Annotated in this window: 50 protein-coding genes and 1 tRNA gene (2 of these 51 only partly in view); 11 read left to right on the top strand and 40 right to left on the bottom strand. The window is 70.2% G+C overall.

The window, feature by feature from the left end; translation table 11 throughout:
* The 11 genes from aroB to ABD355_RS38610 form a co-directional block, all read right to left on the bottom strand.
* Positions 1-1,618: the 5' portion of a 3-dehydroquinate synthase gene (aroB, locus tag ABD355_RS38665; RefSeq protein WP_344405783.1), read on the bottom strand. The gene continues 29 nt to the left of window position 1, outside the view; 1,618 of the gene's 1,647 nt are visible here — the first part of the coding sequence; the start codon lies at positions 1,616-1,618; its stop codon lies off the left edge, out of view.
* Entirely contained in the window at positions 1,615-2,799 is a 1,185-nt protein-coding gene (aroC, locus tag ABD355_RS38660) for a chorismate synthase (RefSeq protein WP_344405782.1), read from the bottom strand. The genes aroB and aroC overlap by 4 nt, the downstream gene beginning before the upstream one ends.
* A 155-nt stretch (positions 2,800-2,954) precedes the next feature.
* Positions 2,955-3,770, bottom strand: a complete 816-nt coding sequence (locus ABD355_RS38655; protein WP_344405781.1) for a shikimate dehydrogenase — start codon at positions 3,768-3,770, stop codon at positions 2,955-2,957.
* On the bottom strand, positions 3,770-5,428 hold the full coding sequence (gene mltG, locus ABD355_RS38650; protein WP_344405779.1) for an endolytic transglycosylase MltG: 1,659 nt from the start codon (positions 5,426-5,428) through the stop codon (positions 3,770-3,772). Before mltG ends, ABD355_RS38655 begins: the two co-directional genes overlap by 1 nt.
* A 120-nt stretch (positions 5,429-5,548) precedes the next feature.
* Positions 5,549-6,013, bottom strand: a complete 465-nt coding sequence (gene ruvX, locus ABD355_RS38645; RefSeq protein WP_275774424.1) for a Holliday junction resolvase RuvX — start codon at positions 6,011-6,013, stop codon at positions 5,549-5,551.
* Positions 6,014-6,015: 2 nt separating this feature from the next.
* A complete protein-coding gene (gene alaS / locus ABD355_RS38640; protein WP_344405777.1) occupies positions 6,016-8,688 on the bottom strand; it encodes an alanine--tRNA ligase in 2,673 nt (890 codons plus the stop codon).
* The gene (locus ABD355_RS38635; RefSeq protein WP_344405776.1) at positions 8,688-9,050 is read right to left on the bottom strand and encodes a hypothetical protein; all 363 of its coding nucleotides are present in this window, start codon (positions 9,048-9,050) and stop codon (positions 8,688-8,690) included. The genes alaS and ABD355_RS38635 overlap by 1 nt, the downstream gene beginning before the upstream one ends.
* A gap of 9 nt (positions 9,051-9,059) precedes the next feature.
* The gene (locus ABD355_RS38630) at positions 9,060-9,503 is read right to left on the bottom strand and encodes a DUF948 domain-containing protein (protein ID WP_344405775.1); all 444 of its coding nucleotides are present in this window, start codon (positions 9,501-9,503) and stop codon (positions 9,060-9,062) included.
* A 606-nt stretch (positions 9,504-10,109) separates the two neighbouring features.
* On the bottom strand, positions 10,110-10,724 hold the full coding sequence (gene rpsD / locus ABD355_RS38620; protein ID WP_015661793.1) for a 30S ribosomal protein S4: 615 nt from the start codon (positions 10,722-10,724) through the stop codon (positions 10,110-10,112).
* A 303-nt stretch (positions 10,725-11,027) separates the two neighbouring features.
* A complete protein-coding gene (locus ABD355_RS38615) occupies positions 11,028-12,383 on the bottom strand; it encodes a replication-associated recombination protein A (RefSeq protein ID WP_344405773.1) in 1,356 nt (451 codons plus the stop codon).
* Positions 12,384-12,426: 43 nt separating this feature from the next.
* A complete protein-coding gene (locus ABD355_RS38610) occupies positions 12,427-13,089 on the bottom strand; it encodes a vitamin K epoxide reductase family protein (RefSeq protein ID WP_344405772.1) in 663 nt (220 codons plus the stop codon).
* 146 nt (positions 13,090-13,235) lie between these two features.
* On the opposite strand from ABD355_RS38610, the gene ABD355_RS38605 reads away from it, so the two are divergent.
* The 4 genes from ABD355_RS38605 to ABD355_RS38590 are packed head-to-tail and all read left to right on the top strand — an operon-like array spanning position 13,236 to position 16,772.
* A complete protein-coding gene (locus tag ABD355_RS38605) occupies positions 13,236-14,102 on the top strand; it encodes an ABC transporter ATP-binding protein (protein WP_344405771.1) in 867 nt (288 codons plus the stop codon).
* Entirely contained in the window at positions 14,099-14,944 is an 846-nt protein-coding gene (locus ABD355_RS38600) for an ABC transporter permease (protein ID WP_344405769.1), read from the top strand. The genes ABD355_RS38605 and ABD355_RS38600 overlap by 4 nt, the downstream gene beginning before the upstream one ends.
* Positions 14,941-16,152, top strand: a complete 1,212-nt coding sequence (locus tag ABD355_RS38595; protein WP_344405902.1) for a sensor histidine kinase — start codon at positions 14,941-14,943, stop codon at positions 16,150-16,152. Before ABD355_RS38600 ends, ABD355_RS38595 begins: the two co-directional genes overlap by 4 nt.
* Positions 16,149-16,772: a response regulator gene (locus tag ABD355_RS38590; RefSeq protein ID WP_344405767.1), complete on the top strand. Its 624-nt coding sequence runs from the start codon at positions 16,149-16,151 to the stop codon at positions 16,770-16,772. Before ABD355_RS38595 ends, ABD355_RS38590 begins: the two co-directional genes overlap by 4 nt.
* Before the next feature lie 105 nt (positions 16,773-16,877).
* On the opposite strand, the gene hisS is transcribed toward ABD355_RS38590, so the two are convergent.
* Entirely contained in the window at positions 16,878-18,140 is a 1,263-nt protein-coding gene (gene hisS, locus ABD355_RS38585; RefSeq protein ID WP_344405765.1) for a histidine--tRNA ligase, read from the bottom strand.
* An 11-nt stretch (positions 18,141-18,151) separates the two neighbouring features.
* Complete coding sequence (locus ABD355_RS38580; protein WP_344405762.1) at positions 18,152-18,865, bottom strand: MBL fold metallo-hydrolase; 714 nt, start codon at positions 18,863-18,865, stop codon at positions 18,152-18,154.
* 167 nt (positions 18,866-19,032) lie between these two features.
* Between ABD355_RS38580 and ABD355_RS38575 the strand changes: the two genes are divergently transcribed.
* The gene (locus tag ABD355_RS38575) at positions 19,033-19,878 is read left to right on the top strand and encodes a peptidylprolyl isomerase (RefSeq protein ID WP_344405759.1); all 846 of its coding nucleotides are present in this window, start codon (positions 19,033-19,035) and stop codon (positions 19,876-19,878) included.
* Positions 19,879-20,013: 135 nt separating this feature from the next.
* Complete coding sequence (locus ABD355_RS38570; protein WP_344405758.1) at positions 20,014-21,243, top strand: DUF349 domain-containing protein; 1,230 nt, start codon at positions 20,014-20,016, stop codon at positions 21,241-21,243.
* Positions 21,244-21,324: 81 nt separating this feature from the next.
* Here ABD355_RS38570 and relA read toward each other — a convergent pair whose 3' ends face one another.
* From relA to pgsA, 16 genes are all read right to left on the bottom strand, one after another.
* Entirely contained in the window at positions 21,325-23,859 is a 2,535-nt protein-coding gene (gene relA / locus ABD355_RS38565) for a GTP pyrophosphokinase (RefSeq protein WP_344405757.1), read from the bottom strand.
* Positions 23,860-24,776: 917 nt separating this feature from the next.
* Positions 24,777-25,316, bottom strand: a complete 540-nt coding sequence (locus tag ABD355_RS38560) for an adenine phosphoribosyltransferase (protein ID WP_344405756.1) — start codon at positions 25,314-25,316, stop codon at positions 24,777-24,779.
* A complete protein-coding gene (gene secF, locus ABD355_RS38555) occupies positions 25,313-26,431 on the bottom strand; it encodes a protein translocase subunit SecF (protein WP_344405754.1) in 1,119 nt (372 codons plus the stop codon). The genes ABD355_RS38560 and secF overlap by 4 nt, the downstream gene beginning before the upstream one ends.
* A gap of 1 nt (position 26,432) precedes the next feature.
* Positions 26,433-28,205, bottom strand: a complete 1,773-nt coding sequence (gene secD, locus ABD355_RS38550; RefSeq protein ID WP_344405753.1) for a protein translocase subunit SecD — start codon at positions 28,203-28,205, stop codon at positions 26,433-26,435.
* A gap of 130 nt (positions 28,206-28,335) precedes the next feature.
* Complete coding sequence (gene yajC, locus ABD355_RS38545) at positions 28,336-28,827, bottom strand: preprotein translocase subunit YajC (RefSeq protein WP_398961433.1); 492 nt, start codon at positions 28,825-28,827, stop codon at positions 28,336-28,338.
* A 187-nt stretch (positions 28,828-29,014) separates the two neighbouring features.
* A complete protein-coding gene (ruvB, locus tag ABD355_RS38540; protein ID WP_344405750.1) occupies positions 29,015-30,085 on the bottom strand; it encodes a Holliday junction branch migration DNA helicase RuvB in 1,071 nt (356 codons plus the stop codon).
* A gap of 34 nt (positions 30,086-30,119) precedes the next feature.
* Positions 30,120-30,725, bottom strand: coding sequence for a Holliday junction branch migration protein RuvA (gene ruvA / locus ABD355_RS38535; protein ID WP_115909326.1), 606 nt, complete (start codon positions 30,723-30,725; stop codon positions 30,120-30,122).
* Entirely contained in the window at positions 30,722-31,261 is a 540-nt protein-coding gene (ruvC, locus tag ABD355_RS38530) for a crossover junction endodeoxyribonuclease RuvC (RefSeq protein ID WP_099927474.1), read from the bottom strand. The genes ruvA and ruvC overlap by 4 nt, the downstream gene beginning before the upstream one ends.
* A gap of 123 nt (positions 31,262-31,384) precedes the next feature.
* Positions 31,385-32,137 (bottom strand): YebC/PmpR family DNA-binding transcriptional regulator, encoded by a 753-nt coding sequence (locus tag ABD355_RS38525; protein WP_344405749.1) that lies wholly within the window; start codon positions 32,135-32,137, stop codon positions 31,385-31,387.
* 65 nt (positions 32,138-32,202) lie between these two features.
* Complete coding sequence (gene pdxT, locus ABD355_RS38520; protein WP_344405748.1) at positions 32,203-32,802, bottom strand: pyridoxal 5'-phosphate synthase glutaminase subunit PdxT; 600 nt, start codon at positions 32,800-32,802, stop codon at positions 32,203-32,205.
* Between the two features lie 13 nt (positions 32,803-32,815).
* Positions 32,816-33,727 (bottom strand): pyridoxal 5'-phosphate synthase lyase subunit PdxS, encoded by a 912-nt coding sequence (pdxS, locus tag ABD355_RS38515; RefSeq protein ID WP_030949436.1) that lies wholly within the window; start codon positions 33,725-33,727, stop codon positions 32,816-32,818.
* A gap of 129 nt (positions 33,728-33,856) precedes the next feature.
* Positions 33,857-34,285 carry a DUF6210 family protein gene (locus ABD355_RS38510; protein ID WP_344405747.1) on the bottom strand — a complete coding sequence of 143 codons (429 nt, stop codon included), beginning with the start codon at positions 34,283-34,285 and terminating at the stop codon, positions 33,857-33,859.
* 13 nt (positions 34,286-34,298) lie between these two features.
* Positions 34,299-34,841: a LemA family protein gene (locus ABD355_RS38505; RefSeq protein WP_344405746.1), complete on the bottom strand. Its 543-nt coding sequence runs from the start codon at positions 34,839-34,841 to the stop codon at positions 34,299-34,301.
* A gap of 146 nt (positions 34,842-34,987) precedes the next feature.
* Positions 34,988-36,157, bottom strand: coding sequence for a glycosyltransferase family 4 protein (locus ABD355_RS38500; RefSeq protein ID WP_344405744.1), 1,170 nt, complete (start codon positions 36,155-36,157; stop codon positions 34,988-34,990).
* On the bottom strand, positions 36,154-37,083 hold the full coding sequence (locus tag ABD355_RS38495) for a phosphatidylinositol mannoside acyltransferase (protein ID WP_344405743.1): 930 nt from the start codon (positions 37,081-37,083) through the stop codon (positions 36,154-36,156). Before ABD355_RS38495 ends, ABD355_RS38500 begins: the two co-directional genes overlap by 4 nt.
* Entirely contained in the window at positions 37,080-37,760 is a 681-nt protein-coding gene (gene pgsA / locus ABD355_RS38490) for a phosphatidylinositol phosphate synthase (protein WP_425585835.1), read from the bottom strand. Before pgsA ends, ABD355_RS38495 begins: the two co-directional genes overlap by 4 nt.
* Positions 37,761-38,042: 282 nt before the next feature.
* Between pgsA and ABD355_RS38485 the strand changes: the two genes are divergently transcribed.
* Both ABD355_RS38485 and ABD355_RS38480 read left to right on the top strand, forming a co-directional pair.
* Positions 38,043-40,241: an elongation factor G-like protein EF-G2 gene (locus ABD355_RS38485; protein ID WP_344405742.1), complete on the top strand. Its 2,199-nt coding sequence runs from the start codon at positions 38,043-38,045 to the stop codon at positions 40,239-40,241.
* A gap of 214 nt (positions 40,242-40,455) precedes the next feature.
* Entirely contained in the window at positions 40,456-42,117 is a 1,662-nt protein-coding gene (locus ABD355_RS38480) for a hypothetical protein (protein ID WP_344405741.1), read from the top strand.
* A 21-nt stretch (positions 42,118-42,138) separates the two neighbouring features.
* Here ABD355_RS38480 and ABD355_RS38475 read toward each other — a convergent pair whose 3' ends face one another.
* Positions 42,139-42,687, bottom strand: a complete 549-nt coding sequence (locus ABD355_RS38475) for an HIT family protein (RefSeq protein WP_344405739.1) — start codon at positions 42,685-42,687, stop codon at positions 42,139-42,141.
* A 79-nt stretch (positions 42,688-42,766) separates the two neighbouring features.
* On the opposite strand from ABD355_RS38475, the gene ABD355_RS38470 reads away from it, so the two are divergent.
* Positions 42,767-43,423, top strand: coding sequence for a potassium channel family protein (locus tag ABD355_RS38470; protein ID WP_344405738.1), 657 nt, complete (start codon positions 42,767-42,769; stop codon positions 43,421-43,423).
* Between the two features lie 52 nt (positions 43,424-43,475).
* Here ABD355_RS38470 and thrS read toward each other — a convergent pair whose 3' ends face one another.
* The 3 genes from thrS to ABD355_RS38455 all read right to left on the bottom strand — a co-directional run bounded on the left by thrS (position 43,476) and on the right by ABD355_RS38455 (position 47,371).
* On the bottom strand, positions 43,476-45,452 hold the full coding sequence (gene thrS, locus ABD355_RS38465) for a threonine--tRNA ligase (RefSeq protein ID WP_344405736.1): 1,977 nt from the start codon (positions 45,450-45,452) through the stop codon (positions 43,476-43,478).
* A gap of 120 nt (positions 45,453-45,572) precedes the next feature.
* On the bottom strand, positions 45,573-46,808 hold the full coding sequence (locus ABD355_RS38460) for a hypothetical protein (protein WP_344405735.1): 1,236 nt from the start codon (positions 46,806-46,808) through the stop codon (positions 45,573-45,575).
* Positions 46,805-47,371: a DUF4365 domain-containing protein gene (locus ABD355_RS38455; RefSeq protein WP_344405734.1), complete on the bottom strand. Its 567-nt coding sequence runs from the start codon at positions 47,369-47,371 to the stop codon at positions 46,805-46,807. The genes ABD355_RS38460 and ABD355_RS38455 overlap by 4 nt, the downstream gene beginning before the upstream one ends.
* A 168-nt stretch (positions 47,372-47,539) precedes the next feature.
* Here ABD355_RS38455 and ABD355_RS38450 point away from each other — a divergent pair, with 168 nt between their 5' ends.
* Entirely contained in the window at positions 47,540-48,265 is a 726-nt protein-coding gene (locus ABD355_RS38450; protein ID WP_344405732.1) for a 3'-5' exonuclease, read from the top strand.
* A gap of 172 nt (positions 48,266-48,437) precedes the next feature.
* On the opposite strand, the gene ABD355_RS38445 is transcribed toward ABD355_RS38450, so the two are convergent.
* A tRNA-Val gene (locus ABD355_RS38445) sits at positions 48,438-48,509 on the bottom strand.
* 39 nt (positions 48,510-48,548) lie between these two features.
* Entirely contained in the window at positions 48,549-48,995 is a 447-nt protein-coding gene (locus ABD355_RS38440; RefSeq protein ID WP_344405731.1) for an SRPBCC family protein, read from the bottom strand.
* A 125-nt stretch (positions 48,996-49,120) separates the two neighbouring features.
* Here ABD355_RS38440 and ABD355_RS38435 point away from each other — a divergent pair, with 125 nt between their 5' ends.
* The gene (locus tag ABD355_RS38435) at positions 49,121-51,484 is read left to right on the top strand and encodes an SCO7613 C-terminal domain-containing membrane protein (RefSeq protein WP_425585834.1); all 2,364 of its coding nucleotides are present in this window, start codon (positions 49,121-49,123) and stop codon (positions 51,482-51,484) included.
* A gap of 121 nt (positions 51,485-51,605) precedes the next feature.
* Here ABD355_RS38435 and ABD355_RS38430 read toward each other — a convergent pair whose 3' ends face one another.
* The 5 genes from ABD355_RS38430 to ABD355_RS38410 form a co-directional block, all read right to left on the bottom strand.
* The gene (locus ABD355_RS38430) at positions 51,606-54,341 is read right to left on the bottom strand and encodes an exo-rhamnogalacturonan lyase family protein (protein WP_344405728.1); all 2,736 of its coding nucleotides are present in this window, start codon (positions 54,339-54,341) and stop codon (positions 51,606-51,608) included.
* A gap of 113 nt (positions 54,342-54,454) precedes the next feature.
* Positions 54,455-55,045 carry a hypothetical protein gene (locus ABD355_RS38425; protein ID WP_344405727.1) on the bottom strand — a complete coding sequence of 197 codons (591 nt, stop codon included), beginning with the start codon at positions 55,043-55,045 and terminating at the stop codon, positions 54,455-54,457.
* Between the two features lie 10 nt (positions 55,046-55,055).
* Complete coding sequence (locus ABD355_RS38420; RefSeq protein WP_344405726.1) at positions 55,056-55,940, bottom strand: carbohydrate ABC transporter permease; 885 nt, start codon at positions 55,938-55,940, stop codon at positions 55,056-55,058.
* Positions 55,937-56,893 (bottom strand): carbohydrate ABC transporter permease, encoded by a 957-nt coding sequence (locus tag ABD355_RS38415; protein ID WP_344405725.1) that lies wholly within the window; start codon positions 56,891-56,893, stop codon positions 55,937-55,939. The genes ABD355_RS38420 and ABD355_RS38415 overlap by 4 nt, the downstream gene beginning before the upstream one ends.
* Positions 56,894-57,041: 148 nt before the next feature.
* On the bottom strand, positions 57,042-57,671 hold the end of the coding sequence (locus ABD355_RS38410; protein WP_344405724.1) for an ABC transporter substrate-binding protein. The gene runs 660 nt beyond the window's last position; only the last 630 of its 1,290 coding nucleotides appear in the window; its start codon lies off the right edge, out of view — the gene reads right to left on this strand; it ends in the stop codon at positions 57,042-57,044.

Raw genomic sequence — 57,671 nt, 5'->3', positions numbered from 1 at the left:
GCAGGACGGCCGGGTCCGGGCTCTCCAGGACGGTCGGCTTGGCCAGGCCGTCCAGGACGATGAAGCGCAGCAGGTCGCCGCGGGACTTCTTGTCGACCTTCATCGTCTCCAGCAGCTTGGGCCACTGGTCGTAGCGGTAGTGGAGGGGGAGACCGACCGATGCGAGGACCGTGCGGTGGCGGTCGGCTGTGGCGTCGTCCAACCGCCCTGCCAGACGGCCGAGTTCGGCGGCGAAGTGCATGCCGACCGAGACCGCGGCGCCGTGCCGCCACTTGTAGCGCTCGTTCTTCTCGATGGCGTGGCCCAGGGTGTGCCCGTAGTTGAGGATCTCCCTGAGACCCGCCTCCTTCAGGTCGGAGGAGACGACCTCGGCCTTGACCCTGATGGAGCGCTCGATGAGCTCGGCGGTGTGCGGGCCGGCGGGGGTCCGCGCGGCCTGCGGATCGGCCTCGATCAGCTCCAGGATGGCGGGGTCGGCGATGAAGCCGGCCTTGATGATCTCGGCGAGCCCGGAGACGTAGTCGTTGACCGGCAGGGAGTCCAGAGCCGCCAGGTCGCACAGCACACCGGCGGGCGGGTGGAAGGCGCCGACGAGGTTCTTGCCCTCGGCGGTGTTGATGCCGGTCTTGCCGCCGACCGCGGCGTCCACCATGGCCAGCACGGTGGTGGGGATCGCGATCCAGCGCACCCCGCGCAGCCAGGTGGCGGCCACGAAACCGGCGAGGTCCGTGGTGGCACCACCGCCGACGCCGACGATGACGTCGGTGCGGGTGAACCCGGACTGGCCGAGCGCCTTCCAGCAGTAGGCGGCGACCTCGGCGGTCTTGGCCTCCTCCGCGTTCGGCACCTGGATGGCGACGGCCTCGAAGCCCTGCCCGGCCAGGTCGGCACGGAGCGCGTCACCGGTCTCGGCGAGCGCCTCGGGGTGGACGACGGCGACCCGCTTGGCCTTGTCGCCGATCAACCCGCCCAGCTCGCCCAGCAGTTGACGCCCCACCAGGACCTCGTACGGGTCGGTGCCCGCGCTCCCGCCGACCTGAATCCTCGTAACTTGGCTTGCCACAACGTCCTCCGGCCGGGGGTCCGGGGGCTGCCCCCCGGAGTATGCAGTCTTCAACTCCAGTGCGTCCAGGACGACTTGGGTGACCTCTTCGGGCGTACGGCCGTCGGTGGCCACGACCGCCGTGGCCACCTCCTCGTACAGCGACCGCCGGGCCTCCATCAGCTCGCGCCACTGCTTGCGCGGGTTGACCGCGAGCAGCGGACGGGCCGCGTTCAGCCCGGTGCGCTTGACGGCCTCCTCGACGTCCATCGAGAGGTAGACGACCCGCTGTCCGGCCAGCAGCGCACGCGTGTCCGCGTCCAGGATGGAGCCGCCGCCCAGGGCGAGGACGCCATCGTGTTCGGCCAACGCCTTGTGCACGGCGGCCTTCTCGATCGCCCGGAAGACCGGCTCGCCCTCGTCGACGAAGATCTCCGCGATCGAACGGCCCTCGGCCGCCACGATGTCGTCGTCCGTGTCCCGGTAGCCGACCCCGAGCCGCTCGGCCAGCAACCTGCCGACGGTGGACTTGCCCACCCCCATCGGACCGACCAGCACCACCTCAGGAGCGGTCATCGGATGGCCAGGTGGTCGAGGTAGGACTGCACATTGCGGCGGGTCTCGGTGACCGAGTCGCCGCCGAACTTCTCCGCCACCGCATCCGCCAGCACCAGCGCCACCATCGCCTCCGCGACGATGCCGGCGGCAGGCACCGCGGACACGTCGGAGCGCTGGTGGTGTGCCTGGGTCGCCTCACCGGTGCTCACGTCGACGGTCTGCAGCGCGCGCGGCACGGTCGCGATCGGCTTCATCGCGGCACGCACCCGCAGCAGCTCACCGGTGGTCAGACCGCCCTCGGTGCCACCCGAGCGGCCCGAGACCCGGCGGATGCCCTCGGGCGTGTTGACGATCTCGTCGTGCGCCTTCGAGCCCGGCACCCGTGCCAGCTCGAACCCGTCACCGATCTCGACGCCCTTGATCGCCTGGATGCCCATGAGGGCTCCGGCCAGCCGGGCGTCCAGCTTGCGGTCCCAGTGCACGTGCGAGCCAAGGCCGACGGGGACGCCGTAGGCCAGGATCTCGACCACACCACCCAGGGTGTCGCCGTCCTTGTGGGCCTGGTCGACCTCGGCCACCATCGCCTTCGACGCATCCGCGTCCAGGCAGCGCAGCGGATCCGCGTCCAGCTTCTCCACATCCGCCGGCGTCGGGTACACGCCCTGCGGGGCCTTCACCGAACACAGCTCGACGACATGGCTGACGATCTCGATGCCGGCCGTCTCCTTCAGATACGACCGGGCCACCGCCCCCAGCGCCACCCGGGCCGCCGTCTCCCGCGCCGAGGCGCGTTCCAGGATCGGGCGGGCCTCATCGAAGCCGTACTTCTGCATCCCGGCGAGGTCGGCGTGGCCGGGACGCGGCCGGGTCAGCGGGGCATTGCGGGCCAGCCCCGCCAGGATCTCCGGGTCGACCGGGTCGGCCGCCATGACCTGCTCCCACTTGGGCCACTCGGTGTTGCCCACCATGACCGCGACCGGGGAACCGAGGGTCAGACCGTGCCGCACGCCGCCGAGGAAGGTGACCTCGTCACGCTCGAACTTCATGCGCGCACCGCGTCCATAACCGAGCCGGCGCCTGGCCAGGTGGTCCGCCACCATCTCCGTGGTGATCGGCACACCGGCGGGAAGGCCCTCCAGCGTCGCCACGAGTGCGGGACCGTGGGACTCCCCCGCGGTCAGCCAGCGCAACCTGCTCAACGGTGCTCCTCAGTTGCTCGCGCCCCGGTACTGCCCTGCGTACGCGCGTCCTCGCGTACGGCGACGGCCCGACCAGGTGCGCGGCCCTGGCCCGCCACCCCCGATCCTCCCACGTCCGGGCAACGGGTCCGAGCCGAGTCCGACAAACGGACAGATCAGCCCAGCTGTGCGGCTTCGCGCATGGCGGCGAGCGGGGAGCGCGGGTCCCCGGTGAACTGGCGGAACTGGAAGACCGCCTGGTGCACCAGCAGGTCGAGGCCGCCGAGCACCTGCCCGCCGCGCTGCTGCCAGGCGGCGGCGAGAGGGGTGGGCCAGGGTTCGTAGAGCACGTCGAAGAGGGTGCCGATCTGTGCGGGCAGCTGCCCGGCCAGCGCGTCGGTGCCGCCGGCGGGCGTCGTGGAGATCACCAGCGGCGCCTCGAAGGCCCGTACCGCATCGGTCCAGTCGGCCGGGCGGACCTGTACGCCGAGCCGTTCGCCCCACTGCCGCATCTCGTCCGCGCGCCGCTCGCTGCGCACGTACACCGTGACCTCGCCGGTGCAGATCCGGGCGAGTGCGGCCAGCGCCGAGGAAGCGGTGGCGCCCGCGCCCAGGATCGCCGCCGACTCGGTCTTCTCCACGCCGCGCTCGTGCAGCGCCGCCACCAGGCCGGGGATGTCGGTGTTGTCGCCGACCTTCCGCCCGTCGGGCCGGAACACCACGGTGTTGACCGCCTCCACCGAGGCCGCCGTGTCGGTGATCTCGTCGAGCAGCGGGATCACCGCCCGCTTCAGCGGCATCGTCAGCGACAGCCCCGCCCACTCCGGGCCGAGCTGCGCGAGGAACCCGGGCAGCGCGGCCTCGTCGATCTCGAACCTGTCGTACGACCAGCCGTCCAGGCCGAGCGCCCGGTACCCCGCGTTGTGCAGCTGCGGGGACAGGGAGTGGGCGATGGGCGAGCCGAGCACGGCCGCCCTTCGGGTCGCAGTCATCAGTTCTTTTTCCTCGACGCATTGAATTCGTCGACCAGCTTGTTGTGCTCGGCGAGCGTCTTGGTGAACTTGCTGGTCTTGCCGTCCAACGAGATGAAGTAGTACCAGCCGTCGTGCGTCGGGTCGAGCGCCCCCTTGAGGGCCAGCTCGCCGGGGTTGTCGATCGGGCCGGGCGGCAGCCCCTTGACGTAGTACGTGTTGTACGGGTTGTTGTACTTCCGCAGCTCGGCGATGCTCAGGTCGATCTTGGTCTGGTTCTTGATGTAGTTGTACGTGGAGTCGAACTCCAGTGAACCGTAGGTCTCGGGGTTCCCGGGCTTGAGGCGGTTGTAGACGACCTCGGCCATCTTGCGGAAGTCGTCGTGGCTGGTGCCCTCGGCCTGCGCCAGGCTCGCCACGGTGAGCAGCTGCCAGGGGCTGTCCAGGCCGAGGCTCTTCGCCTTCTTCGTGAGGCCGAGTTCCTCGTACTTGTCGTTGGCCCGCGTGACCATGTCCTTCAGCACGTCCTCGGGCTTCTGGCCCTTGCTGACCGCGTAGCTGGAGGGGTAGAGGAATCCTTCCAGCGGATCCTTCACGTTCGGGTGGTTCAGCGCCCAGGAAGGCAGGCCGAGGTCCTTGTAGTCCTGCTGTGCGGCCTTGGCCGTGGTGCCCGCCGCCACCCCGAGACGCGTGTCGATCAGCTTGTAGATCTGCGAGTTGCGCAGGCCCTCGGCGAGGACCAGGTTGCTGCGGCTCTTCGGGCTGAGCATCAGTTCGACCGCGCTCGCGGCCGACATGTGCTTCTCCAGCGTGTAGACGCCGTCCTGGATCTTCTTGCCGTCGGGGTTCGACTGCTGCGCGGAGACGAACGCGTCGACGCTCTCGACGACTCCTGCTTCCTTGAGCTTCTGCCCGATGACATAGCCACCGGCACCCTTGGGGATGGTGACCACGACCTTCTGGCCGTTTCCGGCGCCCGCGTAGTCGGCCGCCGGGCCGAAACGATCCTTGTAGAAGTGGTAGCCGAAGTAGCCGACCCCGGCGGTGCCTCCGGCGAAGATCACGACCAGGACGAGGCAGGCGAGGCCGCTGCGGCGCTTCTTGGGCTTCTTGCCGCCGCGGGCCTTACGGCCGGCGCGCGGGTCGTCGTCCTCGTCCTCGTCGTCCTCGCCGCCGGCGAAGAAGGCGTGTTCTCCCTGGTCGGGGCCAGGGTCCCAGTCGGTCTGCGGTTCGGGCTCGACCTGCCTGCGGCTGGGCGGCTCGGGCGGCGGGTACGCGTCGGGCGTGCCGTAGTAGTCGGGCTGCTCGCCCCCGTACGCGGCGGACTGCTGGGCATACGGGTCCGAGGGATCCGTGTACTGGACGTGCGTGTGCGTGCCGGTGCCCCAGCTGCCCTGGTCGTACGACTGCTGCTGGCCCTGGCCTGCGTAGTACTGCTGGTCGTAGCCCTGGTACTGCTGCTGCGGGTACTGCTGCGCCTGACCGTATGCGGACTGTTCGCCGTGGCCCCAGTCACCGTAGTGCTGCTGCTGCGGCTGCTCCGGATAGTGCTGTGGCTGGCCGCCGTAGGGGGACTGCGGGCCCGCCTGGGCCTGCTGTCCGCCCCATCCGTCGTTCCCGTATGACGGGTCCTCCGGATGCCACGGTTCGGAGCCTTGGCCCCGGCCATACTCAGTCATCGATCCCCTAGAGCCGCGAGGCGGCGGTTACGCGGCTCTCGGCCGGTTCCGTCCCGCCTCTTGCTGTGCAGCCGCTGTTCGAACAGCGGCGCAGACGCGCGGAACGTTACCGTATCGCGATCAGATGACCACTTCGACGCCCTCGCCGGGTGCTTTACCTGACACCCGTTCGGATTCGAGGGCCTGTTGGAGGATGATCACAGCGGCCGCCTGGTCGATGACCGAGCGGCCCTTCTTCGACTTCACGCCTGATGCGCGCAGTCCCTGACTGGCCGTCACCGTGGTCATCCGCTCGTCCACGAGCCGGACGGGGACGGGGGCGATGCCCTTCGCGAGCTCCTGTGCGAAGCCGCGAACCTTTACCGCCGCGGGGCCCTCGCCCCCCTTGAGGGAGCGAGGGAGGCCTACGACGACCTCGATCGGCTCGTACTCCTCGACCAGCTGCTTGAGCCGTCGGTGAGCTGCCGGGATGTCCCGGCCGGGGACCGTCTCCACCGGAGTGGCGAGGATCCCGTCGGGGTCGCACGAGGCGACCCCGATACGGGCGTCCCCGACATCGATCGCGAGCCTGCGGCCTCTGCGCAACGTCACTTCGCGGTGTCCGTGACCAGCCGCTCGACGGCGTCCACGGCCTCGCCGATCGCGGCCGGGTTCTGGCCGCCGCCCTGGGCGACGTCCGGCTTGCCGCCACCGCCGCCGCCGAGGGTCTTGGCAGCCGTGCGGACCAGGTCACCGGCCTTGAGGCCGCGCTCGCGGGCGGCCTCGTTGGTGGCGATGACCGTCAGCGGCTTGCCATTGTTGACCGTGAACAGGGCGACCACGGCGGCCCGGCCGCCCTGGATGCGGCCGCGTACGTCGAGGACCAGCTTGCGCAGGTCGTCGGGGGTCGTGCCGTCCGGGACCTGGCCGGTGACGACGGCGACGCCCCGGATGTCCTTGGCGGACTCGACGAGACCGGCGGCGGCCTGCAGCACCTTCTCGGCGCGGAACTTCTCGATCTCCTTCTCGGCGTCCTTCAGCTTTCCGAGCATGGCGGAGACCTTCTCCGGGAGCTCCTCCGGGCGGCCCTTGATCAGCTCCTGGAGCTGGGCGACGACGGTGTGCTCACGGGCGAGGAAGTTGTAGGCGTCGACGCCGACGAGGGCTTCGATACGGCGGACACCCGAACCGATCGACGACTCGCCGAGCAGCTTGACGAGGCCGAGCTGCGAGGTGTTGTGGACGTGCGTGCCGCCGCACAGCTCCTTGGAGAAGTCGCCGATGGTCACCACGCGGACCCGCTCGCCGTACTTCTCGCCGAACTCGGCGATGGCGCCCTGCTTCTTGGCCTCGTCGATGCCCATGATGTCGGCGCGGACGTCGAGGTCACGGGCGAGGACCTCGTTGATCTTCTGCTCGACGTCGGTCATCACGGCCGTGGGAACGGCCGACGGGGAGCCGAAGTCGAAGCGGAAGCGGCCGGGCTGGTTCTCGGAACCGGCCTGGGCGGCCGTCGGGCCGAGCGCGTCACGCAGCGCCTGGTGGGTGAGGTGGGTGGCCGAGTGGGCGCGGGCGATGGCGGTGCGACGACGGGCGTCGATGGAGGCGTGGGCCTTGGCGCCGACCGTCACCTCGCCGACCTGGACGACGCCCTTGTGGACGTAGACGCCCGGGACCGGCTTCTGGCAGTCGCGGATCTCGATGACGGCACCGGTGTCGACCTTGATACGGCCGGTGTCGCCGATCTGGCCGCCGCCCTCGGCGTAGAACGGGGTGCGGTCGAGGACGATCTCGACCTCGTCGCCCTCGGTGGCGGCCGGGGACGAGGTGCCGTCGACGAGGATGCCGACGATCGTGGACTCGCCCTCGGTGTCCGAGTAGCCGATGAACTCGGTCTCGCCGGTCTTGTCGGCGATCTCACGGTAGGCGCCGGCACCGGCGTGACCGGTCTTCTTGGCCTGGGCGTCGGCCTTGGCGCGCTCCCGCTGCTCCTTCATCAGGCGGCGGAAGCCCTCCTCGTCCACGGAGAGGCCCTGCTCGGCGGCCATCTCCAGGGTGAGGTCGATCGGGAAGCCCCAGGTGTCGTGGAGCAGGAACGCCTTGTCGCCGGCGAGGACCGTGCCACCCGAGGCCTTGGTCTCGGTGACGGCGGTGTCGAGGATGTTGGTGCCGGCCTTCAGCGTCTTGAGGAAGGCGTTCTCCTCGGCGAGGGCCACCTTCTCGATGCGCTCTCGGTCGGTGACCAGCTCGGGGTACTGCTGGCCCATCATGCCGATCACGGTGTCGATCAGGTCGAGCACGACCGGGCCGGTGGCGCCGAGCAGACGCATGTTGCGGATGGCGCGGCGCATGATGCGGCGCAGGACGTAGCCGCGGCCCTCGTTGCCGGGGGTCACGCCGTCGCCGATGAGCATCACGGACGTACGCATGTGGTCGGTGACCACGCGCAGCGAGACGTCCGAGTCGTGCGCGTCGCCGTAGGCCACGCCGGTCAGCTCGGTGGCCTTGTTGATGACGGCCATGGAGGTGTCGATCTCGTACATGTTCTGCACGCCCTGCAGAATCATCGCGAGTCGCTCGAGGCCGAGGCCCGTGTCGATGTTCTTGCTGGGGAGCTCGCCGAGGATCTCGAAGTTGTCCTTGCCGATGCCCTCGCCGCGCTCGTACTGCATGAAGACCAGGTTCCAGATCTCCACGTACCGCTCGTCGTTGACGGCGGGGCCGCCCTCGACGCCGAACTCGGGGCCGCGGTCGTAGTTGATCTCGGAACAGGGCCCGCAGGGGCCGGGAACGCCCATGGACCAGTAGTTGTCCTTCATGCCCAGGCGCTGGATGCGCTCCTTGGGCACGCCCACGACCTCGTGCCAGATGCGCTCGGCCTCGTCGTCGTCCTTGTAGACGGTGATCCACAGACGATCGGCCTCAAGGCCGTAACCACCCTTGTCCTGGGGGCTGGTGAGCAGCTCCCAGGCGTACTTGATGGCGCCTTCCTTGAAGTAGTCGCCGAACGAGAAGTTGCCGCACATCTGGAAGAACGTGCCGTGCCGGGTGGTCTTGCCGACCTCTTCGATGTCGGGCGTGCGCACGCACTTCTGCACGCTGGTGGCGCGCGGGAAGGGCGGCTTGACCTCACCGAGGAAGTAGGGCTTGAAGGGCACCATGCCGGCGGGGACCAGGAGCAGAGTCGGGTCGTCCGCGATGAGCGACGCCGAAGGGACGACGGTGTGACCGCGCTCCTCGAAGAAGCTCAGCCAGCGGCGGCGAATCTCGGCCGACTCCATCAGTGGTCCTCATTCCGGTTGTACGAGTTGTTCGAGTACGACTGGTACGTCGAGCCCTCGACGTACTTCGGGCTGTTGCGGTTCTCGATGGCGGGGAACCGCCGGGGCGCGGGGAGTTCGGGGGCCGCGTTGATGCCGAGGGCCTCCCCCAGCTCCTCCTCCCGCAGGGCCATGTTGTCCCGGACGTCAAGCGCGAAGCCGACCGCGCGGTCCTTGAGCCGGTGACCGGCCTCGAGCGCCTTGTTGGCCGCGGAGGCGGCAAGGTTCTCCGGGGTCAGCTGCTTCAGCTTGCGATTGACCTTGGTGGTGGCCCACACACCGGCGGCGACGCCCGTGGTGAACCAGAACGTACGGCGGAACATCGCTAGGTCTCAGTCCTTCTTCCGCTTGCCCCGCCGCGCAGCCGGGACGGTCCGGCCCACGATCACGGTACGCCTCGACTCCTTGGCGGGCACGTCGTCACGGCGGGCGCCCAGGGCCCGGCGGACGCCGTAGCCGAACGCCGCGACCTTGACCAGGGGGCCGCCGAAGGTGGAGGCGACGGTGGTCGACAGAGCCGACGCGTTCGACGTGACCTCCTGGACGTCCGTGGCGATCGCGTCGACCCGGTCGATCTGGGTCTGTGCGGAGCGCACCGCCGCGGAGGCGTCGGCCAGCAGCGGGACGGCCTGGTCGGTCACGTCCGCCACGAGCTTGGTGGTCGCCTTGAGCGTCTGGGCCACCCTCGCCAGCGCGACGGCGAGGAAGGAGACCAGGATCGCCCAGAAGACGGCCACCAGGATCCCGGCCACCTCTCCACCGGACACCACGTGCACCCGCTCCCTGGAACATGCCTGAACATCGAAAAGTCGTAGGCCGAGCCTATCGCGCCGGGGACGGGGCTCCGCACCGGATTACCGTCCCTGCTCCGCCGAGTTGCGCGAAGCGATTGTACGGACTGAATAGGGGTCAGTACGCTCCGTGTCCTACGCGGGATCATCGGCTCGGCGGCACCTTCGTGCACGGCGATCTTCCCCTGGAGCCCCATGCGTTCGTGGGACGTTCGGCCGAACTTGCCGGGCTGGCGGGGGTGCTCGGCGCGGCTCGTCTGGTGACCGTGACGGGCGTGGGCGGGGACGGCAAGTCACGGCTCGCGGCGGTGCGGTGTGCGCCGCGTAACGGGGTGTGGCGGGTGGATTTGCCGAGCGTCAACTCCTGCCCTTGCTGGGCGGGTTGGGCATCTGGTGGAGGCGTGTGCCCTTCTGGTGGGCGAGTTGCTCGGGCAGTTGCCCGGGCGTCACGGCAGTGCACCCCCGCGGCGATGCGGCGGAGGCGGCGGTGTCGCGGGCCTTGGAGCAGCCGACATGCACGAACCCGCCGCCTCCCGCGCCCACGAGGGCGGGGAGACGGCGGGCTGAGGTGGTGCTACCGCCTGCTGGTGATCAGCGGGCGTAGTACTCGACGACGAGCTGCTCGTCGCAGATCACCGGGATCTCCTTGCGGTTCGGCTCACGGTCCAGGCGGAACGCCAGGGCCTTGAGGTTCACCTGGAGGTAGCGCGGGGTCTCGCCCTCGGGGGCGAAGCCGCCCTCACGGGCGATGGAGAAGAGGGTCTTCTCGCGGCTGCGCTCGCGGACCATCACGACGTCGTCGGGACGGACACGGAAGGAGGGCTTGTCGACCTTCTGGCCGTTGACCTCGATGTGGCCGTGCACGACCATCTGACGGGCCTGGTAGATGGTGCGGGCGATGCCCGAACGCAGGACCAGGGCGTCGAGACGGCGCTCGAGCTCGATGATCAGGGCCTCACCGGTCTTGCCCTGGACCTTGGAGGCACGCTCGTAGGCGCGGACGAGCTGGCGCTCGGACACGTCGTACTGCGCGCGCAGACGCTGCTTCTCGAGCAGACGGACCTTGTAGTCCGAGTTCTGCTTGCGGCCGCGGCCGTGCTCACCCGGCGGGTAGGGGCGGGCCTCGAAGTACTTGACGGCCTTCGGGGTCAGCGCGATGCCGAGGGCACGCGACTTCTTGACCTTGGGGCGGGACTGGTTCGCCACAATCTCTCATTTCTCAGTGTTCGGCTTGTCAGAGTTGAGGGAGGTCGCATCCGCAGCCGGGGAAACCCGCCGGGTCCGTTGCCGGGCCTGGTGGGCAGCCGCTCCCCTGGTCTGGGCACATACGTGCAGCACGCGAGTGGCCCACCGACCGGTCCCGCCGTGCGACGAGTGGTGGTGGGCTGCCCGCGACACCATTCGAACGGTGCGCGACGCTCCTGGAATCCGGTCCGGGGACCGGGCTCCGGCTGACCGTCCCGTTCTGACTGCACGGGACACAGCACTTCGAGGGATTCTACAGGTCGCTCAGGACCGCTTGCGACCGAGGTGCTGTCTGGTCCATTCGACCGCGTCCGCGTACCGGGCCTCGGCTCCGTGTCTGGTCGGGGTGTAGTACTCGCGGTCCTTGAGGGCGTCCGGGGCGTACTGCTGCTCGGCGATGCCCTCCGGCAGGTCGTGCGGATACACGTACCCCTGCGCGTGCCCGAGCTTGGCGGCGCCCTTGTAGTGCCCGTCGCGCAGGTGCGGGGGCACCGGGCCGGCCAGTCCCTTGCGTACGTCCTCCATGGCGGCGCCGATGGCCGTCGTCGCGGCGTTCGACTTCGGGGCCAGCGCGAGGGCGATGGTGGCGTGGCTGAGGGTGAGGGCGGCCTCGGGGAAGCCGATCATGGCGACGGCCTGGGCGGCGGCCACGGCGATCGGCAGCGCGTTCGGGTCGGCCAGGCCGATGTCCTCGCTGGCGGAGATCATCAGGCGGCGGGCGATGAAGCGGGGGTCCTCACCGGCCTCGATCATGCGGGCCAGATAGTGCAGGGCGGCGTCCACATCGGAACCGCGGATGGACTTGATGAGGGCGCTGGCCACGTCGTAGTGCTGGTCGCCGTCCCGGTCGTACTTCACCGCCGCCCGGTCGACCGTCTCCTCCAGGGTCGTCAGGGAGATCTCCCTCTCGCCCTTGTCGAGGGCGGCTCCGGCGGCCGCCTCCAGCGCGGTCAGGGCGCGGCGGGCGTCCCCGCCCGCGATGCGCAGGAGGTGGTCCTCGGTGTCCTCGGGGAGGGTGACGGCGTTTTTCAGGCCGCGCTCGTCGCTCAGCGCCCGCTTGAGCAGCCCCCGGACGTCGTCGTCGGTGAGGGGTTCGAGGCTCAGCAGGAGGGAGCGGGACAGGAGCGGGGAGATCACCGAGAAGTACGGGTTCTCCGTGGTCGCCGCGATCAGCGTCACCCAGCGGTTCTCGACCGCCGGCAGAAGGGAGTCCTGCTGGGCCTTGCTGAAGCGGTGGATCTCGTCGAGGAAGAGGACGGTCTCCTTGCCGAAGCCGCCCGTCGCCCGGCGGGCGCCGTCGATGACCGCGCGGACCTCCTTGACGCCCGCGGTGATCGCCGACAGCTCGACGAAGCGCTTGTTGGTGGCCTTGGAGACGACGTACGCCAGGGTCGTCTTGCCCGTGCCCGGCGGGCCCCAGAGGATCACCGAGGACGGGCCTGCCGGCCCGCCCGCGCCCTCGCCGACCAGGCGGCGCAGGGGTGAACCGGGCTTCAGCAGGTGCTGCTGGCCCACCACCTCGTCAAGGGTGCGCGGGCGCATCCGCACCGCCAGGGGACTGCCGGTCGGGTCCTTCTCCTGGCGTTCTTCTGCGGCTGCGGTGAACAGGTCGGGCTCCACGCTCAAACCCTAAATCACCGCACTGACAACGCGGCGGGCGCTGTCAGCTGGTCCAGAAGTCCCACCAGCGGGTCAGCACCAGCATGCCGATGATGCCCACGTGCAGTACGGGCAGGACCCAGGTGAACTCGCCGAAGAAGCTCTTCAGCCAGCGCGGGGCGGGCAGGAAGCTGTTGCGGATGTTGAACGAGGTCACGTACCAGAACATGGTGATCGTCGCGACCCAGGCCAGGGAGCACCACAGGCACAGTGCGTTGATGCGGTACAGCGACTGGAACTGCAGCCAGGTGCAGAAACCGACACCGAAGAGCGTGCCGAAGTTGAAGGTGAGCCAGTACCAGCGCGGGAAGCGGGCGCGGGCCAGCAGGCTCATGCCGACGCAGATGACGATGCCGTAGCAGACCAGGCCCAGCATCGGGTTGGGGAAGCCGAAGGCGGCGGCCTGCTTGGACTCCATCACGCTGCCGCAGGAGACGACCGGGTTGAGGCTGCAGCCCGGGGTGAACGTCTTGCCCTCGACCTTGGCCTCGAGCAGCTTGAACTTGTCGATCGTGATGACCCACGCGGCGAGCAGACCGGCCGCGCCCGTGATGATCAGCAGCAGGGCGAAGGCCCGGCTGCCGCCCACTGTGCGTGATCCCTGGGGGCTGTGGTCCCCGGCGGGTTCGGGCTCTGTGGAGACGTCTTTGACTGTGGTCTTGCTCATCACGCCGATTCCGTCTGCTTGAGAGTTGGACCTTCTTCGGGCAGGGGCCATTGTGCCGCACCAATGCCACTGTCCACCGTTCGGTGGACATAAGGAAGTACGCACGGTCGTCCCGGAGTGTTCGGTTCCGGCCGAGGCTGAACGGCATGACAGCACACGGAGACGAACTCGCGGTGGACGTACGGGGGCTGCGCAAGCAGTACGGGGATGTGACCGCCGTGGACGGCATCGATCTGGGCATTCGGCGTGGCGAGGTGTTCGGCCTGCTGGGACCCAATGGCGCGGGCAAGAGCACCACGGTGGAGATCCTCCAGGGCAACCGCACCCGGGACGCGGGCGAGGTGTCGGTGCTCGGCTCGGACCCGGCGACCGGCACGCGCGCGTGGCGGTCACGTGTCGGAATCGTCTGGCAGGACGAATCGGCGCCCGCCGAGTTGACGGTGCGCGAGACCGTACGGCACTTCGCCCGCTACTACCCGAGACCACGCGACCCGGAGGAGGTCATCGGCCTGGTGGGTCTGGAGGCGAAGGCCACCAGCCGGATCAAGGCGCTCTCCGGAGGCCAGCGGCGGCGCCTCGACGTCGCCCTGGGGGTGATCGGCGACCCCGAACTGCTGCTTCTGGACGAGCCGACGACCGGTTTCGACCCGGCGGCCCGGCGGCAGTTCTGGGACCTGATCCGGCTGCTGTCCGACGAGGGCACGACGATCCTGCTGACCACGCACTACCTGGAGGAGGCGGAGGCGCTCGCCGACCGGCTCGCCGTCGTCGCCAAGGGGCAGGTCGTCGCCGAGGGCGAGCCCGCCGCCCTGCGGGAGCGGTACGGCACGGAGGCCACCGTCGAGTGGACCGAGCCGGACGGCGTCACGCGAACCGAGCGCACCGCCACCCCGACCAGGACGGTCGCCGAGCTCATGCGCCGCTTCGACGGCGAGATCCCGGGCCTCAAGGTGGCCCGCCCCACCCTGGAGGACGTCTACCTCCGGCTGACCGGGCAGGAGGACGCGCGATGACGACGACCACCGTACGGACCAGGACCGAGGCGCCCGCCCAGCGGCTGCCCAGAGCCTGGGGGCTGGGCCTGCGCCGCGGCGCGCTGGAGATCAAGCAGTTCTTCCGGCAGCGCGACCAGGTGGTGTTCACGTTCGCCTTCCCGGTCGTGTTCCTTTTCCTGTTCGCGTCGATCTTCCACGACGCCGTCCACGGCTCCGGCGTCACCGCCTCCCAGCTGTACGTTCCCGCGATGATGGCCTCCGGCATCATGTCGACCAGCTTCCAGTCGCTGGGCATCTCGATCGCGGTCGAACGGGACGAGAAGGTGCTGCGCCGGCTGCGCGGGACACCGATGCCTCCGTCGTCGTACTTCCTGGGCAAGATCTGGCTGGTTCTGTTCACCGGTGTCGTGGAGACGGCGATCCTCCTCCTCGTCGGCACCACCCTGTACGGGGTGGACCTGCCGTCGGACGCGTCCCGGTGGTTCGACTTCGCCTGGATCTTCGTCCTGGGGCTGACCGGGTGCGCACTGCTCGGCATCGCGATCAGCTCGGTGCCCAAGTCGGCGAAGAGCGCGAGCTCGGTGGTCGTACTCCCCTTCCTGGTCCTGCAGTTCATCTCCGGGGTGTACATCTCCATCAACACCATCCCGGACTGGATGCTGAACGTCGGTGCCCTGTTCCCGCTGAAGTGGCTGTGCCAGGGTCTTCGGGGCGTGTTCCTGCCGGATTCCGCTCGGGTCCTGGAGCAGGCCGGGAGCTGGGAGTTCGGGAAGGTCGCGCTGGTGCTGGCCGCCTGGTGCGTCGGAGGATTGGTGCTGTGTCTGCTGACCTTCCGCTGGAAGACCCGGCGCGACGGATGAGCCGTCCGGGTGTGGCCCGTGAGGAGCACGCCTGGGACCGGACGATCCGGCTCTGGGACGGCTACTTCGCGGTCGCCTGGGCGGCCACCCTCGCCTTCGTGCTCGCCGCGGCCTACCCGGGGCTCCTGGTCCGTGCGGTCGCGGCGGCGCTGCTCGTCCCGTTGGTGCCCTGGTATGCGGTCGTGGGACGCCCGCTGCTCCAGGAGGACCCGCCGGACCAGGGGCAGGCACTGCGCTACCTCGCCGGGGCCATCGCGCTGTTCCTGCCGTCGGCCGTGCTGGTGGGTGAGACGCGGCTGATGGCGTTCGCGCTGATCCCGCAGTGCTTCATGACGCTGCACACGCGATGGTCCCTGGTGGCCGTCACCGTGATCAACCTGGTGCCGGTCGCGGGCTGGGCACTGCTGTGGAGGCCCAGCGGGGAGGACCTGTTCGGCAACTTCCTCTTCTCCGTGGTCACCCTCGTCTTCTCCGTGGTGATCGGCAGCTGGACCATCCGCATCATCGAACAGAGCATGGAACGGGCCGAGTTGATCGCCGAACTAGACGCCAGCCGCCACGAGATCTCCCGCCTCTCGGCCGCCCACGGCGCCCTGGCCGAGCGGGAGCGCATGGCCCGCGAGATCCACGACACCCTCGCACAGGGCTTCACCAGCCTGCTGATGCTGATCCAGGCGGTGGAGGCCGAACTCGACCACGACGTCCCGCAGGCCCGCCGCCATCTGGCGCTGATGGACGAGACGGCCCGGCAGAACCTGGCCGAGGCCCGCGCCCTGGTCGCCGGTGCCGCGCCCGCCGACCTCGACGGCAGCTCCCTCCCGGACGCCCTGCGCCGCCTGGCCGCCCGTCACGAGGCGACGCTGGAGGTGCAGGGCCCTGTGCGTCCGCTGCCGGCCGCTCCCGAGGTGGTGGCCCTGCGGTCCTGTCAGGAGGCCCTGGCCAACGCCCGTAAGCATGCGGGGAGTTCGGCGGCGGTGGGCATCGCGCTCGCCTACTCCGACGACTCGCTCACCGTGTCCGTACGGGACGACGGGTGCGGCTTCGACCCCGGCGCCCCCTGCGACGGCTACGGTCTGGCGGGGCTGCGCGCCCGGGCCGGCGAGGTCGGCGGGACGGCGCAGATCCGCAGCACACCGGGCGACGGCACGACGGTGACGGTCAGCCTGCCCGTGTCACTGCCCGTCGCACCGGGGAGGAGCCCCTCGTGATCAGGATCGTCCTGGCCGACGACCACCCCGTCGTACGGGAGGGCCTACGGGCGATGCTCAGCGCCGAGCCGGACCTTGAGGTCGTCGCCGACGCGGCGAGCGGCCCGCAGGCGGAGGCGCTCGCGGCCGAACTGCGGCCCGACATCGTGCTGATGGATCTGCGGATGCCGGGCGGCGGGGGCGTGGACTCGATCGTGCGGATGGGTGAGGCGGGGCTGCCGTGCCGGGTGATCGTCCTGACGACGTACGAGACGGACCGGGACATCCTGCGCGCGGTGGAGGCCGGAGCGGCGGGCTACCTGCTCAAGGACCTGCCGCGGGCGGAACTGGCGGAGGCGGTGCGGGCGGCTGCGCGCGGCGAGACGGTGCTGGCGCCGTCGGTGGCGGCCCGGCTGGTCGACCAGCTGCGCACCCGGCCGGAGCGGCCGCGGCTGTCGGAGCGGGAGGCGGCGGTGCTGCGGCTGGTGGCGGAGGGGTGTACGAACGCGGAGATCGGGCGGCGGCTGTTCATCGGCGAGTCGACGGTGAAGACCCATCTTCTGCGGGCCTTCGGGAAACTGGGGGTGGACGACCGGACGGCGGCGGTGACGAGCGCGATGCGGTTCGGTTTGCTCGACTGAGCCGTCCGTACTGGGGGCTGCCGCCCCCAGACCCCCGCTTCGGCCTGAACGGCCTCGTCCTCAAACGCCGGACGGGCTGGAAAATCAGCCCCTCCGGCGTTGGGATCAGCCCAGCCGGGCCTCCAGCTCTGCCACGATCTCGTTCACCCCGACCGCCGTCTGCTCACCGGACTCCATGTCCTTCAACTGGACGACACCCTCGGCGAGGTCACGCTCCCCGGCCACGATCGTGTAGCGCGCACCACTGCGGTTGGCGTTCTTCATCGCACCCTTGAGCCCCTTGGCCCCGTACGAGAAGTCCGCGGCGACGCCCAGCTTCCGCAACTCGGTGACCTTGGCGAACAGCACGCGACGCGCCTCCTCGCCGAGCGGTACCGCGAACACGCTGGTCGTGGAAGGGAGTTCGAGCTCGACGCCCTCCGCCTCCAGGGCGAGGACCGTGCGGTCGACGCCCAACGCCCAGCCGACGGACGGAAGGGCCGGACCGCCGATCATCTCCGACAGTCCGTCGTAGCGGCCGCCGCCGCCCACCGCGGACTGGGAGCCCAGACCGTCGTGGACGAACTCGAAGGTCGTACGGGTGTAGTAGTCCAGGCCGCGCACCAGCTTGGGGTCGTCCTCGAAGCCGACGCCCGCCGCCGTGATCAGCTCACGGACCTCCTCGTGGTACGCCTTGCAGGCGTCGCAGAGGTAGTCGCGCAGCAGCGGGGCGTCGCCCAGCTGCTTCTGGACCGACTCACGCTTGTCGTCCAGGACCCGCAGCGGGTTGATCTCGGCGCGGCGCAGGGTGTCCTCGTCGAGGTCCAGACCGCGCAGGAAGTCCTGCAGCGCGGCCCGGTAGACGGGACGGCACTCCTTGTCGCCCAGGCTGTTGAGCAGGATCCGGAAGTTGCTCAGCCCCAGCGAACGGTACGCCTGGTCCGCCAGGATGATCAGCTCGGCGTCCAGCGCCGGATCCTCCGCACCGATCGCCTCCGCACCGACCTGCGAGAAGTGCCTGTAACGGCCCTTCTGCGGGCGCTCATAGCGGTAGTAGGAGCCCGAGTACCAGAGCTTGACGGGCAGGTTGCCCAGCTTGTGCAGGTTGGCCTCCAGCGCCGCGCGCAGCACGGACGCCGTGCCCTCGGGACGCAGGGCGAGCCGGTCGCCGCCCTTGGTCTCGAAGGCGTACATCTCCTTGGTCACGATGTCGGTGGACTCGCCGACACCGCGCGCGAAGAGCTCCACGCTCTCGAACCCGGGGGTCTCGATATAGCCGTAACCGGAGTTGCGCAGCGGCGCGGCGATCGCCTCGCGGACCGCCAGGAACTTGGCGCTGTCCGGCGGGATCAGGTCGTACGTGCCCTTGGGGGCCTTGAAGGTGCTCACGGAAAGTCTCGTCACATTCCTCGTCGGGGAGCGTCGACATCCGCTCCCTGGCCGGCGGCGGCCACCTGCCGCAGATACGGGTTGGTGGCGCGCTCCTGGCCGATGGTCGTCTGGGGGCCGTGGCCGGACAGCACCACGGTCGAGTCCTCGAGCGGCAGGCACACGCGGGCCAGCGAGTCGAGCATCTCGGCCATGTCACCGCCGGGCAGGTCGGTGCGTCCGATGGAGCCGGCGAAGAGCAGATCCCCGGAGAAGAACACGGAGGGGATCTCCGTGGTCTCGGGCATCCGGAAGGTCACCGACCCCTTGGTATGGCCGGGCGCGTGCGCGACGGAGAATTCCAGACCCGCGAGCGCCAGCTTCGCGCCGTCGGTCAGCTCCTTGACGTCGTCGGGCTCCCCCACCGTCAGCTCGCCCATGAGCGGCATGCCGATGGAGCGGCCGAGCGCCTTCTCGGGGTCCGCCATCATGTAGCGGTCCTCGGGGTGGATCCAGGCCGGTACGTCGTGCGCGCCGCACACCGGGACGACCGAGGCCACATGGTCGATGTGGCCATGGGTGAGGACGACCGCGACGGGCTTGAGCCGATGCTTCTTCAGCGCTTCCTCGACTCCTTGGGCGGCCTGATGGCCCGGGTCGATGATCACGCACTCCTCACCGGCGGCGGGGGCGACGAGATAACAGTTCGTCCCCCAGGCCCCGGCGGGGAACCCGGCAATGAGCACGATCGTCCTTCGTTGTGTCGATACGGGCGGCTGCTGCTGACCTCAGAGCCTACCGGCGCTGCCGATTCCTCAGCGAACCCATATACGGTACGGGGCACACGCAGGCGGTCGGCTCACGAGACACACGCGTACCGGTCCACGTACGAGACGCATGAGGAGAGAACCCGGTGGTCACCCAGGAACAGCGCAAGCGTCAGCTCGCCCGCGAGAAGTTCTTGCGCCAGCAGCAGCGCCGTACGGCCGCGCGGCGCAAGGCGAAGATGCGCAACTCCGTGATCGCGTCGGTGCTCGGTGTGGTCGTCATCGGCAGTGTGGCCCTGTACACGACCGGAGTCCTCAAGGGCGACGACAAGGCCAACGCCAGCGCGCAGACGTCCCCGAGCGCCGCCCCGACCAGCAAGGCACCCGACCCGTGCGCGAAGCCGGCCAAGGGCTCGGTGAAGAAGCTGAGCTGGAAGAAGGAGCCGGCGATGACCATCGACAAGTCGGCGAAGTACACGATGGATCTCGCCACCACGTGCGGTGACATAGACATCGCGCTGAAGGCGTCGGCGGCGCCGCACACCGTCAACTCGTTCAACTTCCTCGTCGGCCAGGGCTACTTGGACCACACCAAGTGCCACAGGCTGACCGACCAGGGCATCTACGTGCTGCAGTGCGGCGACCCGCAAGGGACCGGAATGGGCGGTCCCGGCTACACGATCCCGGACGAGAACCTCAAGGACAAGAGCCTCAAGGGGCAGGTGTACCCGGCGGGCACGGTCGCCATGGCCAACCAGTACAACGCGCAGACGAAGCAGGGCCGCAACACCGGCGGCAGCCAGTTCTTCCTCGTCTACCAGGACAGTCCGCTGCCGCCCGACTACACCCCGTTCGGCACGATCTCCGCGTCGGGCATGAAGGTTCTCAAGAAAATCGCCGCCGCGGGCGCCCAGCCCGCCGACCCCACGACGCAGAACACGGCGCCCAATGCGACCGTGGTGATCAACAAGGCGACGATCACCAAATCCTGACCGTCAAGTGCGAAATTTCGGTCGCGCGGGATGCGGACAGGCAACCCGCCGGTCGCCTATGTTGGCCGTGACGAAACTGTGGACGATGCCCGGGGGCACTGAGGCCCCTCGCAGGCATCATGTGGAGGAGGCGCTGTGAGCAGCGACCCGTGGGGCCGCGTCGACGAGACGGGGACCGTGTACGTGCGTACGGCCGACGGCGAGCAGGTCGTCGGTTCCTGGCAGGCCGGCTCCCCCGAGGAGGCGCTGGCCTATTTTGAGCGCAAGTACGAGGGCCTGGTTGTCGAGATCGGCCTCCTCGAGAAGCGAGTGAAGACCACCGACCTGTCCGCGAAGGACGCGCAGGCCGCCATCGACCACATCCGTGAGCAGGTCGACGCGCACCACGCGGTCGGCGACCTGGACGCGCTGCGGACGCGGCTGGACAAGCTCGTGGCGACGGTCGAGGCGCGCCGTGAGGAGCGCAAGCAGCAGCGTGCGAAGCAGTCCGACGAGGCGCGCAGCGCCAAGGAGGCCCTGGTCACCGAGGCGGAACAGCTGGCGCAGTCCGACCAGTGGCGGGCGGCCGGTGAGCGGCTGCGTTCGCTGGTGGACACCTGGAAGGGGCTGCCGCGGCTCGACCGCAAGTCGGACGACGAGCTGTGGCACCGCTTCTCGCACGCCCGGTCGGCGTTCTCCAAGCGCCGCAAGGCGCACTTCGCTTCGCTGGACGCGCAGCGCGAGGAGGCCCGCAAGGCCAAGGAGCGGCTGGTCGCCGAGGCCGAGGCGCTGTCCGGCTCGACGGACTGGGGCCCCACGGCCGCGCGCTACCGCGAGCTGATGACGGAGTGGAAGGCCGCGGGCCGCGCCCAGCGCGAGCACGAGGACGACCTGTGGAACCGCTTCCGCGGCGCCCAGGACGTGTTCTTCGCCGCCCGCAGCTCGGTCTTCGCCGAGCGGGACGCCGAGCAGTCGGAGAACCTGAAGCTGAAGGAGGAGCTGGCCGAGGAGGCCGAGAAGATCCTCCCGGTCACGGACCTCAAGGCGGCGCGCGCCGCGTTCCGTTCGGTCAACGAACGCTGGGAGGCCATCGGCCATGTACCGCGGGACGCGCGCCCGAAGGTAGAGGGCCGGATGCATGCCGTGGAGCGGGCCATCCAGGAGGCCGAGGAGGCCGAGTGGCGGCGGACGAACCCGGAGGCACGCGCGCGTGCCGAGGGTCTGACCGGTCAGCTCCAGGCCGCCGTCGACAAGCTGAAGGGCCAGATCGAGCAGGCCCGCGCCCAGGGCAACAACGCCAGGGCCGACAAGCTCGAGCGCGAGCTGGAGGGCCGCCAGGCGCTCCTGGACCAGGCACTGAAGGGCCTGCAGGAGTTCGGCGGCTGACCCGTCCGTTGCGACCGTCTGTTGCGTGAAGAGGGGGCCCGTACCGGGAGGTACGGGCCCCTTCTCGTCGTACGACTGGTTCTACGACCTGCTGCGCGCCGACGTCACGCGGTACACGTCGTAGACGCCCTCCACGCCACGCACCGCCTTCAGGACGTGGCCGAGGTGCTTCGGGTCGCCCATCTCGAAGGTGAAGCGGGAGGTGGCCACGCGGTCGCGGGAGGTCTGGACGGCCGCGGAGAGGATGTTGACGTGCTGGTCGGACAGGACGCGGGTGACGTCCGAGAGGAGCCGGGAGCGGTCCAGTGCCTCGACCTGGATGGCGACCAGGAAGACCGAGGACTGGGTGGGCGCCCACTCGACCTCGAGGATGCGCTCGGGCTCACGGGACAGTGACTCCACGTTGACGCAGTCGCTGCGGTGAACCGATACTCCGCTACCGCGTGTGACGAAGCCGATGATGGGGTCGCCGGGAACGGGCGTGCAACAGCGGGCCAGTTTGACCCACACGTCCTCGACGCCCTTGACGATGACGCCCGGGTCGGCGCTGGAGCGCCGCTTGCGGCTGCGGCTGCGGGACGGCGGGACCGCCTCGTCGATCTCCTCGGTGGCCGCCTCCTCGCCGCCGAGCGCGGAGACGAGTTTCTGCACGACGTTCTGCGCGGAGACATGGCCCTCGCCGATCGCCGCGTACAGCGCGGAGATGTCCGGGTAGCGCATCTCGTGCGCGAGCGTGACCAGCGAGTCGCCAGTGAGGATGCGCTGGATCGGCAGGTTCTGCTTGCGCATGGCGCGGACGATGGCGTCCTTGCCCTGCTCGATCGCCTCGTCGCGGCGCTCCTTGGAGAACCACGCCCGGATCTTGTTGCGGGCGCGCGGCGACTTGACGAAGCCGAGCCAGTCGCGGGAGGGGCCCGCGCCTGCCGCCTTGGAGGTGAAGACCTCCACCAGGTCACCGTTGTCGAGGGTCGATTCCAGCGGTACGAGACGGCCGTTGACCCGTGCTCCTATGGTGCGGTGGCCGACCTCGGTGTGGACCGCGTACGCGAAGTCCACCGGCGTGGCCCCGGCCGGGAGCGCTATGACGTCGCCCTTCGGGGTGAAGACGAACACCTCGTTGCGCGACAGGTCGAAGCGCAGGGACTCCAGGAACTCGCCGGGGTCCTCGGTCTCCTTCTGCCAGTCGAGCAACTGACGCAGCCACGCCATGTCGTTGAGGTGGTCGTCCTTGCCGCCGCCCTTGGGTGCGTCCGAACGCACCTTGGAGGCGCCGGCGACGGCCTCCTGCTTGTACTTCCAGTGCGCGGCGATGCCGTACTCGGCACGGCGGTGCATGTCGAAGGTGCGGATCTGCAGTTCGACGGGCTTGCCGTTGGGGCCGATGACCGTCGTGTGCAGCGACTGGTACATGTTGAACTTGGGCATCGCGATGTAGTCCTTGAACCGGCCCGGGACCGGGTTCCATCGCGCGTGCACGGTGCCGAGGGCGGCGTAGCAGTCGCGGACGGTGTCGACGAGGACACGGATGCCCACCAGGTCGTAGATCTCCGCGAAGTCGCGACCGCGGACGATCATCTTCTGGTAGACGCTGTAGTAGTGCTTCGGGCGGCCGGTGACGGTGGCCTTGATCCGTGCGGCGCGCAGGTCCTGCTGCACCTCGTCGGTCACTATGGCGAGGTACTCGTCCCGCTTGGGGGCGCGCTCGGCGACGAGCCGCACGATCTCGTCGTACATCTTGGGGTAGAGGATCGCGAAGGCGAGGTCCTCCAGTTCCCACTTGATGGTGTTCATGCCCAGGCGGTGGGCGAGCGGCGCGTAGATCTCGAGGGTCTCGCGCGCCTTCTTCTCCTGCTTCTCACGCTTGAGGTAGCGCATGGTGCGCATGTTGTGCAGGCGGTCGGCGAGCTTGATGACCAGGACGCGCGGGTCCTTGGCCATGGCGACGACCATCTTGCGTACGGTCTCGGCCTGCGCGGCCTCGCCGAACTTGACCTTGTCCAGCTTGGTGACGCCGTCGACGAGCAGCGCGACCGAGTCGCCGAAGTCGCGGCGGAGCTGGTCGAGGCCGTACTCGGTGTCCTCGACGGTGTCGTGCAGCAGGCCGGCCATCAGCGTGGCCGGATCCATCCCCAGCTCGGCCAGGATGGTGGTCACGGCGAGCGGATGCGTGATGTACGGGTCGCCGCTCTTGCGCTTCTGGCCGCGGTGCCAGCGCTCGGCGACCTGGTAGGCCTTCTCTATCTGCCGCAGCGTCGACGTCTCGATCTTCGGGTCGTTGCTGCGCACTATCCGCAGCAGCGGCTCCAGGACCGGGTTGTACGGGTTGGAGCGCTGGACGCCGAGGCGGGCGAGGCGGGCGCGGACGCGGTTGGAGGAGCCGGAGCGGGCGGGCTGGCCGGTGTTCGGGCGCACCGCGGGGGAGGGCGTGGGCCGCTCGGGTGGCGGGGGCTTGGGGCGCGACTGCTCGGCCGACTTGTCGACGGGCGCGGACTGGGCGTGCTCGACCGGCCCGCGGGTGTCGTTCTTCGCGTGCGGCGCGTTCGGCGCGGGCTTGGCCGCGGCTGCCGAGGCGGACTCGGGCTTGGCGGCGGTCAGGTGCTGGGCCTCGTCTGGCAAGAGGACTCCTCGTGCGCGATCCGGGTCCCCCGGTCAGGCTCCGGAGACCCCATGGTAGCGATCCTGGGCCGCAGGATCGCCTTCAGGCCGATGTGAGGGCCGTCTACCCAAGAAACACAAGGGACGCCTGCCGGATTCCGCGAGACGGCCTCAGGGTGACCCGGGGGTGCTCTGCGGGTTGCCGGGGGTGGGCCACTGCCATGCGCGGCAAGGGAGCCCGGGGATGCGAGCCGCCCACGGGGGCGCGGGCGTGGAGGGCAGCCCAGGCAGTCACGCGCGAGCGCCACCCGGAAGCACAGCCCGGCACGGAGGACGAAGCCGAGCACTCGCGGAGGCCGGGTCTCGGGCGAGGGCGCGTGGCGCGACCCAGCGGGGGGCGGTTGCCGCCGGGCGGCGGGCAGCGCGACCCCGGCGTGGGCGCAGCAAGGTGCCCCGGTGCGGAGCCGGGACGGTGACGTGCGAACGGCCCGAGCGCCACCGTCCCCCGGAAGCACAGCCCGGCACCGGAGGACGAAGCCGAGCACTCGCGGAGGCCGGGTCTCGGGCGACGGCGCGTGGCGCGACCCAGCGGGGGGCGGTTGCCACCGGGCGGCGCGCAGCGCGACCCCGGCGTAGGCGAAGCAAGGTGCCCCGGTGCGGAGCCGGGACGGTGACGTGCGAACGGCCCACGCGGGAGCGCCACCGTCCCCCGGAAGCACAGCCCGGCACCGGAGGACGAAGCCGAGCACTCGCGAAGGCCGGGTCTCGGGCGACGGCGCGTGGCGCGACCCAGCGGGGGCCGGTTGCCGCCGGGCGGCGGGCAGCGCGACCCCGGCTTGGGCGGAGCAGGGTGCCCCGGTGCGGAGCCGGGGCGGTGACGTGCGAACGGCCGGCCCGGTGGTCGGGGCGGCCGTTCGTCGTGGGTGTGCGGTGTGGGGTCAGACGGTGAGCAGGGCCTCCAGCGGCGCCCCCGTGAGGCTCGGCTCCAGGCGGGCGCGGCCGCCGAGGAAGCCGAGCTCCATCAGGACCGCGAGGCCGGCGACCTCGGCGCCCGCGCGGCGCATCAGCTGGATCGAGGCCTCGGCGGTGCCGCCGGTGGCGAGGACGTCGTCGATGATGAGGATGCGGTCCTCGGCCGACAGGTCCTCCGCGTGCACCTCGATCTCCGCCGAGCCGTACTCCAGGTCGTACGTCTGGCCGAGGGTGGCTCCGGGGAGCTTGCCCGCCTTGCGTACGGGGACGAAGCCGAGGCCGGCGCGGACGGCGACCGGGGCGCCGAGGATGAAGCCGCGGGCCTCCAGGCCGACGACCTTGGTGGCACCGGTGTTCGCGGCGATCTCAGCGAGCGCGTCGGTGAGCGCCGTGAAGGCCGCCGGGTCCGCCAGGAGCGGGGTGATGTCCTTGAACATCACGCCCGGCTCCGGGTAGTCCGCCACGTCACGGATGCGGCTGAGCAGCAGCTCCTTGATGTCGGTCATCGGCGCTTCCCGGAGGGCCGGCCCCGGCCGCGGTTGCGCGACGCCGGCTGGTTGCGCGGCCCGACGACCGCATGCGCGGCATCCTCCGGCTCGTCGTCGTAGCGCTCGTCCGCGGTCTCGGCCTCCAGCGGTCCGCCCTCCGCAGCGGCCTGGGCGCGCTTGGCGAGGACGCGCTTCTTGAGCGCCTTCATCTGCGGCTCGCGCTCCTTCAGGTCGGCGACGAGCGGCGTGGCGATGAAGATCGAGGAGTACGCACCGGCCGCGAGGCCGACGAACAGCGACAGCGAGATGTCGTTGAGCATGCCGGCACCGAGGAAGCCGCCACCGATGAACAGCAGGCCCGCAACCGGCAGCAGCGCGACCACCGTGGTGTTGATGGACCGCATCAGGGTGCTGTTGATCGAGCGGTTGGCGATGTCGCTGAACGTCCAGCGGGTCTGCTTGGTGATGTCCTTCGTCTGCTCCTTGAGGCTGTCGAAGACGACGACCGTGTCGTAGAGCGAGTAACCGAGGATCGTGAGCAGACCGATCACCGTGCCCGGCGTGACCTCGAAGCCGACGAGGGCGTAGATGCCGGTCGTGATGGTGATGTCGTGGATCAGGGCGACCAGGGCGGCGACCGCCATCCGCCACTCGAACGCGATCGCCAGGTAGATCACCACGAGGACCATGAAGATCGCCAGGCCCTGCCAGGCCTTGTTGGCGATCTGGTCACCCCAGCTGGGGCCGACCAGGTCGGCGTTGATGTTCTCCGTGTTGACGTTGAGGTCCTTGGCGAGCTTGTCCTTGATCGCGTCGGACTTGTCGGTGTCGATGCCCGCGATCTGGATGCGCAGGCTGCCGTCGCCGAGCTTCTGGACGACCGCGTCGTGACCGGACGCGCTCTGTGCGTACCCCTCGGCCTTGGCGACCGAGGCGGTCATGTGCTTCGGGGTGGTGAAGACGGCACCGCCCTGGAACTCGATGCCCATGTTCAGGCCGCGCACCGCGAGGCCCAGGACGGCCGTGATGGTGATCAGGATCGAGATGCCGTACCAGATCTTGCGGTTGCCGACGAAGTCGTAACCGACCTCACCGCGGTGCAGACGGGCGCCGAGGCTGCCGAGTTTCGACATCTCACGCCTCCTTCGGGTCGACGGGGGCGGAGGGACGACGAGTGCGGCGCAGCGGCGGCTTGGCGCCCAGTGCCTTCGGGTCGAGGCCCGACCACTTGTGGCCGCCGTAGAAGAACCGCCTGCGGGCCAGGAGCGTCATCAGCGGCTTGGTGAACAGGAAGACGACGACCACGTCGAGCACGGTGGTCAGACCAAGCGTGAACGCGAAGCCCTGGACCTTGCCGACCGTGACGATGAACAGCACCGCGGCGGCGAGGAACGACACGAAGTCGGAGACCAGGATGGTGCGCCGGGCGCGCGGCCAGGCCCGCTCGACGGCGGGTCGCAGCGAGCGGCCCTCGCGGATCTCGTCCCGGATGCGTTCGAAGAACACGATGAACGAGTCCGCCGTGATACCGATCGCGACAATCGCACCGCAGACCGCCGGCAGGTTCAGCGCGAAGCCGATGGCCTCCCCGAGCAGCGACATCAGCGCATAGGTGAGGATCGCGGAGACCAACAGCGAGGGGATGGCGATGACCGACAGGCCGCGGTAGAAGATCAGCAGGTAGATCACGACCAGCGCGAGGCCGATGGCACCGGCGATCAGACCGGCGTGCAGCTGCTCGCCGCCGAGCGCGGCGGTCACCGTGGTGACGCTGTCCTCCTTGAAGGTCAGCGGCAGCGCGCCGTACGACAGCATGTTGGCGAGGCTCTGGGCCTCCTGCTGGCTGAAGTTGCCGGTGATCTCCGCATTGCCGCCGGTGAGCGCCTGGCTGACGGACGGGTCCGAGACCACGTTGCCGTCGAGGACGATCGCGAACTGGTTCTGCGGCTGCTGGTTCTTGGCCAGCTTGCCGGTGATGTCACCGAACTTCTTGGAGCCCTTGCCCGTGAACTCCATGGTGACGGTCCAGCCGGCGGCCGTCTGCGTGTTGAAGACGGCCTGGGCCTTCTTGACGTCGGTTCCGTCGACCTCGGCGGGGCCGAGGATGTACTTCTGCCACTGGCCCGCGGAGTTCTGTCCGCAGGCGATCGTCGGGTCGCTGGGCTTGGCGCCCTGGCCCGCGGTGGCGCGCTGCTTCTTGTCCGTGCAGTTGAGTGCGGTGTACTGCGCCTGCAGCTTGGCGGCCGCCGCGTTGCCCGACGAGTTGCTGCTCGGGGACGGGGAGGCGGAGGTCTTCGCGCTCGGAGAGGCGGTGGCGCTGGGCGTCGCGCCGGCCTTCAGGGCGCCGGTGACGGCGCGGCCCTGCGAGGTGGCGGTCGGCGAAGGAGTCGAGGAGGAGGACGGGGTCGACTTGCCCGTGGCCTTCTGGGTGGCCTTGTTCGTGGCCTTGCCCGAGGGGCTGGCGGAAGCGCTCGGCGACGGGCTGGTCGCGGGGCCGCCGGAGACCTCGGTGGTGAGCACCGGGCGGAAGTACAGCTTGGCGGTGGTGCCGACCTGCTGCCGCGCTTCCTTGGAGTTCGTGCCCTTGGGGATGTTGACGATGATGTTCTTGTTGCCCTGGGTCTGAACCTCGGCCTCCGTGACACCAAGACCATTGACGCGGTTGTTCATGATCTCAACCGCGGTGTCCATGTTGGTCTTGTTGATCGCGGACTCCTGGCCCGGCTCTGCGACCGCCCGGAGCGTGATGCTCGTACCACCGGCCAGGTCGATACCGAGACGCGGAGTGGTGTTTCCGGAGGCGAACATTCCTCCGGTGAGCGCCACGATGGCGATCAGGATGAGGGCCAGCGAGCGCCCCGGCTTGCTCTGGGCGCTCGCGCTCCGGCCCTTTTTAGGTGCTGCCACCTTCTCGTACTCCCTCTCGGGCCGCTCCGCGCCGGGTCAGCGCGGGGTCGGCCATGACTGGTGTCGGGATCCCCGTGTGCGAGATGCGCACGTCCCGGGGCGCGAGGTCGGCCGCGCGCCCGGGATGTGACTACTTCGCCTCGGAGTCGCCGTCGGTCTTCTTCGGCTCTTCGTCCGACTTGGCCTCGGCGGCCGGGGTGTCGTCGGCCGGCTCCTCGGGTGCGTCCTTCTTGTCGAGGTCGACGGACTTGTCGTCGGAGGCGGCGGCAGCTTCGTCGGCGGAGTCGTCGGTCTCGGTGAGGGAGGAGGCGTCGTCCGGGACCAGGTCGGAGTCGGACTTCAGGTCGTGCTCGATGCCGTGCACGATGCGGTTGTACTCGTCGTCGCTGAGCACGGAACCGATGGCGTTCTTCGCGAAGAGGAGCTCGACGCCCGGGCCGGCGTCGAGGAGGACCGTGTCCTCGTTGACCTCCTTGACCGTCGCGTACATGCCCCCGATCGTGCGGACGCCGCTGCCGGGCTGCATCTCGTTGCGCATCTGGGCGGCCTGCTGCTGCTTGCGCTTGGCCGAGCGGGTCATGAGGAACATGGCCCCGATGAGCACGATGAACGGGAGGAGCATGGTGATATTCACGGGACGGAATTTCCTTCGCACGACCGCGATGGAGAGCGGCCTCATGGATGGGGGTATGTATACCGCCGACAAAGGCGGCATCGGCGGAGTCTAAGCGAGTCCGCGCGCATGGAACAACGCTCAGCATGGCACCTGGGTTCCTGGCCCGGCCAATGCCCGCGCCGTCACAAAGGCATCACGTCCCGAACAGGTCCTGTTGTCCGTTTCCCGCAGTGGCCGCGCGGGTCGGGGTGAGGCCGAGATGCGCCCATGCGGCGGGCGTGGCGACCCGGCCGCGGGGGGTACGCGCGAGCAGTCCTTCCCGCACGAGGAAGGGCTCGGCGACCTCTTCGACGGTCTCGCGCTCCTCCCCCACCGCGACGGCGAGGGTGGACAGGCCGACGGGCCCGCCGCCGAAGAGCTTGAGCAGGGCCTCCAGCACACCGCGGTCGAGGCGGTCGAGGCCGCGGGCATCGACCTCGTACACCGCGAGGGCGGCCGCCGCGATGTCCCGCGTGATGATCCCGTCGGCCTTGACCTGGGCGTAGTCGCGCACCCGGCGCAGCAGCCGGTTGGCGATACGGGGCGTGCCGCGGGAGCGGCCGGCGATCTCGGCGGCGCCGTCGGCCTGGATCTCGACGTCGAGCAGGTTCGCCGAGCGGTGGATGACGCGCTCCAGTTCGGCGGGCTCGTAGAACTCCATGTGCGCGGTGAAGCCGAAGCGGTCGCGCAGCGGGGGCGGCAGCAGGCCCGCGCGCGTGGTGGCGCCGACCAGTGTGAACGGGGGCAGTTCGAGCGGGATGGCGGTGGCGCCGGGGCCCTTGCCGACGATGACGTCGACCCGGAAGTCCTCCATCGCCATGTAGAGCATCTCCTCGGCGGGCCGCGACATGCGGTGGATCTCGTCGAGGAAGAGGACCTCGCCCTCCTGGAGGGAGGAGAGGATCGCGGCGAGGTCGCCGGCGTGCTGGATGGCGGGGCCGGAGGTGATGCGGATGGGGGCCCCCATCTCCGCCGCGATGATCATCGACAGGGTGGTCTTGCCGAGGCCCGGGGCGCCCGAGAGCAGCACGTGGTCGGCGGTGGCGCCACGCGCGCGTGCGGCCCGCAGGACCAGGTCGAGCTGCTCGCGCACTTTCTCCTGGCCGATGAACTCGTCCAGGTCCTTGGGGCGCAGGGCCGCCTCGACGGCCTGGTCCTCACGGTCGGCGACAGAGCCCACCAGCCGCTCGGGGCCGGGGGCGTCGGTCGGGTCGTCCCAGTTCACTGAGATCTCTCCTCACTGGGGTGGCGCAGGTGGGTCAGCGGGCACGGTTGAGGGTCTGCAGGGCCGCCTTCAGCAGCTGACCGACCTGGGGCGTGCCGCCGGCCGCCTCGGCCTGCGGTGCCACGGCGGACACGGCCTCGTCGGCCTCGCGGGTGGCGTACCCGAGGCCGATCAGCGCGGCGTGCAGCTGGTCGCGCCAGCCGGAGGTGACCGCCGTACCGACGGCCGGGGCGCCGATCGGCTCGCCGAGCCGGTCCTTGAGCTCCAGCAGCAGTTTCTGGGCGCCCTTCTTGCCGATGCCGGGGACGGCGATGAGGGCCTTCTCGTCGCTCGTGGACACCGCCCGGCGCAGGGCGTCCGGGGTGTGCACGGCCAGCATCGCCTGCGCAAGCCGCGGGCCGACGCCGCTGGCCGTCTGCAGTAGTTCGAACACCTGGCGCTCGTCGTCGTCCACGAAGCCGTAGAGCGTCAGCGAGTCCTCCCGTACGACGAGGGAGGTGGCGAGCTTGGCCGGCTGGCCGAGACGGAGCGTGGAGAGCGTGTTCGGCGTGCACTGCACGGCCATGCCGACACCGCCGACCTCGACCACGGCGGCGTCGGGGGCGAGTGCGGCGACCGTGCCGCTCACGAAGGCGATCATGCCGTACGGCCTTTCGTTGCGTTGGCTGCGTGCAGGGCGACCGCCTGCTGGAGCCGGTTCTGGGCGGGGGCGCGCCAGATGTGGCAGATGGCGAGCGCGAGGGCGTCGGCCGCGTCGGCCGGTTTCGGGGGTGCGTCGAGCCGGAGCAGCCGGGTCACCATGGCTCCGACCTGGGCCTTCTCCGCGCGGCCGCTGCCGGTGACGGCGGCCTTGACCTCGCTGGGGGTGTGCAGGGCGACGGGGAGTCCGCGGCGGGCGGCACACAGCATGGCGACGGCGCTGGCCTGGGCGGTGCCCATCACGGTCCGTACGTTGTGCTGGCTGAACACCCGCTCCACGGCGACGACTTCGGGCCGGTGCTCGTCCAGCCACTGCTCGATGCCCTGCTCGATGGCGACGAGGCGCTGCCCCAACTCGGCATCCACGGGCGTGCGTACGACACCGACGCCGACCATGGTGAGCGGCCGGCCCGCGACCCCCTCGACCACGCCGACACCGCATCGCGTCAGCCCAGGGTCCACCCCCAACACCCGCACGCGCCCCTCCCCTCAGTGATCTTTGACTTCACGCCAGGCTAGCCGCTGCCACCGACAACGGCGGCGGGCCGGTGGGACGTGTTGTCCCACCGGCCCGCCGAAACCGCTTCGTTCGCGGCAGCGTTACGCGTCGACCTTCTCCATGACCTCGTCGCTGACGTCGAAGTTGGCGAAGACGTTCTGCACGTCGTCGCTGTCCTCGAGCGCGTCGATCAGCTTGAAGATCTTCTTGGCGCCCTCCTCGTCCAGTTCGACCTGGACGGACGGTACGAAGCTGGAGTCGGCGGAGTCGTAGTCGATCCCGGCGTCCTGGAGGGCGGTGCGGACCGCGACCAGGTCGGTGGCCTCACTGATGACCTCGAAGGACTCACCGAGGTCGTTGACCTCCTCGGCACCCGCGTCCAGGACGGCACCCAGGACGTCGTCCTCGGTCAGCTCGCCCTTGGGGACGATGATGACGCCCTTGCGGCTGAACATGTACGACACGGAGCCCGGGTCGGCCATGTTGCCGCCGTTGCGGGTCATGGCGACGCGGACGTCGGAGGCGGCGCGGTTGCGGTTGTCGGTGAGGCACTCGATGAGCACCGCGACGCCGTTCGGGCCGTAGCCCTCGTACATGATCGTCTCGTAGTCGGCGCCGCCGGCCTCGAGACCACCGCCGCGCTTGATCGCGGAGTCGATGTTCTTGTTCGGCACCGACTGCTTCTTGGCCTTCTGTACGGCGTCGTACAGCGTCGGGTTGCCCTCGAGGTCGACTCCGCCCATGCGCGCAGCGACCTCGATGTTCTTGATCAGCTTCGCGAAGAGCTTGCCGCGCTTGGCGTCGATCACGGCCTTCTTGTGCTTCGTCGTGGCCCATTTAGAGTGGCCGGACATCTGCCTGTCTCCTTCGCGTAACCCATCTATGAACGAACGCCAGAGATCCTACAAGGACTCCGGTGCTACTCCGCTGTCCGGTTCGCGCGCACCATGTCGACGAACAGGGAGTGCACGCGGTGGTCGCCGGTCAGTTCCGGATGGAACGACGTGGCCAGCGCGTTGCCCTGGCGGACCGCGACGATGTGGCCGTCGTGCTCGGCGAGCACCTCGGTCTCGGCGCCGACGGACTCCACCCAGGGGGCGCGGATGAAGACGCCCTCTACAGGATCGCCCTCGACGCCCCGGACGTCGACCGCCGCTTCGAAGGACTCGTTCTGCCGTCCGAAGGCGTTGCGGCGCACGATCATGTCGATGCCGCCGATGGTCTCCTGGCCCGAGCGCGGGTCGAGGATCTTGTCGGCGAGCATGATCATGCCCGCGCAGGTGCCGTAGACGGGCATTCCGTCACGCACGCGCGCGCGTAGAGGCTCCATCACGCCGAACAGGACGGCCAGCTTGGAGATGGTGGTGGACTCGCCGCCGGGGATGACCAGGCCGTCCACCTCTGCGAGTTCCTCGGGGCGCCTGACCGGCCTGGCCACGGCGTCGGCCGCGGCCAGGGCGATGAGGTGCTCCCGTACGTCGCCCTGGAGGGCCAGGACGCCTATGACGGGGGTGTTCATGTGATCTTGTGCCTTACCAGCCGCGGTTGGCGTAGCGCTCGGCCTCGGGGAGGGTGTCGCAGTTGATGCCGACCATGGCCTCGCCGAGGTTGCGGGACGCGTCCGCGATGATCTTGGGGTCGTCGTAGAAGGTGGTCGCCTTGACGATGGCGGCGGCGCGCTTGGCCGGGTCGCCGGACTTGAAGATGCCGGAGCCGACGAAGACGCCCTCGGCCCCGAGCTGGCGCATCAGCGCGGCGTCGGCGGGGGTGGCGACGCCACCGGCGGAGAACAGCACCACCGGGAGCTTGCCGAGCTCGGCGACCTCCTTGACCAGCTCGTACGGGGCCCGCAGGTCCTTGGCGGCGGCGTACAGCTCGTTGTTGTCGAAGCCGCGCAGGCGGGCGATCTCGTTCTTGATCTGGCGCAGGTGGCGGACGGCCTCGACGACGTTGCCGGTGCCGGCCTCGCCCTTGGAGCGGATCATGGCCGCGCCCTCGGCGATGCGGCGCAGGGCCTCGCCCAGGTTGGTGGCGCCACAGACGAAGGGGGTGGTGAAGGCCCACTTGTCGGAGTGGTTGACCTCGTCGGCCGGGGTGAGGACCTCGGACTCGTCGATGTAGTCGACGCCGAGGGACTGCAGTACCTGGGCCTCGACGAAGTGGCCGATGCGGGACTTGGCCATGACCGGGATGGAGACGGCCTCGATGATGCCCTCGATCATGTCCGGGTCGGACATCCGGGCCACGCCGCCGTCCTTGCGGATGTCGGCGGGGACCCGCTCCAGGGCCATGACGGCGACGGCGCCCGCATCCTCGGCGATCTTCGCCTGCTCCGGCGTGACGACGTCCATGATCACGCCACCCTTGAGCTGCTCGGCCATTCCGCGCTTCACGCGCGCGGTGCCGGTCTCGGGGGCCTGGTTTTCGGAGAGCGTGCTGGACACGGGTGACCTCGCTGAAGTGAAAGAGGGTTTCTGCAAGCACCGAGGAAACGTGAGTGGACCAGTCCACGGCAAGGGCCAATGAGAAGTCGGTGGATCCTTTTCTTCTCCCGCCCCCTCTCGACCGGTGCGTCAGTCGGAGTTCTCCCACACGAGGACGCCCGGCCCGTCCGGGGTCACAACCGGCAGCCACGCCTCGTCCGCCTCGGCAAGCCGCGACTCGTCCAGCACGAGGGGCGCGGGGTACAGGTCGTCCCGGTTCGCCGAGCCGTAGACGTGCAGCGCGACCGCGGCCCGCAGCCGCTCCAGCAGCGGCGGAGGCCAGGTCAGGCCCTGGGCGCCCGCCCCTTGCAGCTCGCCCGCGAAGAGGTCCTTCAGCTCCTCGTCGAGGCCGCTTCCCGGCACCGGCAGCAGATAACCCTCCAGCTCGTACGGTACGCAGCCGTGGCCGCCGCCCTGGACCTCGTAGACCACTCCGGTCGGGGCCGCCACGATGACGAAGACCGTGCCGTTGCCGTTGCCCTCCAGGTCGAGGAAGACGCGGCGTCTCCCGTCACCCATGGCCGGTAGTCGCCTAGGCCGCGCGGTCGGCCAGCGCCGCCGGTGGCTCGTCGTCCATCTCGAAGGCCATCGGGAAGGGGGCGTGGCCGGCCAGCCGGAACCAGCGGACCTTGCGGTGTTCGCGCAGGCGGCGGGCCGCGCCCACCGCGTCGTTGTGGAAGCGACGGGCCATCGGGACCCGGCGTACGGCCTCGGTGAGCTCGCGGGCGGCGGCTTCCCCGCCGGGTGCCTCGCGGACCGCCTCCACCTGGGGCGCCTCCGCGAAGACGGCCCGCAGCGCCTGGCTCAACTCGCTCTCGGCGACCTCGCGTTGGTCCTCCTCGGCCTGCCGGGCCGCGTGCGCCGCCTCGTACAGGACGATCGACGCTGCAGGGTCGAGAACGCCGGAGGTGGCCAGTTCCTGGGTCACGGAGGCCCTGCGCAGCAACTGTGCGTCGAGGGCGGCGCGTGCGGCGTCGATACGGGCGTGCAGCCGGTCCAGACGGCCCGCCGTCCAGCTCAGGTACAGGCCGATCGCCAGGAGGGCGACGAGGATCCAGATGAGGGTTGCGGTCACGGGCGGCAACCCTACGCTCCGCCAGGTCAGCCGAACGACGGGCGAGGCATCGACGTGACCGTCCCTGGCCGCTGCCGCCCCCGGGCCCCCGCTTCGGCCTCAAACGCCGGACAGGCTGGTTCGACCGACCGGCGCCCAAGCGCCCTTCAGTCCCGCGCCAGCCCCAACCGCGACCGCAACCCTGGTCCCCGCTCGTCCTCCGCCGCCGCGACCGCGGCCGCTCCCGCCGTGACCGTCTCGTACACCGACAGGATGTCCGCGCCGACCGTGGACCAGTCGAAGCGCCGTACGTGGGCGCTCCCCCGCTCCCGCAGCTCGGCCCTGCGCTCCGGGTCCCCCAGCAGCCTCAGGGCCGCCTCGGCCAGCGCGTCGGAGTCCTCGTTGGCGAACAGCTCGCCGGCCGCGCCCTGGTCCAGCACCTGGGCGAAAGCGTCCAGGTCGGAGGCGAGGACGGGGGCGCCGGCGGACATGGCCTCGACGAGGATGATGCCGAAGCTCTCGCCGCCGGTGTTCGGTGCCACGTACAGGTCGACGCTGCGCAGGAAGCGGGCCTTGTCCTCGTCGCTGATCATGCCGAGGAACTCCACGCGCGGGCGCAGTTCCGCGGGCAGCGACTCGACCGCCTCCACCTCGTCCCCGCGCCCTGCGACCAGCAGCCGGGTCTGCGGGCGCTCGGCGAGGATCCTGGGCAGCGCCTTCATGAGCACCGGCAGGCCCTTGCGCGGCTCGTCGATGCGGCCGATGAAGCCGATGGTGTCGCCCTGCCACCGGGCCTTGGGCTCGGCCCGGGCGAAGAAGTCGACGTCGACGCCGTTCGGAATGACGACCGCGTCGCCGCCGAGGTGTTCCACCAGCGTGCGGCGGGCGTACTCGCTCACCGCGATCCGGGCGCTGATCTTCTCCAGGGCCGCCTGCAGGATCGCGTAGGCGGCGATCATCGCCCGCGAGCGCGGGTTGGAGGTGTGGAAGGTGGCCACGATCGGGCCGGAGGCCGCCCAGCAGGTCAGCAGGCCGAGCGAAGGCGAGGTCGGCTCGTGGATGTGCACGACGTCGAACTCGCCGTCGTGCAGCCACCGCCGGACCCGGGCGGCACTCAGGAAGCCGAAGTTCAGCCGGGCCACCGAGCCGTTGTACGGCACCGGGACCGCCCGCCCGGCCGAGACGACGTACGGCGGCAGGGGCGTGTCGTCGTCGGCGGGAGCAAGGACCGACACCTCGTGGCCCAGGCGGATGAAGTACTCGGCGAGGTCGCGGATGTGGAACTGGACGCCGCCCGGCACGTCCCAGGAGTACGGGCAGACGATGCCGATCCTCACGACGTGCCCTTCTCGGGAGCCGGGGGTTTCTTCGCAGGATCGAGGTCCTTGAGCCACAAGCGCTGGAGCATGTGCCAGTCCTCCGGATGGTCGGCGATCCCGGTGGCGAAGGCATCGGCCAGCGCCTGTGTCATGACAGACGTCTTTTCGGCCCGGCCACCTGTCTCGGGCACCTCGACCGGCGGGTGCACACGCCCCTGCATGACGGGCGAGTCGTCGTACCAGAGTGTGACCGGCAGAAGCAGCGCGCCGGTCTGCTGGGCGAGGAGGGCGGGGCCTGCCGGCATCCGGGTGGCCTCGCCGAAGAACTCGACCTCGACGCCCGAGGACGACAGGTCGCGCTCGGCGACCAGACAGACCAGGCCGCCGTCGCGCAGCCGCCGGGCGAGCGTGCCGAAGGCGGTGCCGCCACTGTGCGGCAGGACCTCCATGCCGAGGCCCTCGCGGTAGGCGACGAAGCGGTCGTAGAGGGTCTCGGGCTTGAGGCGCTCGGCGACCGTCGTGAACGGCGTCTCCAGCTTGGTGGTGACCCAGGCACCGGCGAGGTCCCAGTTGGCCATGTGCGGCAGCGCCAGGATGACGCCCTGGTCGGAGGCGATCCCCTCGGTCAGGTAGTGCAGGTCCTTGGGGTCGAAGGCGCTCTTTATCCGCTCGGGGCTCCACGCCGGGAGCCGGAAGGACTCCATCCAGTAGCGCAGGTACGAGCGCATGCCCGCGCGCGAGAGCTCGGCGAGGCGCTCGGGGCTCGCATCGGGCAGCACGCGCGCGTAGTTGCTCTCCAGACGCTGCACGCCCTTGCCGCGCTGCTTCCAGGCGAGGTCGGCGATGGAGCGGCCGAGCCGTACGGCGACGGGCTCCGGGAGCTTCTTGACGGTGCCCCAGCCGAGGCCGTACAGCGCGTCCGTCAGCTGATCGCGAAGGCTCACTTCGCCGCCTCGCTCCCCTGTGAGGCGTTCTCGGGGGAGGCCGCCGCGGCCTCCGCCTCCGCCGATTCACGACGGACGGTGACCACCCGCTGGACGAGCGTGACCAGGCTGCCGACGGCGACGATCCACAGGGCGATCGGCAGCAGGTACTGGATGCCCGGCACGCCGAACTTGTGCAGGCCCGCGAACCCGGCCGCGACCAGCGAGATGACCAGGCGCTCGGCACGCTCGACGAGCCCGTTGACGGCGACCGGCAGTCCGATCGACTCGCCACGGGCCTTGGTGTACGACACCACCTGGCCGCTGGCCAGGCAGAAGATCGAGACGGCGCACAGGACGTTGTCGTTGCCGCTTCCCGCGTACCAGAGGGCGAATCCGCCGAAGATCGCGCCGTCCGCGACCCGGTCGAGGGTGGAGTCCAGGAAGGCGCCCCAGCGGCTGGTGCGGCCCAGCTGACGGGCCATGTTGCCGTCGACGAGGTCGGAGAACACGAACAGCGTGATCACGACCGTGCCCCAGAAGAACTCACCCCGCGGGTAGAAGACCAGTGCGCCCGCGATCACGCCGGCGGTGCCGAGGAGCGTGACCGTGTCGGGGCTGACACCCCGGCGGATGAGAAACGCGGCGAACGGCGTGAGGACACGCGTGAAGAATGCACGCGCGTACTTGTTCAGCATGGCCTTCCCGACGGTCGGTGTGGCCGCGGCCCCTGCTGGCCTCCGGCTGGCCCATCGTAGCCACGCGTGCGCGTGTGCGACTGCCGGGCACCCGGACGTCTGCGGGGAGATCGGGTGCACGGCCCGGGGCGGGGGCGGGCGGCGCGATCACGTCCTTCGTATGGACGCACCGTGACGGGAGTGGAAAGCTCGAAGAACCGCGGGCGTCATCGGAGCCGCCACCGCACGCGGCCCGGCATGCCCGCGCCCACAGTGACCTCACCGTGCACGGGAGGCAAGGCCATGGGCGACAAGGCAAGCGCACACCCCGGAGCCGCCGGCAGGGCTACAGCGGCCGACCACCCCGCGTCCGTACGGAATGTGGTGCTGGTCGGCCACAGCGGATCGGGCAAGACGACACTGGTGGAAGCTCTCGCGCTCACCGCGGGGGCAGTGAACCGGGCGGGCCGTGTGGAGGACGGCGGCACCGTCTCCGACTACGACGAGATCGAGCACCGGCAGCAGCGCTCGGTGCAGCTCTCCCTGGTGCCGGTCGAATGGGACGGCATCAAGGTCAATCTTCTCGACACCCCCGGATACGCCGACTTCGTCGGGGAGCTGCGGGCCGGTCTGCGAGCGGCGGACGCGGCCCTTTTCGTCGTCTCCGCCTCCGACGGCGTGGACGGCTCGACCCGCATGGTGTGGGAGGAGTGCGCGGCCGTCGGCATGCCACGGGCGATCGTGATCACCCACCTGGAGGCTGCCCGGGCCGACTTCGAGGAGATGACGCGGACCTGCGCGGAGGCCTTCGGCGGGGACGACCCCGACGCCGTGCTCCCGCTCTACCTGCCGCTGCACGGCCCGCAGGGCCCGGACGGGCACGCGCCCGTGACGGGGCTGACCGGGCTGCTGTCGCAGAAGGTCTTCGACTACTCGTCCGGCGAGCGCAAGGAGTCGGAGCCGGGCGAGGACCAGCTGCCTCACATCGAGGAGGCCCGCAACCGGCTGATCGAGGGGATCATCTCGGAGAGCGAGGACGAGACCCTCATGGACCGCTATCTGGGCGGCGAGCAGATCGACTTCAAGACGCTCGTCGAGGACCTGGAGCGGGCCGTGGCACGCGGGGTCTTCTTCCCGGTCCTGGCCGCCGCCCCCGCGGCCGAGGGCGCCAAGCAGGGCCTCGGCACCGTCGAGCTGCTGGAGTTGATCACGGGCGGCTTCCCGACGCCGTTCGAGCACCCCACCCCCGGGGTCACCACGATCGACGGCAAGCCGCGCGAGGTGAAGGCCTGCGACACGGACGGCCCGCTGGTCGCCGAGGTGGTACGGACGGCCTCCGACCCCTACGTCGGCCGGGTCTCCCTGGTCCGCGTCTTCTCCGGCACGCTGCGCCCCGATGAGACGGTGCATGTGTCCGGGCACGGTCTCGCGGACCGCGGCCACGAGGACCACGACGTCGACGAGCGCATCGGCGCGCTGTCCACCCCCTTCGGCAAGCAGCAGCGCACCGTGACGCACGCCATCGCGGGCGACCTGGTGTGCGTGGCCAAGCTGAACCGGGCGGAGACCGGCGACACCCTCTCGTCCAAGGACGACCCGCTGCTCATGGAGCCGTGGCAGATGCCCGACCCGCTGCTGCCGCTGGCCATCCAGGCGCACAGCAAGGCGGACGAGGACAAGCTCTCGCAGGGTCTTTCCCGGCTGGTCGCCGAGGACCCGACCATGCGGCTCGAGCAGAACCAGGACACCCACCAGGTGGTGCTGTGGTGTCTGGGCGAGGCGCACGCGGACGTGGCCTTGGAACGGCTGCGCAGCCGCTACGGCGTCCAGGTCGACGTGATCCCGCACAAGGTCTCGCTGCGGGAGACGTTCGCGGGCAAGTCGGCGGGCCGGGGCCGCCATGTAAAGCAGTCCGGCGGGCACGGGCAGTACGCGATCTGCGAGATCGAGGTGGAGCCGCTGCCCGGCGGCTCGGGCATCGAGTTCGTGGACAAGGTCGTCGGCGGCGCGGTGCCCCGGCAGTTCATCCCCTCGGTCGAGAAGGGCGTAAGGGCCCAGGCGGCCAAGGGAGTTGCCGCGGGCTATCCGCTCATCGACGTCCGGGTGACGCTGGTGGACGGCAAGGCGCACTCCGTGGACTCCTCGGACGCGGCCTTCCAGACGGCCGGCGCGCTGGCGCTGCGGGAGGCGGCGGCCGACGTGAAGATCCATCTGCTGGAGCCGGTGGCCGAGGTGACCGTCCTGGTCGGCGACGAGTACGTGGGCGCCGTGATGAGCGACCTGTCCGGACGGCGCGGCCGGGTGCTCGGCACGGAACAGACCACCGGAAACCGCACCCTCATACGGGCCGAGGTGCCCGAGATCGAGATCGGCCGGTACGCCGTGGACCTGCGCTCCCTCTCGCACGGCACCGCGCGCTTCAACCGCTCCTACGCACGGCACGAACCGATGCCTCCGCAGATCGCAGAGAGGATCCGTGAAGAGGCGCGCGACGCCTCGTAGTTGGCGCCGGGCGCTTCCAAGTCGCTTTTGTGGAACGCTCCCCTCCGTCGGCGGGCGGCTTCGGCCGTCCGCCGACGAATGTCAGTGCCTGCGGATACGCTGATGACCTGATCAAGTTGTCGGACGAGCACCGTGACGACCTGATCAACAGGTGTGCGGAGCAAAGAAGTCGGGAAAGCCGCAGAAGCGACGTCGGCGGCGATCGGGGGCGGGAATGACCGTTGAGAGCGGCTACGGGGACATCTTCGGCCCCCAGGTGCCCCGCACGGGCAACGAGGGCCAGACGGCCACGTTCGCGCTGGCCTCCGCGGCCTACCGGGACAACCCGGTCGCGGACATCAAGAAGGCGGACAACGAGTGGCATCAGACCACCGTCAAACCGGGCCTGAAATGGGCGAGGATATTCCGGCCCAACCTGGGTGAGGCCTTCTCTCGGGCGGTGGTGGACCGCATGGTGGGGCCCGGCCGCAAGCCGCTCATCCAGTCCTTCGGCGCCGAGCCCCCGGTCGTCGTCGAGCACTGCCTGGCGGCGAACAACATCCGCAAGGACCGGGACAATCTGCTGAGCATCGTGATGGTGCTGTGCGGTCTGCTGTTCCTGCCCGGCCTCCTCGTCTGGCTGCTGGTCTTCTCGATCCGCACCACCGTCGCCAAGCGCGACGACAAGCGGGCCGGCGCGCTGGCCACCACGCTGCTGGTGGCGGTGGGCGCCCTCGCCGTGATCTTCCTGATCCGCATGCCGTTCACGGGCTTCTGGGCCTGGTATGCGCGAGCCTCGGTGATCATGCCGGTCATCGGCTGGTTCTGGGCCCGGCAGATCTGCGAGCGGACGGCGAAGGACCTGCGGGAGCGCTGGGACAGCCTGCTGGCGGGCAGCAGCATCGGGGCCAAGGTGCCCGAGGCGGTGCCGACCAGCCCGGGCGAGACGAAGGCCGACCAGCTGCGCCAGTCGCTGGCCAAGCTGAGCGCCGAGCAGCAGTCCAACTCCGTGTTCTACGCGGGCCCGAAGGGCATCCTCGGGATGGGCACCCGCTGGGGCAGCTGGCAGCTCGCGGAGGACCTGGTGCCCGCCGACCCGACCCGCGAGATCCACCCCTTCCGCAGCTGGGACGTGATCCGCTCGATCCACGACCAGCTGCGCATGCTGGAGCGGAACACGCTGAACACCGGCGGCTTCCCGACCCCTTCCGTACGGCACTGGATCGTCACCCCGATCGGCGAGGGCGCGAAGGAGGTGTCCCGGCCCGAGGGCACGGACGTGGACGCGTACCAGGTCAAGTCCCACGCCATACAGGACATCTGCAACAAGCAGCAGTTCGGCGCGGGCGACCGGCACTATCTGGGGGTGCAGTGGACCCTGTGGGACGGGCAGCTGGTCATCACCATGATGATCACGGTGACCGTGCTGCACGAGACGCTGCGCATCGAGGTCACCGGGCATGCGCTCGGCCCCGTGAACTCCCTGTTCACCAGCAAGCCCGAGGCGCCGACGAAGGAGGTCCAGAAGTCGTTCAAGCCGTGGGAGACCCGGAAGGTGTCCCTGCCGCTGGTCACCACCGACGAGGTCGTACGACTGGCCGTCCGCGCCCCGATCTCCTGGTACCCGCCCCTGCTGAACTGGCTGGGCGGCACGATAGCCCTGCCCGAGCCCTTCGGCCTCCGGCACGCCTGGGCCGACCAGCCCTGGCGCCACCGCTTCATGGCCGACGACGCGCTGCGTGCCGCGACGCCGGTGCTGCGGGTGGTGCACGCGGCGGCGATACGGGTCCTCGAGGAGAACGGCGTGGACACGGAGAAGTTCGGCACGAGGTCGGCGTTCCTGAGCACGCAGGTCCAGGACCCCACGCCCAAGAAGGCGGACGTGTACGACGCGTAGAACGTGTGCGGCGCGGAGGGCTCAGGCCGAAGGCCAGGCCTCCGCCAGCATCTTCCGGGTGTCCGCCAGCAGCTGTGGCAGCACCCTCGTGTGGCCGACGACCGGCATGAAGTTCGTGTCGCCGCCCCAGCGCGGGACGATGTGCTGGTGGAGGTGGGCCGCGATGCCGGCGCCGGCGACCGAACCCTGGTTCATGCCGATGTTGAAGCCGTGGGCACCGGAGGCGGTGCGCAGCGCCGTCATGGCCTGCTTGGTGAGCGCGGCGAGCTCGACGGTCTCGGGGCCCGTGAGGTCCGTGTAGTCGGCGACATGGCGGTAGGGGACGACCATGAGGTGGCCGCCGTTGTACGGGTACAGGTTGAGCACGGCGTAGACCTGCTCACCGCGCCGGACGACCAGGCCGTCCTCGTCGGACTTGGCCGGGATGGAGCAGAAGGGGCAGCCGTCGTCGGCACCGGGGCCGGTCGGCTTGTTCTCGCCCTGGATGTAGGCCATCCGGTGGGGCGTCCACAGGCGCTGGAACGCGTCCTGGACCCCTACTCCCAACTGCTGCTCCGGCTCACTCGTCATGCCATGCAGCATATGGCGTCGCCCGTTCGCGGCGTGTCGGCGGGGTTGCGGCAAAAGCCCGCCGGGCCAAGCTGGGCCGGTGGACGATGACACTCGCGCAGCCCGGTGGGAGCAGCGGACCGAGCTTCCGCTCGCCGTCGCATCGCTGGCCTTCCTCGCCTCGTACGCGGTCCGCGTCCTGGCACCCGGTCTGACGGACCCCATGCAGGCGCTGGCGCTCGCGGTGCTGCTGGTCTCCTGGGCGTTGTTCGCCTTCAACTACGCGGTGCTGTGGCGACTGAGCGGGCAGGGCCACAGGTTCGTGCGGAAGCACTTGCTGGACACGGTGGTGGTCATCCTGCCGCTGCTGCGGCCCCTTCGGATTGTCAAGGTCTACGAAGCCGTACAGCGGCGGCACGGCAAGCCCCGGCTCGCGCTGCACGCGCGCGTGATCGCATACTCCGGGCTGGCGACGGTCCTGCTCGGCTTCGCCGGGGCTCTCGCCGTCTACCAGCAGGAACGCGGGGCGAAGGGCGCGTCGATGCGGACGTTCGGCGACGCCGTCTGGTGGGCCTGCGAGACGCTCACCACCGTCGGCTACGGCGACATCACCCCGGTGACCCCGCTGGGACGGCTGATCGCGGTCGGGATGATGGCCGTCGGGCTGGCCCTGCTCGGCGCGGTGACCGGCACCTTCGCCTCCTGGCTGCTGCAGGTCTTCGCCCGCGAGGACGACGAAAGGCCCCCGGGAGGCTGAACCTCCCGGGGGCCCTCGGACACCGGCGGACCAGGCCGGCCGGACCGGACGGTCAGACCTGCGTCCGGTCCTCCACGACCTTGGCGATCTTCGCGATGGCCTCGTCGAACGGGATGCCGTTCTCCTGCGAGCCGTCGCGGTAGCGGAAGGAGACGGAACCGGCCGACATGTCCTCGTCGCCCGCGATGACCATGAAGGGCACCTTCTGCTTCTGGGCGTTGCGGATCTTCTTCTGCATGCGGTCGGAGGAGGAGTCGACCTCGACCCGCAGGCCCTGCTTCTTCGCGGCCGCGGCGAACTTCTCCAGGTACTCCACGTGCCCGTCGCCGATCGGGATGCCGACCGCCTGGACGGGGGCGAGCCAAGCCGGGAAGGCGCCCGCGTAGTGCTCAAGGAGCACCGCGAAGAACCGCTCGATCGAACCGAACAGGGCGCGGTGGATCATGACCGGGCGCTGCTTGGAGCCGTCCGGACCCGTGTACTCCAGGTCGAAGCGCTCCGGCAGGTTGAAGTCGAGCTGGATCGTCGACATCTGCCAGGTGCGGCCGATCGCGTCCTTGGTCTGGACGGAGATCTTCGGGCCGTAGAAGGCGGCGCCGCCCGGGTCGGGCACCAGGGGCAGGCCCTGCTTCTCGGCGACCTGGCGCAGCGTCTCGGTCGCCTCCTCCCAGACCTCGTCCGAGCCCACGAACTTCTCCGGGTCCTTGGTGGAGAGCTCCAGGTAGAAGTCGGTCAGGCCGTAGTCCCGCAGCAGGCCGAGGACGAAGGTGAGCGTCTTGTCGAGCTCCTCCGACATCTGCTCACGGGTGCAGTAGATGTGCGCGTCGTCCTGGGTGAATCCGCGGGCACGGGTCAGGCCGTGCACGACGCCGGACTTCTCGTACCGGTACACGGTCCCGAACTCGAAGAGGCGCAGCGGCAGTTCACGGTACGAGCGGCCGCGCGCGTCGAAGATCAGGTTGTGCATCGGGCAGTTCATGGGCTTGAGGTAGTAGTCCACGCCCTCGTCGAGCTGCATGGGCGGGTACATGCCGTCGGCGTACCAGTCCAGGTGCCCGGACGTCTCGAAGAGCTTCCCCTTCGTGGCGTGCGGGGTGTAGACGAACTCGTAGCCCTCCTCCTCGTGCCGGCGGCGCGAGTAGTCCTCCATCACGCGGCGGACGATGCCGCCCTTGGGGTGGAAGACCGCGAGGCCGGAGCCGATCTGCTCCGGGATGGAGAACAGGTCGAGTTCGCTGCCGAGCTTGCGGTGGTCGCGCTTCTCGGCCTCGGCGAGGAAGTCCAGGTACGCCTTCAGCTCGTCCTTGGACGGCCAAGCGGTGCCGTAGATGCGCTGGAGCATCGGGTTCTTCTCGCTGCCGCGCCAGTAGGCGGCCGCGTTGCGCATCAGCTTGAACGCCGGGATGAGGCGGGTGGAGGGCAGGTGCGGACCGCGGCAGAGGTCCTTCCAGCACAGCTCGCCGGTCTTGGCGTCCAGGTTGTCGTAGATCGTCAGCTCGCCGGCGCCGACCTCGACGTCCGCACCGTCGTCACTCGACGCCGAGCCCTTGAGGCCGATCAGCTCCAGCTTGTACGGCTCGTCCGCCAGCTCCTCGCGGGCCGCCTCGTCGGTCACCACACGACGGGCGAACCGCTGCCCGCGCTTCTGGATCTCCTGCATCTTCTTCTCGATGGCCTTGAGATCCTCGGGCGTGAACGGCTTCTCCACGTCGAAGTCGTAGTAGAAGCCGTCCTTGACCGGCGGGCCGATGCCCAGCTTGGCCTCGGGGAACAGCTCCTGCACGGCCTGCGCCATCACATGCGCGGTGGAGTGGCGCAGGATGTTCAGGCCGTCCTCGGAGGAGATCTCCACCGGCTCCACGACCTCGCCCTCGGCAGGCGCGTACGCGAGGTCCTTGAGCTCGCCGCCCACGCGCGCGGCGACGATCGAGCGCTCGCCGGCGAAGAGCTCGGCGGCCGTAGTGCCCGTCGTCACCACGCGCTCTTCCCGCTCGGAATCGCGTTGGATGATCACACGGACGTCTGACACCGGTCTCTCCTGACTGAAGGTGGTTGCGGCGCCATACCAGGAGCGCGCGCAATAGGGGATCGTACCGACCTCGACCCTCCGACCGCGAAACGGTCGCCCTTCGTGCAGGCGGGCCCGCGCTCAGTCGTCGTCCTCCCCGGTGCACTCCTCCTCGAAGAAGTCGCCCTTTTCCGCGTGCTCCTGCATCGACTTCATGAGGCGGTCCCGCTCCGCCTCCTCCACCTGCACCGGTGCGACCCCGGCCGCCCCGGTCAGCCGCCGGAAGCCGCCCCGGCTCTCCAGGCGCCCGTGCAGCCGCACGGGCAGCCCCACGAGGTGGGCGTGCCCGGCGATGCGGTAGTCCTCCTCGTCCAGCGTGATGCGGACGTGCGGCACCTCGGCTCCCGCGATCACCCGCAGCCGTACGCTGCCCTCCCCGCGCGGTCCCGACCTGCGCATCCGCACCACCGTGCCGGTGATCCGCACGGGCACGGACGGCTCCTCGCGCAGATAGCGGGCGCCGGCCTCGCGCAGCACGGGCAGGTCGCCCGGTGAGAACTCCACCGGTTCGAGGCCCGCCACGCAGTCCTCGGGCACCCCGGCGGCCGGTGCCCACTCGACGGCGATCCTGGCACCCTCGGTGCCGCGCACCAGGGCGATCAGCGCCTCGGTGAGCTCACGGCTCACGCCCGCCTCGACGGCGCCGTCGAAGGCGTCCATGCCGCCGGTGGCCCGCTGGTAGTCGATGGCCTCGCGGGCGGCGTACAGGGCCTGGTGGAGGCGTACGGGGAGCTGCCGCCCGGTGCCGACGGGCACGAAGGCGGTCAGCCGGCCGCCGCCGGTCGCGGAGCCCACGAGCACGCTCTCCAGCAGCGCGGCAGCGGCACGGCGGTGCCGGGCGCCGTAATAGCCCGCACGCGCGCGCGTGGCGAGCGCTCCGGCGAGCAGCATCTGGCGGGCACAGGCGCGCAGCTGCTCCTCGACCACCCAGGGCGCGGAGCCCGCGGGGCCGCTCGGTGCATCCCGCCACCAGCGGATCTCGTCGCTGGGCACGGCGAGAGCGACCAGCACCTCGCGGGCGGAGGGCGTGCCGCTGCGGGTCAGCGCGACGAGTGCCTCGCCGAGCAGGTCGTCGCTGTCGGGGAAGGCGCGGCTCTCGGGCACCAGCAGGCTGGTCCCGCCGCCGCCGGGGCCGGGCGGGGTCCAGCGGCCGTAGCGTCCGGCGGCTCCGCCGCGCCGCTCCCAGCCGTGCCGGTGCAGCAGGGCGCTGAGCACGGCGGGGTCGACCTCGTCGGGCTCGGGGGGACGGTGCCAGGAGGCCTCGACCGGGTGCGGCCTGACGGGCCGCAGTGGCTCCTGAAGCGGGCGGTGCGTCATGGTCTGCCTCCGGCCCCGACCCGCGTCATGATCTCGCACAGCGCCCGGTCGTCGAAGATGCGTGAGGTCGGTATCCGCACGGTGGTCCGGGTCCGCCCGGTGACCGGCTGGCCGGCCAGGTTGACCCAGTAGCAGCAGTGCCGCAGGTCGAGACGGTCGTGGCTGGCACGCAGCCAGTCGTCCTGGGATCTCGGGACGAGCATCACGACCAGGATCTTGTGCACCGAGACGGGGGTGCGCGCGAGCTTGCGCAGATGGTCGTTGTCGAGCGTGAAGGAGAAGAAACGCCCCGGCGGGTTCGGCGCGACCTGGTACGTGCACTTCAGCTGCACCTTGATGGTCACCTCGTCGTCGACGGTGTGGCCGGGCGAGCCATGGCTGACGTGCCAGTCGATGCCGTTGTCCGGAAACGGCTGCGACAGCGAGCAGCCGGCCGCCGCGGCGACGGCGTGCAGATATCCCACCTGCAGTGTCTCCATGCAGGCGGTGGTGGCGAGTGTGCCGCGAAGGGGGCTCGCACGTTCGGGCAGCAGCCCGCCCCGCTCGGGCTGCGCTATCGCCATGACCAACAGCCTTCCACGCCAAGTGATTCCCCGCTGCGGGCCTCTGAACTGCAAAGACCCGTACTCCTGTTGTGTCCTTCCGGCGTACGGCGCAAACAGCCCGGGTATCACCAAACAGGCAGAAGACGGGACGTCAGCTGCCGTGGGTGAACGAGGAGTTGGGTAGGCATGACGACCTGGTACGAGGGGCCCCTGGCCGCCTTCGACACGGAGACCACGGGTGTCGACGTCGAGACCGACCGGATCGTGTCGGCCGCCGTCGTCGTCCAGGACGCCCCGGGCAGCCGGCCCCGGATGACCCGTTGGCTGGTCAACCCGGGTGTGCCGGTGCCGGAGGCGGCGACGGCGGTGCACGGGCTGACGGACGAGCACCTGCAGCGCAACGGCCGCTGGCCGGCGCCGGTGATGTACGAGATAGCCGAGGAACTGGCGGAGCAGGCGGCGATGGGCCGTCCGCTCGTGGTGATGAACGCGCCGTTCGATCTGACGCTCCTGGACCGCGAGTTGCGCCGCCATCGCGCTTCCTCGCTGGACCGCTGGTTCGAGGCGTCGACGCTGCGGGTGCTCGACCCGCGGGTCCTCGACAAGCACCTGGACCGCTACCGCAAGGGCCGCCGCACCCTGACCGATCTGTGCGCGCACTACGGCGTCACACTGGAGGGCGCGCACGACGCGGCGGCGGACGCCCTGGCCGCACTGGACGTCGTACGAGCCCTCGGGCGTCGTTTCGCCGCCCGGCTGGAGCGTCTGTCCCCCGCCGAGCTGCATGCCCTGCAGACCACCTGGCACGCGGCCCAGGCGCGCGGTCTGCAGGCGTGGTTCGCGAAGAGCGGCACGGAGGAGATCGTGAACCCGGCGTGGCCGCTGCGGCCGGATCTTCCGGCGGCGGCATGAGACAGGCCGGCCTGCGGCAGGCCGGTATGAAGAAAGCCGGTCCGCTGCTGCGGACCGGCCTTTCGGGGGTGCGGGCGGCAAAGCCCCCGCCTCGCGCGGCGAAGCCGCGCAGAACACGACAATGGCGGCTCGGGCCTGCGTTGTTTGCAGGCATGAGCCGCCATCGACATTGTGGGCGATACTGGGTTCGAACCAGTGACCTCTTCGGTGTGAACGAAGCGCTCTCCCACTGAGCTAATCGCCCGGGAACGCACTGAACCATACAGGTCTTCGCGGGTTTCCTTCAAACCGCTTCCAGGTACGCGACCAGGCCTCGTCGTCCGGCCCGCATCATCAGCCGGTGGTTGGCGCGGAACACCGGCCGGCCCGGCACGGCGAACCGCCTCAGCAGCGCCTTGTGCACGTCGACGGCCTGCTCGAAGCGGGCGAGGGTGCCGGCGCCCCCTGCGGTGATCGTCCAGCGCGCCCAGCCCTCGATGTCGCCGGACATGGCGATCGCCAGGACGCCCGCGCCGGGGTCGCGGCGCGTCTCGCGAGCGGTGAAGTGCAGGTCGTAGGGGAGGACGGAGCGGATCCGGATGACTCCGGTGGTGTCGTCGAGCCGGGTCACCTCCCGCACCTGGGGCCACCAGCGGGGGTACTCCTCGGCCCGCTCCAGCACCTCGTAGACGGTGGCGGGCGCGGCGGGCAGGACCCAGAGGCTGCGGAAGCGGTAGTGCGTCCAGTCCATGGGGGGAGTGTGCCCTTATCCAGGGTGTTCGCCCCCCATCCGAGCCATGTGGTGGCGGGATCTGAGTATGTGGCTGAGTACCTGCACTCATGTCGTACGACGTGACGCGGACCACACTCCGAGGCATGACGCATGTTCCGCCCCCGGCCGAGGAGTTGCGGCTCCTCGACGCCGAGCTCTGGCAACTGGACGCCCGCCGGTCCCAGTTGCTCCATCGCCGTGCCTGGCTGGTCGCCGCGCTCCAGTCGGCGCACCCGGTGCACCCGGCACCGCAGGCGCCCATGGAGGCGTCTCGTCCGGAGGCCACCGCGCCCGGCGTGCAGAACCTTCTGCTGCTGCTCGGCGGGGTCCTGCTCACCGTCGCCGCGATGGTGTTCACGCTGGTCAGCTGGGGGCATCTGGGGATCGCGGGGCGGGCCCTCGTGCTCGGCGCGGTCACGGTGGCCGCGCTCGGTGCGCCGTTGGTCCTGCTGCGGCGCGGGCTGCGGTCGACGGCCGAGTCGGTGGCCGGTCTGGGCCTGGCGCTGACGGTGCTGGACGCGTACGCACTGCAGCAGGTCGCCTTCACGGGAACGGACGGGGCGGGGTACACGGCCGTCGCGTCGACGCTGCTGGCGGGGCTCTGGGCGGCGTACGGTCTGCTGCCGCGTGCGGCCGGGCTGCGGCTGCCGCTGCCCGCCGCGCTGGCCGCGGCCCAACTGCCGCTGCTCTTCTGGGCGGTCTCGGCCGGCGCGGGGTCGACCGGGATCGCCGCCGCGCTGCTGGTGACGGCCGGGTTCGACACAGGTGTGGCGCTCCGCGTGACCGCCGGGTCCGTACGCGTCCTCGCCGCCGTCGGCGCGCACGGCACCGGCGCCCTGGGCGCACTGACGGCCGGCTGGCTCTCGTGGGATGCAGCCGGTCCGGGCGCCGCCGCCCGTGCGGCGGCGCTCCTCACCCTTGCGGCGGCGATCGCGCTGGTCGCCGCCTGGCGGCTGCCGAAGCCGGCCGCAGCGACGGGCCACGCCGTGCCGGGCGGTCTGCTCCTGGTCGCCGCGGTCGGTGGCGTGCTGCGCGTGGCGCTGCCCGACGGATGGACCGTACCGGGGTACCTGGCCTGTGGCGTCGCCTTGTCGGCGGCCTTGCGGGTGCGGCTGCCCGAGCCGGTGCGGCGGGGGCTCGTCCAGGCCTCCGCGGCGGTGCAGGCGGTCGCCGTCGCCTGTGCGATGCCGCTGGTCGTGGTCGCGCTGCTGGGCCCGCTGGGCTGGGCGGAGCGCTGGTGGACCGGTGCACCCTCGGACGCGCGTGCCGCGGCGGCCGTCCACATGCCGTGGCCGCCGTATCCCGGTCAGCTGCTCCTCGGCCCGGTGGTCGTCGCGGCCGTGCTGGCCCTGCTGGTCCGCGGCGAGACCCGGCGGCCCCAGGCGCTGACCGGCGCGACGCTCCTCGTCTGGGCCACCGCCATGACGCTGCCCGCGGTCTTGCAGCTCCCCTACTCCACGGCCCTGTTGCTGCAGGGTGCGGTGACCGGAGCGGCCCTCGCGGCGGCGGCCTTCCGCTTCCTGCCGGTGACCGGCACCGCGCTCGCCCTGGGCGGTTCGGTCTCCCTCGCCTTCCTCTCGCTGGCCTCGCAGACGGCCACCCTCACCGTGCTGTCCGTCCTGACGGCGCTGTTCGCCGCTGCCTCGCTGCGGCCGCACCTCGCGCCCTTCACCGCGCCGGCCGCGCTCGTCTACGCAACCGCCCTGGCGTGCGTGACGGGTCTGGCGGCCGACTGGCAGCCGCAGCACACGGCGCTGTTGGTCCTGGTGGTCCCGGCGGCCGCGGCCCTGCTCGCCGCGCGCCTGGGCGAGAGCCACGCGCGTGTGCCGGTCGAAGTGACCGGAGCCGCCGCCGGACTGCCGGCCGTCGGCCTCGCGATCACCGCCCCGCCGATGCTCGCCCTGGTGCTGTCCTTGTGCGGAGTGATCGCGGCGGGCACGGCCGTCCGTTCCGACCGCCGCCCCGTCGGATATGCGGCCGCCGCCCTGTTCCTGCTGGCCGGTTGGGTCCGGCTGGCCGCCTGGGACGTCGGCACCGTCGAGGCGTACACGCTCCCGGTCACCGTGCCGGCGCTGTGTGTCGGCGCCCGGCGCAGGTCCCGCGATCCGCAGGCGTCGTCGTGGACGGCGTACGGCGCGGGACTCGCCGCCACCCTGCTGCCGAGCCTCGCCGCGGCCTGGAACGACCCGCACTGGACCCGCCCGCTGCTGCTCGGCACGGCGGCCCTGCTGACCACCCTCCTCGGCGCCCGCCACCGCCTCCAGGCCCCCCTGGTCCTGGGCGGCTCGGTGCTGGTCCTGGACGCCCTGCACGAACTGGCCCCGTACCTGGTCCAGATGACCGGCGCCCTCCCCCGCTGGGTGCCATTCGCCCTCGCCGGCCTACTCCTGCTGGCATTGGGGGCCACCTACGAACGCCGCCTCAGGGACGTCCGCCGCGTACGGGACATCTTGACGACCATGAATTGAAGCGCCCCCCAAAGGGGCGCGGGACTCTGCCAATTTGCGGCTCCGCCGCGTGGGCGCGACCAGCCACATACGGCCGGCAGGCGACAAACGAGCGCAGTTCCCCGGCTCTCCCGGCGGAGCGCTACGGCATCTTGTCGCCGAGCAGCGCCAGATTCTCGATGGCCGCAAGCCCATACAGCGCCGTGTCGTTCGACGAAACCCAGGCCGCTTCACTCCCCGCGACCAGAGCCACCGGCCCGCTCAAAGCCTCCGTCTTCCAGGGCGAAGCCTCCGTATACCCGTCGGAGCTGTAGAACTTCGTCCACGCCCGCTTGGCCAGCGCAGCGTCACCGGTCTGGACGGCGGCGTACGCATCCAGGCGCGAGTGCCCCTGGAACAGCAGCAGCGTGCCGAAGTCGGAGCCGTAGCGGGCCTTCTGCTCGGCCTTCGTGGCGTTGAAGTAGCGGCAGTAGTCGAAGTAGGCCTGGTTGAACCCGGGCATGTCGACGAGGTCGATGAGCTCGGCGCACAGCTCGCCCAGGCCGAAGACGGCCGAGAGGTGCGAGACGGAGACCACGGGCGTCGAGGCGACGGCGAACTTACCGGTGTCGAGGTCGTACAGCCCGCTGCCCTGGACGAAGCCGTTGGGCTGGGCGGCGATGCCCTCCATCGTCGACAGCACCCGCGCCTTGGCCTTCTCCCACTTGGGGCCCTTGCGCTCCCACTCGGTCAGCCACGCGGACACCAGGCCGCTCCAGTCGGTGCCGAAGCCGATCGACAGGGCGTGCCGGTCGGGTGTGTACGGGTCGGTGCGGACCTTGCGCTGTGGGTCGAGGACCAGGAAGGTCTCGTCGGAGTCGACATTGGCGTGCATGAGGTCGCCGACGCGTTCGTCGGCGGTGAGGAAGTAGTAGTAGCGCCGGTAGGTGGTGTTGGCGATGCGCTGCTGCTTGGCGCTGTCGGCGTAGTGCTGGACACCGTGCCGGGTGCCGAGGCCCGCCCAGTCGCCCAGGTGGTAGACGTCGACCTCGCCGGTGTGCCGGGTGAGGGCCTCGGCGAAGCGGAAGATGTCCGCGCGGCCGGAGCGGAGGTAGGCCATCCAGAGCCAGATGTCCGGCGACAGCTCGGAGTTGTCCCAGGCGTAGCCGCCGACGTCGTACCGCCACTGGTGGCGCACGGTGTCGTAGGTGTGCATGAAGTCGCCGTAGTCCCAGAAGCCGTACCAACGGCGCTGCTCCACCTGGTCCTTGTAGTAGGTGAAGAGGAAGTCGAGGTGGTCCTCGATCTTCGCCTTGGCCGGTGTGGAGCGGTCGGGCTCGGAGTACAGGCCCGGGCCGAAGACCTTGGCCTTGATGAGCTGTCCCGGCGGGGCGGCGAGCTGCGGCAGCACGCGTACGGCCTCGACCTGCTCGGCGAGCTTCTCGGCGGCCGGGGTCGACTCGTTGGCCCAGAAGAGGAGTTCGGAGGTGCGGGCGATGCCGTAGGGGGTGCCGAACTTCGGCTCGTAGTCCTCGTAGGTGATGTTGAGGCCTTCGAGCTGCTTGGCGTATGTGTCCTGGCCCATGCCGTCGTGGTAGAAGCGCAGGTCCATGGGCTGGGCCTCGGGCGACCAGAGCCACAGGGTGACCTCGGCCTCGTCGGTGTGGGCGTCACGGATGTCGAGCTGGGCGGGGTGCTTCTCCCAGAAGTCCCTGAGGCCGAAGGAGAATCCGCCGCTCGCGCCGCCGACATAGCCGAAGCCGGAGGCCCGCTTGCCGCCGCCGGCGGCGATCCAGCCGTAGCCCTTCTTGGTGCGTTTGCGGAGCGTGAAGCCGTCGGCGGAGAGCTGGGAGAGGGTGTAGTCGCCCCACTCCGGGATGTACTGCAGCCGGGTCGTCACCCGCTGGTCCCAGGTGGCGGGGTCGGGCAGCTTCTGGCCCGCGTACTGCGCCGTCTGCACGGCCGCGCCCGGGTCGCGGCGCAGGCCGGTGATGCCCTTGACCGCCTCCCGCAGCAGTCCGGTGCCCTCGCCGCCGATGCGGATGTGCCGGTCGTACGACGCGTCCCGCATCGGGACGCTGAAGCGCACCCCGAGCCCGCGGATGAAGTCGCCGCTCGCCCTGCCGGGCTCCTGGGTGCCGTCGTAGGTGATGGTGTGCACCATGCGGAACGAGTCGGCCCCGGCGTAGAAGTACAGCCGGATGGAGAACGGCAGCCAGCCCCGGTCGCCCTTGCGGTGTTTGCCGTCGATGCGGACGACGGCCCGGACCGGCCCCTCCTGCTCGACCGTCACCGCGCCGATCGCGCCGTCGAAGCGCTCGGTCCTGACCGTGCCCTGGTCCTCGTCCTCGATCTCCGGCTGGCGGATCAGGACGAGCCGTCCGTTCCTGGCGATCTCCGTCGACCCGCGGGTCACCGACTTGATGATCGTCGAACCGTTCTTGCCGATCTTCGCGGTGATCACGCCGGTCGAGACGTCGATGGTGCCGCCGCTCCTGTCGACGGCGACCTTCTTGTCGGGGGCGGCCGCGTCACCGGCGACGAGGGTGAGCTTGCCGTAGCCCGAACTCACCGCGTGTGCCGACCACTTGAGGGAACCGTCCGGCCAGTACGCGATCGGCCAGGACTGCACGGGCACCGCCTTGCCGTCGGCGTCCGTGAGCGCGAAGGCCTGGTCGGGCTGGTAGGCGCCCTTCGGCCAGGGGACACCGAGGGTGGAGCCGGGCGCGGCCCCGAGGCCGCCGTCCTCCAGCCAGTCCAGGGTCACGGGATCGGCGGCCGCGGCCTCGGCTCTGGGTGCGGCCTGCGTGTCCTTGGCTCCTAGGGCCCAGCTGAACTGCGCGGCGGCTCCGGCGACGGCGGCCGCCTTGAGGAGGGACCTGCGGGGGATGGGAGACATGAGAGTTCAGCCTTTCCTTTCCGGCGGGACGTTTCTTCGCGTGCAGCTAGTCAGGGGCATGACATAGGGAGGTACGGCGCCCGGGCGCCGACCTTGCAGAAAGGCACCGCCCGTCAGCGGCGCCGGTACCGCTCCTCCACCGCGACGGCCGCGGCCGCGACGGCCCCCAGGACGGGGACCGCCAGCGGCGCGATCAGCAGGGCGGAACAGATGACGAGGACCACTCCGCCGACGAGCAGGAAGGATCCGGCGGGGTCGAGGACGGTGCGGCGACCCGCGTCGGCGAGCAGTGCCCGCCACTCGGCGCCCGGCTCCCAGACCGCCGCCGCACGCAGCCCGGCCACGACGAGGCCGATCAGCGCGAACAGGCCGACGGCCCCCACGAACGGCCCCCCGGGCAGCCCGGCGCGCGCGGCCTGGACGTCCACCCAGACCAGGCCCGCCGCAACCCAGCCGGCCAGCCCGGCGGCCCACCCGCCGCGCACGGCCGTACGGAAGTCGCGGGCAAACTCCCGCCGGCCACCGCCCTCATGGCCGGTGCGCCGGCGCAGATGCCGCGCCCCGGCGGCGAAGGCGGCCGGAAAGGTCACCACGCCCAGCGAGGCCACCGCGATCCACACTCCGGTGAGCAGACACTCGGCGAAGACCCCGAACCGCTCCGCGAACACCGACTCCTTGCGCGCCTTGACCCGCACTTCGGCCATGGTGACCGCCTCAGCCCTTCAGTCCGGAGGTCGCCATACCGTCGATCAGATAGCGCTGGAAGGCGAGAAAGAACAGCAGCACGGGCAGCAGCGCCACCAGCGACATCGCGATGAGGCCGCCGTAGTTGGCGGCGACGCCGTCGGAGTCGCGGAACATCATCATGCCGAGGGAGACGGTGTACTTGCCGGGCTCGTTGAGGTAGATCAGCGGGCCCATGAAGTCGTTCCAGGCGTTGATGAAGGTGAAGATGGCGCTGGTGATGAGCGCGGGCCGGCACAGCGGCAGCACGATCGACCAGTAGATCCGCAGATGCCCGCAGCCGTCGATCCGGGCGGCCTCGTCCAGTTCCCTCGGCAGGTTGCGCATGAACTGCACCATCAGGAAGACGAAGAAAGCCTCCGTGGCCAGGTATTTGCCCAGGAGCAGCGGCACATAGGTGTTGATCAGCTCCAGCTTCTGGAACATCACGTACTGCGGGATCAGCAGCACGTGATACGGCAGCAGGAGCGTGCCGATCATCAGCGAGAACAGCAGGTTCCGGCCCGCGAACCTGATCTTGGCGAAGGCGTACGCCGTCAGCGAGCAGGAGATCAGGATGCCGACGACGGCGCCGCCCGCGTACAGGAGGGAGTTCTGGAAGAACGTCCGGATCGAGATGTCGGCGATGCCGTCGGCCAGGCCCTTGAAGTTCTTCAGGATGGGATGGGCGGGGAACAGCTGAAGGCTGTTGATGATGTCCTTGCTCGGCTTGAAGGACGCGCCGATCACCCAGACCACGGGATAGAGGACGACCGCGAGGACCAGCAGCGAGCCGATGTGCCAGGCGAGCGAACCGGCGCGCTTTCGGCCGAGACCGCCCAGCGGCTTCGGTGGGGCGGGGGTGGTGGCACTCATCGGGCGTCCTCCTCGTAATGCACCCACTTCTTCTGGGACCAGAACAGGACGGCGGTCACCAGGGCCACGGCGAGCAGCAGCATCCACGCCATCGCGGAGGCGAAGCCCATCTGGGCGTTCTTGAAGCCCTGCTGGTAGAGGTAGCAGGTGTAGACGAGCGTGGCGTCGGCCGGGCCGCAGTAGGTGTTGGAGACGACATAGGCCGAGCCGAAGATCTGGAACGAGTGGATGGTCTCCAGCAGGACGTTGAAGAACAGCACCGGGGAAATCATCGGCAGCGTGATGCTCCAGAACTTGCGGAAGGCCCCGGCGCCGTCCAGCTCGGCGGCCTCGTACAGCTCCTTGGGCACCTGCTTGAGCCCGGCCAGGAAGATGACCATGGGCGCGCCGAACTGCCAGACGGTGAGTGCGACCAGGCAGTAGAGGATCCAGTCGGGGTTGCCGACCCAGCCGCCGACGTGGAAGCCGAAGACCGACATCGTACGGTCGACGATGGCGTTGTCGGAGAAGATCGACCGCCAGACGAAGGCGACCGAGACGCTCGCGCCGATGAGCGAGGGTGCATAGAACGCGGCCCGGTAGAAGGCCTGTCCACGGCGACTCTGTGCGAGCAGCAGGGCGACCCCGAGGGCGAGCAGCAGTTTCAGCGGGGTGCCGATGATCACGTATTTGGCCGTCACCTCCACCGACTTCTGCCAGCGGGGGTCGTCGAACATCTTGGTGAAGTTGTCGAGACCGACCCACTTCGGGGTGTTGAAGAGGTTGTAGTCGGTGAACGCGAAGTAGAGCGAGGCGACCATGGGACCCGCGGTCAGGAGCAGAAAGCCCGCGATCCACGGGGACATGAAGAGATAGCCGGCGAGGTTCTCCCGCCGCCCCCGCTGCTTGACGGCGGCGGGAGCGGCGGAACGGACCTTCCGGGCGGCGGGCGGTGATTCCTTGACGAGCGTCACGGTGCTTCCCAATCGGTTCCGGGCCAGGGGGCCTCGGCGAAGGCAACTGCGGTGGGGCGCGCCCCCTAGGGGCGCGAAGAACTGCGCGACCAGCCACGACGGCGCCGCAGACAAACAAGACGCAACAAACCGCACCCCCAGCGGAGCGCTATGCCTGGAAGGCGGCCTGCGACTCGTCGAAGAACTGCTTCACCGCGGCGGAGGGCTTCGTCTTGCCCTGGGCCAGGTCGCCGCCGATCCGCAGGAAGGCCGCCTCGATGGTGTCGGCACCGGAGGGGTGCGGGGTGATCGTGCCGAGGACTCCGGCCTTGGCGGTGTCCGCCTCGTACTGCGCGATCTCCTTGTTGACCGGGTCGGTCGGCTTGAACGCGTCGTACTGCTGGGTCGAGGCGAGGATGCCCCGGTCGTAGCCCATGATCTTGCCGACTTCCGGGTCGTGGACCATGAAGTCGATGAACTGTGCGACTTCCTTGGGGTGCTGGGTGCGTGCGGAGGCGCTCAGCATCAGGGAGGCCAGGTACTGCCCGGTGTGCTTTCCGTCCATGGTGGGGATGGGCGCGAGGCCGTATTCGCTGCTGCCCTCGGCCGTGTAGCGGACGGTGAAGTTGTCCCAGGTGAATTCCGAGGCTCCGTGCCCGGCGGAGAGGGAGGACTTGGGCCTGTCCTGCTCGACGATCTTGGGGTCGGTGATGATGCCGGCCTTCACGCGGCTGTAGCCGTCCTGCCACCACTCCGTCAGATCGGCCTTGTCGAAACCGAGCCCGTCCTTGGTGTAGAA

Source organism: Streptomyces longisporus (assembly GCF_039532765.1).
In the GTDB taxonomy this organism is placed as follows: Bacteria; Actinomycetota; Actinomycetes; order Streptomycetales; family Streptomycetaceae; genus Streptomyces; species Streptomyces longisporus.
This window is presented reverse-complemented; position numbering and strand designations above follow the sequence as displayed.

Bases quoted from the DNA above. Each gene is read 5' to 3' on its own strand.
- ABD355_RS38600 (WP_344405769.1), top strand. From the start codon at position 14,099: ATGACGACGACCACCGTACGGACCAGGACCGAGGCGCCCGCCCAGCGG.
- pdxT (WP_344405748.1), bottom strand. From the start codon at position 32,802: ATGAACACCCCCGTCATAGGCGTCCTGGCCCTCCAGGGCGACGTACGG.
- ABD355_RS38480 (WP_344405741.1), top strand. From the start codon at position 40,456: ATGACCGTTGAGAGCGGCTACGGGGACATCTTCGGCCCCCAGGTGCCC.
- ABD355_RS38440 (WP_344405731.1), bottom strand. From the start codon at position 48,995: ATGGACTGGACGCACTACCGCTTCCGCAGCCTCTGGGTCCTGCCCGCC.
- ruvA (WP_115909326.1), bottom strand. From the start codon at position 30,725: ATGATCGCCTTCGTGAGCGGCACGGTCGCCGCACTCGCCCCCGACGCC.
- ABD355_RS38450 (WP_344405732.1), top strand. From the start codon at position 47,540: ATGACGACCTGGTACGAGGGGCCCCTGGCCGCCTTCGACACGGAGACC.
- ABD355_RS38425 (WP_344405727.1), bottom strand. From the start codon at position 55,045: ATGGCCGAAGTGCGGGTCAAGGCGCGCAAGGAGTCGGTGTTCGCGGAG.
- mltG (WP_344405779.1), bottom strand. From the start codon at position 5,428: ATGACTGAGTATGGCCGGGGCCAAGGCTCCGAACCGTGGCATCCGGAG.
- secF (WP_344405754.1), bottom strand. From the start codon at position 26,431: ATGTCGAAACTCGGCAGCCTCGGCGCCCGTCTGCACCGCGGTGAGGTC.
- ABD355_RS38595 (WP_344405902.1), top strand. From the start codon at position 14,941: ATGAGCCGTCCGGGTGTGGCCCGTGAGGAGCACGCCTGGGACCGGACG.
- ABD355_RS38460 (WP_344405735.1), bottom strand. From the start codon at position 46,808: ATGACGCACCGCCCGCTTCAGGAGCCACTGCGGCCCGTCAGGCCGCAC.
- ABD355_RS38420 (WP_344405726.1), bottom strand. From the start codon at position 55,940: ATGAGTGCCACCACCCCCGCCCCACCGAAGCCGCTGGGCGGTCTCGGC.
- ABD355_RS38560 (WP_344405756.1), bottom strand. From the start codon at position 25,316: ATGACCGACATCAAGGAGCTGCTGCTCAGCCGCATCCGTGACGTGGCG.
- ABD355_RS38610 (WP_344405772.1), bottom strand. From the start codon at position 13,089: ATGAGCAAGACCACAGTCAAAGACGTCTCCACAGAGCCCGAACCCGCC.
- alaS (WP_344405777.1), bottom strand. From the start codon at position 8,688: ATGGAGTCGGCCGAGATTCGCCGCCGCTGGCTGAGCTTCTTCGAGGAG.
- ABD355_RS38455 (WP_344405734.1), bottom strand. From the start codon at position 47,371: ATGGCGATAGCGCAGCCCGAGCGGGGCGGGCTGCTGCCCGAACGTGCG.
- pgsA (WP_425585835.1), bottom strand. From the start codon at position 37,760: ATGCTGAACAAGTACGCGCGTGCATTCTTCACGCGTGTCCTCACGCCG.
- ABD355_RS38655 (WP_344405781.1), bottom strand. From the start codon at position 3,770: ATGACTGCGACCCGAAGGGCGGCCGTGCTCGGCTCGCCCATCGCCCAC.
- ABD355_RS38635 (WP_344405776.1), bottom strand. From the start codon at position 9,050: ATGTTCCGCCGTACGTTCTGGTTCACCACGGGCGTCGCCGCCGGTGTG.
- ABD355_RS38430 (WP_344405728.1), bottom strand. From the start codon at position 54,341: ATGTCTCCCATCCCCCGCAGGTCCCTCCTCAAGGCGGCCGCCGTCGCC.
- ABD355_RS38475 (WP_344405739.1), bottom strand. From the start codon at position 42,687: ATGACGAGTGAGCCGGAGCAGCAGTTGGGAGTAGGGGTCCAGGACGCG.
- ABD355_RS38525 (WP_344405749.1), bottom strand. From the start codon at position 32,137: ATGTCCGGCCACTCTAAATGGGCCACGACGAAGCACAAGAAGGCCGTG.
- yajC (WP_398961433.1), bottom strand. From the start codon at position 28,827: ATGCTCCTCCCGTTCATCGTGCTCATCGGGGCCATGTTCCTCATGACC.
- ABD355_RS38605 (WP_344405771.1), top strand. From the start codon at position 13,236: ATGACAGCACACGGAGACGAACTCGCGGTGGACGTACGGGGGCTGCGC.
- ABD355_RS38435 (WP_425585834.1), top strand. From the start codon at position 49,121: ATGACGCATGTTCCGCCCCCGGCCGAGGAGTTGCGGCTCCTCGACGCC.
- ABD355_RS38510 (WP_344405747.1), bottom strand. From the start codon at position 34,285: ATGGGTGACGGGAGACGCCGCGTCTTCCTCGACCTGGAGGGCAACGGC.
- ABD355_RS38485 (WP_344405742.1), top strand. From the start codon at position 38,043: ATGGGCGACAAGGCAAGCGCACACCCCGGAGCCGCCGGCAGGGCTACA.